The sequence below is a fragment of the Bacillus sp. AFS040349 genome (genome assembly GCF_002577655.1).
Taxonomy (GTDB): domain Bacteria; phylum Bacillota; class Bacilli; order Bacillales; family Bacillaceae; genus Metabacillus.
This window is the reverse complement of sequence record NZ_NUMC01000007.1, coordinates 1-57,671: the sequence shown is the minus strand read 5'-3', so window position 1 is coordinate 57,671 and position 57,671 is coordinate 1. Positions and strand designations below refer to the sequence as shown.

The window sequence follows — 57,671 nt, the reverse complement described above, 5'->3', positions numbered from 1 at the left end:
GTATTACAGGTGATGGGCCGATTGATCTTATGATTGGGCCTATGTGGAGTGTAAACAAGTGGAATGTTTTAAATTCGATTGATGCCGAATTAAAACGAAGAAATAGCTTTCAAGGAAAATATTATCGTAAAACAGAGGTACTTTCTTAATGAAGTTAAAACGTATATTGCCTTTTGCCAAACAATTATTAGAAGAAGCAATTAATGAGGGAGATATTGTTGTTGATGCTACAATTGGTAATGGTCACGATACTGTTTTTCTAGCACAACTCGTTGGAAAACAAGGTCATGTTTACGGATTTGATATTCAAGAACAGGCTCTTCTCAATACAGTGGAACGACTGAAAACAAATAACCTTCAAGAAAGAGTCACACTTTCTCAACAAGGACACCATTTTATTTCATCAGTTATACCTGAAGAAAAGCATGGGCTTATAAGTGGGGCTATGTTTAATCTAGGTTATTTACCAGGTGGAGATCCTTCTATTGTTACGAATTTTGAAACAACAATATCAGCTATTAAACAGCTGTTACATGTGATGAAACCTGAAGGAATGATTGTCATTGTTGTTTATCATGGTCATCCTGAAGGAAAGATAGAACGAGACGAGCTTATGAGCTTTGTTGAAAGAATCGATTCAAGTGTAGCTCATGTTTTAAAATATCAATTTATAAACAAACAAAATAATCCACCATATATTGTTGCGATTGAAAAATGTTAGAGGCGCCCTCATTAGGCGCCTTTTAGTTCATTAGGAACTTTTTTTCCAAGGGAATTTTTGAATTGTACGATATGCTCTTCCATTAAAATAAAAGAAAAAAGAGGTTATTCCACCTAACTTTATTAATCTTTTTGCTAATTTATTAAGCTCTTTCCTTGATGCAACCTTATCATCTGATAAATACACTCCAAGTAATCCCCGATTAATCAAGCGATGAAAATTCTCATGTGGAATCCCTTTCAAGTGAATATCTGCCTTCTCAACGAAGTACTCCAATCTATTGATCATGACTTCTTCTGACGAATAATAGCTACAAAAATTCAAGTCTCCACCCTGTTGATCCTCTTCTTGGTCAATTAAATAATCGAGCAGAATATGAAGACCCTGGATATAAGGGAAATAGCTGTCCATTATTTGTTTAGCTTGATTCTCTTCAAACCCTTCTTGAAAAGCATATGCTACTAAACAAAAAATACCAAGAGTTGATCCTGTACAAGCTGAAAACTCATACCATTCCATTTGGGGTACATTTCCTCTATGTCGTTCAAACCAATCCTCAAGGCGTGACACTCGTTCATCCTTTTTAACATGCTTATGTACCTGAAGATCGCAATAATAATTTGATAATTCTAGTAAATACTTTGATATCAAAGGATAGTGTTGTAAGTCCGATAAAACATTTTGACATGTTTGAACTAACTCATGAAGATAGCCACCATCATCCTGATCTTCCCTAAATTGGTAATAATTTTTACAAGGAGCACCGCATGATAAAGCATCTAACATAGACTGGTGAAGCATGCGAAAATCAACAGGATCCAGAGAAGTACTTCGATCACAAAGATTATCTAGATAATCACTTATTGTTTGATAAGCAACAATAAATTCGATGCATTGCTGTTTATGCTGACCTGAAATCATTGATAAAATTGCTCCACCTTCACAGTGAAACTCTTTTTCCTGTATACTATTTAATGCTTGTATCCTTAATTCCCTATTCGGTATGCTTTCTGCTTTCTCTTTCCAATGCTTTATATAAAAATGGGTGATGGGAAATATTTCTTTATATACCTTAGTCATTAACCTAATCGGATGCTGGGGTACTGTCAAAGGGGTTGTCACCTCTTGTATATAGAATAAAGTTAAAGCATTTTATAGTGTTTTACTTTTGATCATGTGAATGGGCGTCAAAAAACCTCTTCGCCGTTTCAAAAACTATTTCTTGCTCTGGCTCATTAAAAATTTCATGATAAAGCCCTTTCCACTCTTTATAATTTTTCTCATGAAGATCTACTTTGTTAAACCATGCTTTCACAAGTGACTTGTCAACAATCTTGTCTGCGCCGCCTTGCATAAGTAGTAACGGTACATCCTGAAATTTACCAACCTGATTTTGTGCTTCTTCCATAGCCTTTATTAACTCACGGTACCATCTTACGGAAACCTTTGTCACATATAAAGAATCATTTTCATCAATCTCCTGTACAGCTTTACTTCGAGTAGCAAGACCAACATTCAATTGTGACTGTACTTTAAAAGATGGCATAATTAAATTCAAGCCTCTTGAAGCAAGCTCAAGCGCCTTATTAGGTTTAAATAATATTCCCAAGCAAGGAGACGATAGAATTACTGCCTTCACATCATGATGCTTTTCCTGCAAGGCACGAATAACAATAAGGCCTCCCATGCTATGACCTAATAAAAATAGCGGAGCACCAAATTTCTTTGCTTCCGTAATCCACTCATTCACTTCTTTTATATATTCATCAAAAGATTCTATGTGTCCTCTTCTTCTGGTTGTAGTTCCTTGACCTGGTAAATCACCGATTACAACATGATATCCAGCTAATCTCCACATTTCTACAAGCATTTTATAGCGACCATGATGTTCAGCAGCTCCATGGACAATAACAATACATCCCTTTACATCATCTGTTTCAGCTTCCCATTTCCACATAATGCTGCCTCTCCTTTCACTATCTTCTCTTTTTAAATATCTATGGAAATCAACATTTTAGTATTATAAACCAGTGGTATAATAAACGAATAAAAGTATATTCTTTCCATTAGAAAGGAATGACAAACATGATTTATCCATTTAAAGACAAAGAGCCCCAAATCTCTGAATCAGCTTTCATTGCAGATTATGTAACAATTACCGGTGATGTAATTGTCGGAGATGAATCAAGCATATGGTTTCAAACAGTCATCCGCGGAGATGTTTCACCAACAATTATAGGTAAGCGTGTGAATATTCAGGATTTATGTTGTCTTCATCAAAGTCCTAACAAACCACTAATCCTCGAAGATGACGTGACTGTTGGCCATAGTGTCGTTCTACATAGTAGCATTATTCGCAAGAAAGCTTTAATTGGTATGGGTTCCATCATTTTAGATGGTGCAGAAATTGGTGAAGGAGCCTTTATTGGAGCAGGTAGTCTTGTTCCTCCCGGAAAAAAAATACCCCCTAACACGCTTGCTCTTGGTCGACCAGCAAAGGTTGTAAGATCACTAACTCAAGAAGATATAAAAGATATGGAACGAATCCGTCGTGAATATGTTGAAAAAGGACAATATTATAAATCCATAAAAAAATAGGCACCATGAATAATTTTTATGGATTTGCACATTACATAAAGTCTTTTTAAAGAATAAAAAATTCACCAATGAAACTTGGCGATAAGCCAAGTTTTTCTAATCTTTCTTATTATGTTACCACCCTCTACCTTTCCATACCACTTTCAAAATCTTCTTTCATAAATTGTTTAAAAATGACTCAGGACAGACACAAATGCCTCTACTTCTTACATATTATACCTATCTTAAGAAAATAATTTCATTTCATAATGTTTATTTAGCTATCATTAATTTTTTGAAAATTATGTGAAGCAATTTTTTACATTATCTTATTATTAACTAAATAATCATCAACTAAAATAATAGTAAAGGGGTAAAAAAAAGGAGCGTTCCTAAGATGAAAACAAGGCTTTTATCGAACATGTATGATTTTGAATGCAGGCTGTTTCGAAGTGTAAACCGTCATTTTGATCAAAAGATTCTAAATTTCTATTTTCGCAATATTACACATCTTGGTGGAGCTATTATCACAATCACGGTTTGTCTTTGTCTTATGTTTTTCACAAAAGGTAACGTACAAACTACAAGCATTGCTAGTGGATTATCACTTCTTTTAAGCCATCTTCCCGTGGCTATGGTTAAAAAACTGTATCCACGTAAAAGACCTTACATTGCACTTGTAGAAACAAAAGTACCTGCAAATCCATTGGAAGATCATTCCTTTCCATCAGGACATACAACTGCTATTTTTTCTGTTATCATTCCATTTATTTTATTTATGCCACAATTTGCACTTATTCTTTTACCAGTTGCTATAAGTGTAGGTTTATCAAGAATGTATCTTGGCTTACATTACCCTTCAGATGTTCTGGCTGGATGTTTACTTGGAAGCTCTGCTGGATTTGTTAGCTACACAATTTGCCATGAAATATTGTATAAGGGCTTTCTTTAACCTAAGTATGAACATAAAAATAGAAACTCATTAATGGTACCTTTCACTTTTTAGTAACTGGGGGGATTTATATGAGAATAGCTATTTTCACAGATACTTTTGCACCTGATGTAAATGGGGTTGCAAGAACATTAAAGAGATTTACAGACTATCTCGAAAAAAACGGCTATGAATTTAGAGTTTTTGCACCAGAAAGTACAAATGAAAGCTTGTTTTCAAGTCATATTCACCGTTTCACAAGCTTACCATTTTTTTTGTATCCTGAATGTAGATTAGCTCTTCCCAATATGCTACATGTAAAGTCAGAGCTCCAAAAATTCAAGCCAGATTTAATCCATGTTGCCACACCTTTTAATATAGGTCTTTGCGGACTGCATTATGCTAAAAAACTAAACATCCCGCTTGTTGGATCTTACCACACTGATTTTGATCAATATTTGGAGTACTATGATTTTCAATTTCTATCTAAGTTTCTTTGGAAGTATATGCATTGGTTTCACAAACCTCTAAGTAAAATCTTTGTTCCATCTAAAGAGACACTGGAACAATTAAAGCGAAAAGGGTTTTCCAACCTTCATATTTGGGGAAGGGGAGTCGAGTGTCAATTATTTCATCCTAATTACCCTAATGAAGAAATTCGTAATAAATATCATATTAAAGAAAAATATATTTTATCCTATGTTGGCCGTTTAGCTCCTGAAAAGGATATTGAAACTCTTATGAACATCACGCTAAGCCTTCCTCAGGATATGAAGAATCATATTCATTGGTTAATTGTAGGAGATGGACCATCTAAAGAAGATATGCAAAAGAAGGCTCCTGAAAACATGACATTTGCCGGCTACTTAAATGGTGTGGATCTCGCAAAAGTATACGCTGCATCGGATGTATTTGTCTTTCCATCTCCAACGGAAACATTCGGAAATGTCGTTTTAGAAGCCCTTGCATCAGGTACACCAGTCATAGGAGCTAATTCTGGTGGAGTTAAAAACATTATTAAGGAAAATCAAACCGGACATTTATGTGAACCAAGGAATGTGGAGCAATTCACAAATGCTATTATTCATTTATTAACAAATCATTCTTTAAAAACTCAAATGGGAAAAGAGGCACGTCAATATGCTCTTTCTCAAACATGGGATCAAATTTTTGAAGGACTACTTAAAGAATATGAAGATGCATTAATTGAAAAGAAGTTTATTCGTTATGCATGAGGTTTGCTGAATAATATAAGAAACATTAAAAAAGCAAAGGAGTATTTTTAAAATGTCTCCTTTGCTTTTTTAATGTCCTCTGACACAATTCAGTTTCTTGTTTCTTTGAATGATCAGGTACCTTCACCAACTTGAATATCGATCGTTGGCATTGTGTGGTATCCTTTTACATTTGTATGTGCTGTTACTTGATAAACTCCAGGGTCAGCGAAAATATAATCAATTGAATAAGTACCGGTATCTGTTAGTTCCGCCAACATCTTCTCGGATTCTTCTTCACCTTTTTTAATTTCAAATGTTACTTCAGCATCGTCAACAAGTTCTTCACCGTAATATACATTCGCACTAATTGTTTCTTCTTGATTTGTATTTGTATGAACATTTGCTAGTATTTCAACTTTGGGTGCCTTCACTTCAACTTCTTCTGAATGATTAGTATGCTGATGTTCAGAAGATTGCTGGCAGCCTGCTGCAAGAAGTACACTTATCGCTAGGATACTTATACTTATCACTATCTTAAGCTTCATTCTTATTCCCCTCCTACTCTTTAAAGATAGCGAACAAATGTGATATTTTTATGAAGTAAAACAATATGACTTTATGACTTCATTCATTATTCACATTTTCAAGTTATAATAATCACTATACCATCCAAATGAATGCCTTACCTACACTATAATAAAAATAAGAATTTGAGAGGAATATCAATGAAACGATTAATCTTTGGGACCATTCTTCTACTCCTAATGGTCTCCTGTTCTACAGAACCTACATTACCCAAAATCCCATTATCTAAATCTGTCATTGCAAGTTTGAATATATACGACCAGTCTATTACTTTTATAGATGCTGATACAAAAGAAAAAATGATCTGGGAAGTACCGCATCCATTTAAAAGTGGAATCCTGTTATCGAATGACAAACTTCTATTATTAAATAAAGAATCATCAAAGGGTTATGTATACCAACTTTCAACAGGCAAGAGCAAAGAGTGGGAAATTGGTGAGGGAATAGAAACCGGTCTTCTATCTTCTAAAAAAAACTTATATCTGGCTGATCAACAAACCAATAAAATAAAAATGTTTAATTTAGATGGTAAACGTTTGAAAGAAACAACGGTGGAGCACACACCATTTGCAATATTTGAAAATCAGCATCATTTGTACGTTAGTTATCTTGATCAACCAAGTATTGCGATTCTTTCTAAGAATCAGTTAGAAATGGAAGGAACGATTCCTACTCATGATGGAGCAGCTGGTGGATTTATAACGGAGAAACAAGAACTTTGGCTCGGCGGCCATGGCTCAGGAGTTCACATCCAAGAAGATATATATATTTATGACCTTACAACCCAACAATTAAAAGCAACCGTTCATGCACCTTTGATGCCAATTGATTTTATAACAAAAGATGGCAAGGTTTATGTTTTAAGTCATGGCTCTAATATATTAAGGGAAATTGATAGTAACTCCCATCAAATTCTCCGTTCTATCGAGGTAGGTGCAAACCCCTTTTCAATGACGTTATATAATAATAATTTATATATTAGCAACTATGACGCAAATGAAGTGGAAATCATAGATCTTAATCGTTTCAAGAAAATAGATACCATACCAGTTGGTGATGGTCCTTTACAGTTAATCGCAAGAGAGGGAACAGCTAATGCTAAATAAAAAGATTTTAGTCGTTGATGATGAACCTGAAATGAGAGAATTAGTAAATCTTTATTTACGAAAAGAAGGATATGATGTTTTACAAGCTGAGGATGGTGATGAAGCATTAAAGTTCCTTCCTCAATTTTCACCACATTTGATTCTCTTAGATGTGATGATGCCAAAAATAGATGGATTTACACTTGCAAAGCAAATTCAAGAAGAATATAGCATTCCGATTATATTCTTAACAGCGCGTGGTGACGAATGGGATCGTATACATGGTCTTAAATTAGGGGCAGATGATTATATTGTTAAGCCTTTCAGTACAGGTGAACTGCTAGCAAGGGTGGAAGCCGTACTAAGGAGAACAAGCAATCATGCAAACCAACTCCAAGATAATCGACAAAACTTTGGTTCAATCTCCTTTGAATTAAAATCAAGAAAAGCATTTTGTTATGAAAAACCCTTATCCTTAACACTCAAAGAGTACGAATTACTTTTATTTCTTGCAACTCATAAATCACAAGTTTTCTCCAGAGAGCATTTACTTGAGAAGATTTGGGGAATTGATTATACAGGAAGTGAAAGAACGGTTGATACCCATATCAAAACATTAAGACTAAAGTTAGATGCAGCAGCAAACAGTATACAAACAGTTTGGGGGGTTGGCTATAAATTTGAAGCCGAAATGTAACTGGTCATCTAGTTCGTTAAAAACAAAAATCCGCCTATTGTTTGCTGTTATCCTTTGTGTTTCAATCTTGTTTTCATTTTTATTTATTCATTATTTGTATCGAAATCTTTATGTAAATGAAGTGGAGCAATCTCTTCTAGATGAAGGATTAAAGCTAAAAAGTAGTTACACATCAGGCGAAATTTCAGATGAGTTTAAGTCCCATCTTAATTGGTATAACACAATTAGTGAATCAGAGATTTTATTGGTTAATAACCCAAGAGAATTGAGTGCATGTTTACCATTTGAAATTAATCATGAGGGGTTAATTAGCGAAGAAGAGCGAAGGAACTTATTACGTGGAGAGCATTTAATCAAGATAGGCTATGAAGAAAGATTTGACCGACAAATCATGGGTGTTGTCGTACCCTTACTTGATGAAAATAAATTAGTCGGTATCATTTATCTTTATTTACCGCTTGCTCCTATAGAAGAAGTTTTTAATAGAACAACACCTTTGTTAATTGCAGTTGGCATCATTTTCTTTTTAGTTATCTTTAAAATCGTGAATTCAATGAGCAATACGTTTTTGCAACCTATCCATGAGATGAGAAAATATGCAAAAGAACTTGCTAAAGGAAACTTCAAAAATCGAATTCCTGTAAGAACATCAGATGAAATTGGTGGATTAGCCAAAACCTTTAATCAGATGTCAGAGGCATTGGATCAGTCAGATCAAAAGAAAAAAGACTTCTTAGCCAACGTCGCCCATGAACTAAGAACTCCGTTAAGTTATGTAAAGGGTTATAGTGGGGTTCTTCAAGAAAAACTTTATGAAACTGAGGATGAAGCTGAAAAATACCTTTCCCTTATTCAGCGTGAATCTGAGAGAATGCAAAGACTTGTTAATGATTTATTAGATTTAGCTCAGCTTGAAGGAGAAAATTACCCTTTAATAAAGGAACCTATTGCATTCTCACAATTAGTTAATGACACTGTGGATCGATTTGATCATCGTCTTCAAGAAAAACACTTAATGCTTCAGCAACACTTAGACGATGAAATCATTATTATTGGTAGTCCTGACCGACTGCAACAAATTATATATAACCTTCTTGAAAACGCAATAAGATACTCAGATAAACCTGGAACGATCTCACTCTCTTCCACACAAGATCAAGAAAGCATCTTCTTTTCTATTTCTGATAATGGAATGGGGATGTCAGAAGAAGAGATTATGCATATTGGTGAACGTTTTTATCGTACAGATAAAGCAAGAAACCGTAAAGAAGGCGGTACTGGGTTAGGACTAGCAATTGTAAAACAATTAGTTCTTTTGCACGGGGGCAGAATGGAATTCCATAGTAAGCTCGGCAAAGGTACTACAGTTACGCTTGTATTTCCAAATGAACTTAACAAAAAAGGTCTGATGTGAACATTCACATCAGACCTTTTTATACTTTATTGTAATGCAGCTTTATTTAAAGCATCTGCTTTATCTGTTCTTTCCCAAGGAAGATCAAGATCATTACGGCCAAAATGTCCGTAAGCTGCAGTTTGTTTGTAAATAGGACGTCTTAAGTCAAGCATTTTAATGATTCCAGCAGGACGTAAATCGAAATTACTGCGAACAACTTCTACTAATACTTCTTCAGAAACTTTTCCTGTTCCGAATGTATCAATTGAAATAGATACTGGCTGTGCTACACCAATTGCATACGCTAATTGAACTTCACATTTATCAGCTAAACCAGCTGCAACGATGTTTTTCGCTACATAACGAGCTGCATATGCTGCAGAACGGTCAACCTTTGTTGCATCTTTACCAGAGAATGCTCCACCGCCGTGACGAGCATATCCACCGTAAGTATCAACGATGATTTTACGTCCAGTTAAGCCAGCATCTCCTTGTGGTCCACCAATAACAAAGCGACCTGTTGGGTTAATAAAGTATTTTGTTTCTTCATCAATTAATTCTGCTGGAACAACAGGGTTAATAACATACTCTTTTAGGTTACGTTGAATTTGCTCAAGTGTAACTTCAGGATGATGTTGAGTTGAAATAACGATTGTATCAATACGAACTGGTTTATTATTTTCATCATATTCAACCGTTACCTGTGTTTTTCCATCAGGACGTAAGTATGGAAGAATTTCATCTTTACGAACTTCAGTTAAGCGACGTGATAATTTATGTGCTAAAGAAATTGGAAGTGGCATTAATTCTTTTGTTTCATTACATGCAAATCCAAACATTAAACCTTGGTCACCTGCACCAATTGCTTCAATTTCTTCATCAGACATTTGACCTTCACGAGCTTCTAGAGCTTGGTCAACACCCATAGCGATATCTGCTGATTGCTCATCGATTGATGTTAATACAGCACAAGTTTCCGCATCAAAACCATACTTAGCACGAGTGTAACCAATGTCTTTAATTGTTTCACGGACAATTTTTGGGATATCTACATACGTACTTGTTGTAATTTCTCCTGCTACTAATACTAAACCAGTTGTAACAGACGTTTCACACGCTACACGTGCATTTGGATCTTTTGCAATAATTGCATCAAGAATTGAATCTGAAATTTGGTCACAGATCTTATCTGGATGGCCTTCTGTTACAGATTCTGAAGTAAAAAGACGTTTTTTAGACATAATTAAAAGCTTCCTCCTCATATTCATGTTCATTCATTTGATCCGGAACTCTTCCCAAAGTATGACCTTTAGAAAATCACGTTGGCATATTTTGTGAACAGAAGTATTATGTACCTTTACCACATGCTTGTCCTGGTAAAACTCTAATGAAGAATACTTTTTTCTGTTATCAAAAAAACCTTTCCCATGTGAGGAAAGGTTTATCATCGTTCATCGCCTTTCGCTCTTATCGATCAAGGGCTTTCGCCTTGCTTCAGGTTAGCACCTTTGCGTCGGAAAATGTCGTTCTAAAGTGCGTCGGTTTAACATAGTTCCACGATTGGGGTTTTTTTTGCCCTAAGCAAGCTGTCGCTTGCTTGAATGATGCTTTCGCATCATTCCTGACCTAAGAAAAACACAACATGAATCAAAACGAGTTTTGATTCATAACGTGCTTTTCTTAGGTCAGGCAAAAAAATTACTCAAATAAAACTATATAATTAGTGCACAGTCGCCGCTTTCCTTTGATAGCAGGTTGCTGGGTTTCATAGGGCCTGTCCCTCCACCAGCTCGGGATAAGAGAATCCGTTCAAGGACATATCATAGCGCACTAACCTATTGGTGTCAACAAAAATCGACAACTATTACCATTGATTTATTAAAATATTTGATAGATGTCTATCACTATTGTGTCCCATTCCCTATAGAAATATAAATATCAATTGTTTTTCTACATTATGCTAGTGTGATGTGTTGTACAAAGCTTAAGTTTTTCTAATAGCAAAATATTTTTTCAATTCAAAAATTTAATGATAGCAAATCATCAAATAGTATGTTTTATTAAAATTAATGTGTTATACTAATTATCAACATAAGGGAAATTATTCTTTTCTAGAAGGAAGGTAATGGGGATGAATATTACAGATATCACAAATGAGCTTAATCAGCTTGTTAATGGGGAGAATGCTAAACATAATTTATCAGTTGCACAGCTTGTTGAAAAAGTACTTGAACGTAAAGAAGGGTTATTAACATCAACAGGTGCAATTCGAGCAACAACCGGAGCTTATACCGGGAGATCACCAGAGGATAAGTTTATTGTAGACGAAAGTTCAGTAAAAAGTAAAATAAATTGGGGACCAGTGAATCAGCCTATTTCGGAAGAAGCATTTGACCGCTTATACAGTAAAATGATCTTACACCTTAAGAAACGAGATGAAATCTTTATTTTTGATGGATTTGCAGGTGCTGACCCTCGCTTTCAGTTACCACTAAAAATTATAAATGAGTTTGCCTGGCACAATCTTTTTGCAAGCCAACTGTTTATTAAAGATCAAGAACAAGAAAACGAGTCAAAGGAACTACCTTTTACCATTTTATCAGCCCCGCATTTTAAAGCTGATCCTGAAGTTGATGGTACAAAATCAGAAACATTCATTATTATTTCCTTTGAGAAAAGAACGATTTTAATCGGTGGCACTGAATATGCTGGCGAAATGAAGAAGTCTGTATTCTCAGTTATGAATTTATTATTACCTGAAAATAATATTCTCCCTATGCATTGCTCAGCAAATGTTGGCTTTGAAGGTGATGTTGCCCTGTTTTTCGGACTTTCAGGCACAGGTAAAACAACGTTATCTGCTGACCCTAACCGTCGTTTAATTGGTGATGATGAACATGGATGGTCTACTTCTGGCGTATTTAATATTGAGGGTGGTTGCTATGCAAAGTGTATCAACTTAACGAAAGAAAAAGAACCACAAATTTTTAATGCAATCCGATATGGATCAGTTCTTGAAAATGTGGTTGTTGATGATGACACTAGAGAAGCAGATTACAACAGTTCCTTTTTCACAGAAAATACTCGGGCTGCCTATTCACTAACAGCTATTGACAAAGCTATTATTCCAAGTATTGCTGGTCATCCACAAACAATTGTCTTTTTAACTGCAGATGCTTTTGGTGTATTACCCCCAATTAGTAAGTTAACAAAAGAACAGGCAATGTATCACTTCTTAAGTGGATACACAAGCAAATTAGCAGGAACAGAGCGTGGCGTAACAGCTCCTGAAACGACGTTCTCTACTTGCTTTGGCTCTCCATTCCTGCCACTTAAAGCAACGCGTTACGCTAATATGCTTGGACAAAAAATTGATGAACATGAAGTTCAAGTATTCTTAGTAAACACTGGTTGGACCGGAGGAGCATACGGTGTTGGTAAACGGATGAATCTCAAGTATACAAGAGCTATGGTTCAGGCTGCAGTTGAAGGTGACCTTGATCACATTGAAACCGTAAAGGATGAAGTATTTGGTTTAAATATTCCAATTCATGTACCAGGGGTTCCTGACGATGTATTACAGCCACACAAAACATGGAGCTCTCAAGATGAATACCTTGTCAAAGCAATCGAATTAGCTACAGAATTTAAAGATAACTTCAAGAAATTCAATAGTTTATCTAACGATATCGAGAAAATGGGAGGCCCAATTCGTTATAACTAGTGTGTTTTAAAGCTCATCATATGATGGGCTTTCTTTGGTTTTTATCCCTCTTCCTATATTGCTTCAATATTTTAACGAAAGTTAGGACAAACTTTCTATATTAGGAGGGATGATCGTGAGAAAACACCAGTTTGAAAAGAACACTCTTAAATTTCTATTAGTATTTGGACTTATTTCAATCATTAAAATTATTAAAAAGCCACCTATGAAGGATTGGTTAATTATCTTCCTTTTTAAAGGGTATATTTCTTCTATAATGGACAATCTTCTCATTCATCGTGGTTATATAAAATACCCAATAAAACTATTTAAATCTTTTGATATAAGCTTTATCTATGATTATTTGTTGTTCCCTCTATCTTGTGTGTATTACAATCAATTAACGAAATCCTCTAGTATCCCAATGATTGTTTTAAAAGTGTTTTATTTCAGCATTCCAATGGCTATCGTTGAACATTGGCTTGAAGTTAATACAAAATTAGTCAAATTCAAAAAAGGCTGGAACAGTTTATCAAGCTTTGCCTCAATCACAATAACCTTTCTAATTGTAAGAACCTTCATTGCTTTTGTAAGAAAAGCTGATGATACACCTGTTCCTAAAGTCGAATAAAAGCCAGGTAATGAGATAACCTCAATTACCTGGCTTTATGTATTAGTTGGTTGAATTTAAGTTGATAAGTTGATACGTGACAATTGTTTTAATGTTCGTTAATTCTAATTTCTGAACCACAGCTTGTCCAGTTACTTCACCACTCATTGTTTTTCTTACCTCAATCGGTATATCTATTGGGTAAACTCGATATCCATCCTTTGATAACTCAAAGGTATTTTCATCAATACGGACTTCTTTTCCCTTTGTCACAATCATTGTGTTAAATTCCATTGGCATTCCCATATAGGACCCCTCCTCTTTCTACTTGAACTTTTACTCATCATACCACCAGAGTTTTTTTATCACACCTATAAAACTTAGTAAAATCAACCTCTTATTGTTTTTTCATCCATAAACAAAGTCTTTGTAATGTATCACGATTTATTTTCGGAGGAAAATAGTGTGTAAATTGTTCAAAGTACCAACTTTCGACTGGTTTATTCAGCTCCTTTAACCGTTTTTCTAGCCTGTAAGCATGTTCAACTGATACATTCTTGTCTTTTACACCATGAATAATTAATATTGGTGCGTGTAGCTTGTCCAAATCATATAAAGGTGTTCTCCAGGCATATCTTTTTGGAAATTTTGTTGGTGTACCACCAATCACTCTTTTCATCATCCTACGTAAATCTTCCCGTTCAACATAAGTTAAGACCATATCCGTTACACCACCCCACGTAACAACAGAACGAATATCTTCAGCGATAATGCCTGCTAATAAGGCCATGACCCCGCCTCTTGAAAATCCGAACACATGCACTCTATCAGGCTGGACTTTTGGATGATGTTTTAGAATTTCCATTGCAGAAATAGCATCATAGCGATCTTCTCCAGCAAAATCCTCGTTTCCTTCTCCCCCCTGATTTCCACGATAAAAAGGAGCCATCACAACAAATCCCTCAGAGGCAAATTGAATCACCCTGCCGATCCTCACCATTCCCACACTTTTAATCCCGCCACGTAAATACAATAATCCCTCGTATTTACCTTCACGTACGGGCTCAGCTAGTAAGCCCTTTATTTTTAACTGTTCGGACTGATAAGTTACAATCCATAAATGAATGTTTGGATTAGGTGAGGGATATTTTATCTTACTAATAATTTCTCCATTCATCTTACAATCACTCTTTCTTCTTTTGTTCTATTCCTTTACCTTTCCCCAAAATACATATCTAGGCATTCACACATTTTTAAAAAGATCATAAATTATCCTATATTCTTTAGAAATCACATTTCATACATTACAAGAGAATACACGTTTCTACATCATCTTATTAGAAAACTTAGTTTATCGCCAATTCTTAAGGCGAAACCTTAGTTATTTCTACTATCCATCCAAACCCTATTCTACTTGCTTGTCAAAAAAGGTGCTATACATCAAGGAGGTTAATGACATGAAAAAATGGCTGTTGTATTCATGTGTTGCGTTATTAATTGTTTTACCCCTTTCTGCATGCAGTCAGGAAAAGGTTGAAACGATTAATCTTGCCGAAGTAACACACTCAATTTTCTACGCCCCTTTATATGTTGCAATGGCGGAAGGTTTTTTTGAGGAAGAAGGACTTGACGTGAAGTTAACAACAACTTGGGGTGGAGATAAGACAATGACCGCTCTCCTCTCAGACGGGGCAGACATTGCCTTAGTTGGCTCAGAAACATCTATCTATGTGCATGCACAAGGCTCAAATGATCCGATCATTAATTTTGCTCAACTTACTCAAACAGATGGAACCTTCCTTGTTAGTAGAGAAAAAATTGATGATTTTGAATGGGAACAACTAAAAGACAGTACCTTCCTAGGGCAAAGGAAAGGCGGAATGCCGCAAATGGTCGGAGAGTTCGTGTTAAAGGAGCATGGAATCGATCCCCAAACAGATCTTGAACTCATTCAGAATGTTGATTTTGCAAATATTCCAAGCGCTTTTGCTTCTGGTACAGGAGATTTTGTTCAGCTTTTTGAACCAACAGCCAGTATTTTTGAAAAAGAAGGCACAGGCCATATCGTCGCTTCATTTGGTACGGAATCCGGCAAGGTTCCTTATACAACGTTTATGAGCAAGCAAAGCTTTTTAGATGAAAACGCGGAAGCTGCAAAGAAATTTACAACCGCTATTTATAAAGCACAGCAATGGGTTCAAGAAAAAAGTGTAAAAGAAATTGCAGAATCCATCGCTCCTCAGTTCGAAGATACAGAACTAGAGTTGATTGAAACAGTTGTACAACGATACAAGGAACAAGGCTCATTTGCAACCGATCCAATCTTGGATGTTGAAGAGTGGGAAAATCTCCAAAACATTATGGATGAAGCTGGGGAACTGCCTATGAGAGTCGATCACGAAACACTTGTTAATACCTCTTTTGCAGAAGAAGTGTCAAGCAAGTAAGGAGGAGCTATTATGTCATTTTTACTCGTCGATCATGTTCACCACATCTATTTAACAAAAGATTCAGCGACAGTTGCTTTAGAAGATATTCAGCTTTCTATCGAGGAAGGGGAATTTGTCTCCTTCCTCGGTCCTAGCGGCTGTGGTAAAACAACATTATTATCAATTATTGCCGGCCTTATTAAACCTATTGAGGGTATGGTAAGTATTGCAAATAAACCTATTACAAAACCTGACGAATTAATTGGCTATATGCTTCAACAGGATTATTTATTTCCTTGGAAAACCATCGAAGAAAATGTCACATTAGGCTTGAAAATAACGAATCAAAAAACACCTGAAACTACTGAAAAAACATTAGATTTATTAAGGAAAATGGGCCTTGATTCAGTAGAAAAACAGTTTCCTAGCCAACTTTCAGGTGGAATGAGACAACGGGCAGCTCTTGTGCGTACATTAGCGACAAATCCCCAGATTTTATTGCTTGATGAGCCCTTTTCTGCTCTTGATTATCAAACAAAATTGAAACTTGAAGATCTTGTTGTTCAAACGTTAAAGGATTTTAATAAAACAGCAATCCTTGTCACACATGATATAGGCGAGGCTATTGCAATGAGTGACAGAATATTTGTTTTCTCAGCTAAACCAGGGAGACTGAGTAGAACCTATTTAATTCCTAAAGAAATACGCGAGCTTCCTCCATTTTATGCAAGACAGCATCCAAAGTTCTCAGAATTATTTCAGCAAATATGGAAGGAGCTGGATCAGCATGAAACAGATTGAAAGCATTGAACTCCTTCATAGAAATTATAAACGAGGTCTTGAACGAGAAAAAAAGTGGATCAGATTTTATCAACTATTAATTTTCATTTGTTTTTTTGGACTTTGGGAAATAGCGGGCAAAAGAGAATGGATTGATCCATTACTTTTCAGCTCACCTTCAAAGATATGGAAGTTATTCCTTACGAAAATAAATGATGGAACCCTACTATCTCACCTTGGTGTGACTCTTTTTGAAACTGTACTCGGCTTTATATTAGGGACAGCTTTAGGTGCACTACTTGCAGCGATATTATGGTGGTCACCCAGATTATCAAAGATACTTGATCCTTACCTTGTTATAATGAATGCCATGCCAAAAGTGGCTCTTGGTCCAATATTAATCGTTGGTTTAGGTCCTGGTTTTTTTTCGATCATTGCAATGGGGACAATTATTTCGGTTATCATTACAACAATCGTTGTGTACACGTCTTTTAAAGAAGTAGATTCAAATTATATTAAGGTGCTGCAAACGTTTCAAGCGAGCAAATTCCAAACCTTTAAAGAAGCCGTTTTACCCGCTTCATTTCCTACAATTGTTTCAACTCTAAAAGTAAATGTAGGGTTATCATGGGTAGGTGTAATTGTAGGGGAGTTTCTTGTTTCAGCAAAAGGATTGGGTTATATGATCATTTATGGATTCCAAGTATTTAATTTCACTCTTGTCTTATTGAGTCTAATCATTATTGCCTTTTTTGCTACTATTATGTACCAGGGCGTTGAGTTGCTGGAGAAACGATTGATTAAAAACGACAAAAGAGGCTGACTACGATGTTCCCTCATTGCTCCTTGAGGGTTCATCGTTTGCCGCCTCTATTTTAATCTTCTTTTTATTTCCTCAATACTTCTTTGTAATACATCATCTTTCATGATAAAACTAAATTTTTTATCCTTTTGAATCCCTTCAGGAAGTTCCTTAAGTAACACAGGTCCATATGTTTCATAATAGCCATCTTGTTCAACTAATTGATTAACCATAGCAAAATAGATATTCTTTACGATAACCTTTTCTTTACCTTTTACTTTATATTGACCAATATATTCTATTTCTTTAACAATTCCACCTGTCTCCTCTTTCACTTCCCTAATAGCTGCTTCAAGGGCTGTTTCATTGTCCTCAACCTTTCCTCCCGGAAATTCAAATCCACGATCAGAATGCTTTGTTAGCAACCATTGGTCTTGATGACGGCAAACAACCCAAACATGTTTGGGATCTTTCGAAAAAGGGTGATCATCAAAAGATAAAACAACTTCATTGTGATAATAATCTATAAATCGGTACATTTTAATCCCTCTATTTTTTTCCTAATAAACAAATCTTATCACAATGTCAAAACTCTGTATAACGGTTTATTCTTGTTCATTAATTTTTGACATGAGCTGATTTGTCCGAATGTGCTCTTTTGCCTCTTCATCACCTAGCTCATAAATCATACGATATATTTTCATATTCGTATCATCAATTGCATCATTTTCACGATCATAATGGTACTGAACATATGGTGTATGTGAGCGAAGGAAACCTTGAAAATCGCTTGAGTATACTTGATCGAAATACTCCCTGAGCTGAACGATTTCTTCATCGGTTGCCTCTATTTTAAAATCCCATGCAGAAGCTGTACTTAACTGTGAAATTTGCCCACTTCCCACCGTAATATAATACGTTTTCTTATTATTCTCCATGTCGACAACTCCTTCAATTATCCTTATGTTATGTTTTGTTCATATTCTTTGTAATATTCAGCGAGATATTAATTAGAATAGTTCTACTCTTAATAACAAAAAATACGAAGAAGCTACGATTAAAAACTGGAGGACAATACTGTGAACATTGAACTTTTTACAAATCCAGAGCTTAGTAAATTCCGCGCAGATGAAGAAGATGTCTATGCCTATGTTAAATCTATCCTAGAAAAAACAAGCAAGCAGGACATGCTCTCTTGGGTCAACACTCTATCAGAGAAAGACCTGCACTCTCTTATGATTCCATATTTTTCAGAGAAGCTTTCTGAAGATCTTGCTGATAGAGAGCTTTAACAATAACAAAAGCGTAAGCGACTCGTTCAGCCCCGACTAGCATAAGACGATTTAGAATAGAAGGTGTTCTTTGCCTTATATTCTAAATTGGCTTATGACCTCGAGGGGCTAGGAGCTGGAGCTGGATGTCGAAGCGTTATCCATAATTAATGCAGCTTATAATTTTCTAGTTTATGAAAAAAAGCAGGCGATGATCACATCACCTGCTTTCTGCTTATTTTCCTAAGAAAGACTTTAACATCCAATTATGCTTTTCTAAGCTTTGATGAATAGCCAATAGCATATCACCAGTTGTTTCATCTCCTACCTCACCAGCTAAATCCATTCCTTCTTTTAGCTCATCTACTAACACACTAAAATCATCGTAGATGTTTTGAACCATTTGTTCTGCTGTTTCACTTCCATCAGCTTCTTTAATTGAAGCAAGCTCTAAGCTTTCTCTCATTGTAGCAACCGGTGCTCCTTCAAGAGCTAATAAGCGTTCAGCTAGTTCATCAATATGGACAGCTGCTTCGGTATAGAACTCCTCAAACTTTTCATGCAATGTAAAGAAGTTTTTCCCTTTAACAAACCAATGATAATTATGTAGTTTTACATAAAGCACCGTCCAGTTGGCAATTTGTTTATTTACTGTAGTTACTAGTTTCTCTGACATCTTAATTCCTCCTTTATTATCTACTAGTACTTTACCCCAGTTTTTCTACTTTAAACGCCTGAACATACTAAAAACATTGTATAAACATGTTAGATCTTTCATGATATGATAACTAGTAATAGAATAAGTAGAGGAAGATTTTTTGGGAGGATAATGTATTGAAAAATGTTTTTATTATCTGCATCATCATTGTCATTATTGTGCTTTTGCTTAGCCTTTTAACGACAAGAAAAGCCTATCAATATAAACATACTGTTGATCCAATTAAAAAGCCAGTTAACAATCAAGAAACACAAGAGAAAGATCAAGAAAAACCCACGCAAAATCAATAAATTGCGTGGGTTTTCTCTTAGCCTTTTAGTAACTTTCATAAACATAAGGTGATTCCGGTTGTTCAACACGGTCAATTTCGGAAACCTCAATTGAAGGTAATGTCCAATCTTGATACTTTACTGTTGTAATTGTACCAGTTAGTTTCACCCATTGATCATCACCCAATGTCTCTGCTTCTGGAGATGTTGCCAATGTTCCAAACACTGATGCATCTGCCACACAACATGATAAACCAAACCTTGCGATGACAAATTGATTCTCTTTAAAATCATGTTCTCTAAAAACAAACCCTAACATCTCTACCTTTTTTCCAACGAACTTATCAGGGTTTTCGTCAAGTATCGAGGTCATTGCTATAAAATTTTCTTCAGTAAATTGAATGGTTTCCATTTCAAGCATTTTCTGCTCAAGTTGTGCATAAAAGTCCACTGGTTTTTCCTGAACCTCAAATCCTTCAGGGTGTTCAAGTGGTACATCCGGAATGTTGGAAGACTGCGCAACTTTATTTCCTACACTTTCATCTAACTCATTCAAATAAGCTTCAGGATCACTTAAGTAAGCCTCAGCCTTTGATGTATCTTGCTCTTCTAGATTTGTCTTAAATCCTCTTTTGGCAGCAACAGAGCTATCCAACACAACATCTGGAAATAAAAATCCAGTTATAATAGGAAAAACAAATAAGGAATAAACAAGTAGCGTTTTTATTGGAGAAGATGAAACAGCATGGTCTGTTCCACAATCACAGTAAAGCTCAGCTTGCTTTTTAGAACAACTTCTCCAGATTTGGATCGCACCTAACAGGGCAAAAACAATAATTGCAAAATTCATAAAAGGCATCATTTTTGGTGCAATAAAATGAACCATATTTCCTGTGATGACTAACTTAAGCATTAATAAGGTAAATCCAATTAATATAATTCCTCGGATATATAGTTGAAATCGATACTGCGCATGTTGTTTTTCCATATAATCTCTAAACCTCCTTTACTTATAAAAATAGAATCTGGTAAATAATAATAGAGATATAAACAACAATAGTAACGACTAGAATAAACGCTGCAACAAACCTTGCTTTAAAGAAAGCAAAAAGCATAATTGTATTCTTCAAATCAAGCATTGGACCATATACTAAAAAAGCAAGTAATGAACCGGCAGTAAATGTACCACCAAAAGAAGCTGCAACAAAGGCATCTGCTTCAGAGCATAGTGATAGAATATAACCAAACCCCATCATTAATGCAGGAGAAAGGAACTCGTTCGTTCCAAGCTCAGTCAACAGAGTACGATCAAGAAATGTTTGAAAAAGACTGGCGATTAATGCCCCCATTATTAAAAATTTTCCCATTTCAAAAAATTCATCACTTGCATGAAATAACGTAGATTTTAACTTTCCTACTTTTTCTTCTTGATTAGTATTCCCTTCTACTACTACATCCTCTTTCGTCCATTTTAATTGATTGGTGTTCTTAAACAAAAGATAAATGATAAACCCGATCACAATCGACAAAACAAACGCTAACCCCATTCTTGCATAAGCAATATGAAGCTCTGAAGAAAAGGCATAATAGGTTGAAGCAAATACAACTGGATTTAAGATCGGTGCCCCAACCAGAAAGACTACCCCAATATGTAACGGCATTCCCTTTTTCATCAACCTTCTTACAATCGGAACAATTGCACATTCGCAAATAGGGAAAATAGCTCCTAGTAATGCTGCTGGCAAAAGAGCAAGAATCGCATTTCTAGGCAATGCTCTTTTAATTAAATCTTCAGAAACATATGTTTGAATAAGCGCTGAAACAAAAACTCCTAACAAAATAAAGGGTATCGCTTCTAATAGAATACTTAAAAACATCGTGTTGACTGTTAATAATTCTGAAGGAATGTTAAATGATAGATCCTGAAAATCAACAAATAGGAATAAGTAAAAAAATAAACCTATTAACCCGAGAGCAATAAATTCACGAAATAGTGGTATGACGATTTTATTCATTTTTGAACTCCTATCCTATTAATCTTTGTTCTATATCATACTAGTTTTCTTGCGAGATTATGTCTTTTTAATTATGAACTTTTCTTTACATTCTTTTTTCATTCTAGTTCTTTTACTAAAATTCGACACATCCCAACACATTCCAGAGATTTATTCGTTGAAGTTTTCTATTGACTTACAGTATACTCTCAATATCGAGTAAGTGAGAGGGGATTAAAATGACAAGAAAGATAAATTTACCACCAAAAAAGGAACGACACCGTTTATTCGGCTCTGTTGAACCAGGAGTAAAGCTAAAACCCACAGAAAAAGAGCAGATGCCTGATTTACAAAACACAAAAAAAGATTTTCTTTTTACTATAGACGCTGTAGGAATTAGTAATGTTAAACATCCTATCATTATTCATTCTGACTTACTGCCAAAGGAACAAACGACTATTGCTACTTTTAAAATGACAAGTAAAATTTCATATGATTCAAAAGGCACAAACATGAGCCGTTTTACTGAACAGCTTGAGCAATACCGTCAAAATGGAGGATTTGTTCTTACTCTTTCAAATCTGTATGATTTTACGAAAGAATTGGCAGAACGTCTAAAGCAAAAAGACGCAAGTATAGAGGTAACATTCCCTTGGTTCTATGAACGCAAAGGACCAAGCTCAGAATTAGTAGGATTAAATCATGCCGAAGCTACTGTTTCTGTTACCTACGAAGATGGTGTTGGATTTACAAGCTCAGCTTCTTTAACTAGTGCAATCACAACACTTTGTCCATGTTCTAAGGAAATTAGCGAATATAGTGCGCATAATCAACGTGGATTCGTAACAATGAACGTGGAGTTTACTGAGGGTTATGATGAAAAAACAGATTGGAAAGCAGCACTATTAGAAGCAGCTGAATCAAATGCAAGTGCAATGATACACCCTGTTCTTAAGCGTACAGATGAAAAGGTTGTAACAGAAACTGCATATGAAAATCCTCGTTTTGTGGAAGATATGGTTAGACTTGTTGCTGCTGACTTATATGAATTAGATTTTGTACAGGCATTTACAGTAGAATGTCGTAACGAAGAATCTATTCATTTACACGATGCGATTGCTAGTTTAAGTTATAGAAAAGAAGACTAATGAAAAACGGTGTCCCATTTGGAACACCGTTTTTTTCTTAACCAAATACTTTGGCTAATTCTTCTTTATCTTGATCAAGCCAAAAACGCATTAAACGCTTTGCTCCTTCTAAGTCATGAAGCTTTGCTTGACCACATTGTTTTTCATTAGCTGCTGGAATTTCCGTAATTTCAACAGCAGTTTTCATAGTATCTTCTAAAAGATCAATGATTTCACTTACTTCTGGCTTTCCACTTACAACTAAATAATAGCCTGTTTGACATCCCATTGGTGAAACATCAATAATATCAAAGTGATCATATTTTTCTGAATGCTCACGAATATTAAAAGCCAGTAAATGCTCTAACGTGTGAATGGTATCAGGCTTCATCGCCTGTTTATTTGGCTGACAAAAACGAATATCAAATTTATTTACTTCACCGTCACTACCAACTTTATGAACGCCACAATGACGAACATATGGTGCCTTTACGGCATTATGATCTAATTCAAAGCTTTCTACTGAAGGCATCTTTTTCACTCCTATAATGTTAAAATAGACTAGCATACTATGCTCGTTTATATTGTAACACATGAATGAAAAATGGCGAATGATCAACTATTCTAGTTATGAAAAACTGCATTATTAAAAGTGAGGTCAACAAGTTATGAAGCAAATTTTCATCTCCGGTATCCGTTTCTATCAAAAGTTTATTTCTCCCCTTACACCACCCACCTGTCGCTTTTACCCAACATGTTCACATTACGGACTCGAAGCGTTTCAAAGGTTTGGGGTGCTTAAAGGAAGTTATTTAACGATAAAGCGTATTTTAAAATGTCATCCGTTTCATCCCGGTGGTGTTGATCTTGTACCGGAAAAACAAGAAAAAAAGCTATGAAATTTTTCATAGCTTTTTCTTTTCTTAATCTTCGTATCCATTTACAACAACATCAAGTTTTCCTGTTGCAGGATCTATAACAAGACCATGCACTGGAATATTCTCTACTAGTAATGGGTGATTTTTAATTGTTTCTACACTATCACGAACACTATCTTCAACTTTCTCAAAGCCTTTTAGCCATTGATCTAAATCTATTCCAGAATATTTAATTGTATCAATTTTTTCAGAGGAAACTCCTCGTTCCACTGCTTTTGATAAGAAAGATTCTGAATTCAATTTACTCATACCACAATCATGGTGGCCTACTACACAGATTTCATCTGCTTTTAATTCATAAACAGCGACTAATATACTTCTCATGATACTTCCAAAAGGATGAGCAACAATGGCACCAGCACTTTTCACAATCTTTACGTCACCATTTCGAATGTTCATTGCTTGTGGCAAAAGCTCCACTAATCTAGTGTCCATACAAGATAAGATGACAAGCTTTTTCTCAGGAAATTTTGTTGTTTCAAATTTTTCAAATTCTTTATCTGCTACAAATTTTTCATTATGTGCTAAAATTTCATCTACTAATCTCATATTCATTCCTCCACTATTCTAGTTTTCTGTTTTTTTATCATATCATAACTCTTGAAAATTCTCTAATGATGAGTTACTATGGTTAAGGAAATTAAATCGTAACAGTTACTATTTGTTTTTAGAAATAAAAATTAGTTCTCAAATCGTAATCATTAAGATATAATAGTGAAGTCTTAATCGTAATCATACTGATTTATTGAAAGGAGATTATTTACATGAAAAAGCACACATTACTCATGAGCTCATTCCTGTTACTATCAAGCTTATTAATAGGCTGTAACGCAAGTAACGAAGAAGGAAAATCGGCGAATGAAACAAATACTGAAGATACATTAAAAATCTATACTACGATTTATCCACTAGAAGATTTTGCAAAAAAGATAGGTGGAGATTTAGTTGAAGTTGAAAACATTCTTCCTCCTGGAGTTGACGCCCACACATACGAGCCTACTACTAAGGCGATGGTTGAAATCGCTGAAGCAGATGGATTCATTTATTCAGGTGTAGGATTTGAAAGCTTTACAGAAAAAGTTCAAAAATCATTAAATTCTGAAGATGTTGCTTTTATCAACGCTGGTGAAGGAATCGAATATATAGAAGGTCTTGAAGAAGAAGCTGCTCATGATGAGAGTGCACACGCTGAAGACGAAGCCGCTCATGATGAGAGTGCACACGCTGAGGACGAAGCCGCTCATGATGAAAGTGCACACACTGAGGACGAAGCCGCTCATGATGAAAGTGCACATACTGAGGACGAAGCCGCTCATGATGAAAGTGCACACGCTGAGGATGAAACCGCTCATGATGAAAGTGCACACACTGAGGATGAGGCTGCTCATGATGAAAGTGCACACGCACACGATCACGGTGATCAAGACCCACACGTTTGGATTGACCCTATTCATTCAATTACTCTAGCAGAAAACATCAAAGATGCATTAATAGAACTTAACCCAGAAGGAAAGCAAACATTTGAGGATAACTTCCAAGCTTTAAAAACGCAGCTTGAAGACCTTGATCAATCTTTTAAAGATGTAATAAGCAATGCAGAAAAGAAAGAGATCCTAGTATCTCATGCTGCTTACGGTTATTGGAAAAACCGTTATGGAATCGAACAAATCAGTGTACTAGGGCTTTCTCCAACCGAGGAACCTTCACAAAAAGAATTACAAACAATTATTGAAACTGCTAAAGAACATGAAATCAACTACATCATTTTTGAAACAAATGTTACAAGCAATGTAACAGATATCGTTCAAGCTGAAATTGGAGCAGAAGCATTAACCCTTAGCAACCTAGAGTCTATTACAGAAGAAGATGTAAAAAATAATGAGGATTATTTTAGTATTATGGAAAGAAATTTAGAAACATTAAAAACTGCCTTATCAAGTAAGTGAGCGAATATTTCGTTCACTTTTTTTTATTTAGACAGAAAGATACATCTATCATATAATCAACTTGATCTTCAAAAATAAAAAGGATGTGAAATATGATTTACAAGCACCGAAAGGAACCTAATGAATTATGTATTCTAAAAAGTCTAAATACCCGAATGAGTTTGGATGAAAAGGACAAGCAGTATTATTTTAATCTTAAGAAAGGGTATGAGGGCGAGGTATTATTAGATAGTTTACTAGAAAAGCTTAGTTGTGAATGCATTATCCTAAATGATTTGCTTTTAAAACAAAATAACACATTATTCCAAATTGACTCTTTACTTATCACCCGAGACTCTCTTTACCTTTATGAGGTGAAAAATTATGAAGGAGATTATTATTATGACTCTGATCGACTATATAAGAAAAACCAAAAAGAAATAAGCAATCCTCTCATTCAATTGAATAGAACCGAATCATTATTAAGACAATTACTCAAACATCTTGGTTACCCCACACCGATTTTTGCTTCAGTCGTTTTCATCAACCCAGAATTCACTCTATATCAATCACCCCTAAACAAACCATTTATTTTTCCTACACAAATTAATAGGCACTTGAAAGAACTAAATACAGTATCGTCAAAGTTAAAAGATGATCATAAGAGGCTTGCTGACAAGTTACTTTCTTTACATGTCACGGACTCTCCTTATAGGAAGTTACCTAGTTATGAATATAAGGAGCTTCGTAAAGGGGTTGTTTGTGGGGAGTGTTTGTCTTTCACAATTAGTGTTGAGGGAATGCAATTTTCATGTTTAATCTGTGGTCACAGAGAAGAAATTGAGGCTGCTGTTATGCGAAATGTAAGGACATTTAAGCTTCTTTTTCCAGACAATAAGCTCACGGCAAATGTCATTCATGAATGGTGTAATGAAGTTGTAACTAAAAGAAGAATAACAAGAATTCTTCAAAAAAACTTTAAGGTAAAAGGGGTTCATCAGTGGACTTATTATGAGGAATAAAAATAAATAAAAGACTGTGATATATATCAAACAGCTATTTCACTTAATGATGGTCTTCATCCCGTTGATGAAGACCATATCCTCTATTTTTTCACTCTATGATGGTCTTCATCCCGTTGATGAAGACCATATCCTCTGATTTTTCACACTGTGTTGGTCTTCATTTCACTGATGAAGACCATCTCCTCTGTTTTTTCACACCATGATGGTCTTCATTTCACTGATGAAGACCATCTCCTCTAATTTTCCACTCCATGATGGTCTTCATTTCACTGATGAAGAACATCTCCTCTGTTTTTTCACTCAATGTTGGTCTTCATCCCGTTGATGAAGACCATCTCCTCTGTTTTTTCACTCAATGTTGGTCTTCATCCCGTTGATGAAGACCATCTCCTCTAATTTTCACCCTCTGTTGGTCTTCATCCCGTTGATGAAGACCATCTCCTCTAATTTTCACTCTATGATGGTCTTCATTTCACTGATGAAGACCATCTCCTCTGTTTTTTCACTCAATGTTGGTCTTCATCCGGTTGATGAAGACCATCTTCTCTAATTTTCCACTCAATGTTGGTCTTCATCCCGTTGATGAAGACCATCTCCTCTAATTCTCCACTCTATGATGGTCTTCATCTAACTGATGAAGACCATCTCCTCTAATTTTCCACTCTCTAATGGTCTTCATCACTTTTATGAGCTTCACCTCCAGCTCTAGCCATGAGTACTTATTTGAAAATTTCCTTCTCCCCTTCAAATAGAAAACACAAGAATATTCTCTAGAAAATAGTGGACACTATGGGTGATTACGACAAGGTAGGAAAAGAAAGGCGGATCGCAATGGATGATTTAGTATTAGCGCGTTCACTGTTCGGAACCACAATGGGCTTTCACATTATTTTTGCCACTTTGGGTGTTGGGTTGCCTTTAATGATATTATGTGCGGAACTTCTTTTTCAAAAAACGAAGGATCAGGATTATGCCATAATGGCAAAGCGTTGGACAAAAGGACAGGCTGTTTTGCTTGGGGTTGCCATTCCAACAGGAACAATTGCCGGGGTTCAGCTCGCATTATTATGGCCGGGATTTATGGAGGTAATTGGGAGAGTCATGTCATTACCTTTCCAAATTGAAATTTATGCTTTCTTTATTGAAGCCTTGTTTATGAGCATTTATGTTTATGCGGCTGATCGAATTTCTCCTAGAATGAGAATCATCAGCGTTACCCTCGTCCTTATTGGGGCAAGTGCTTCTGCCGTTCTCATAACAAATGTTCATGCATTTGAAGGAACTCCCGCTGGTTTCAGGATTCAAGATGGAGAAATTGTGGATGTGGATCCATGGGCTGCGTTTTTTAACCCTAGCTTCTTCATTTCAGCTGCACATGTAGCCGTTTCAGCCTATATGACAGGTGCTTTTATGATTAGTACAATTGCAGCATTCAAAATGTTAAAAAGCAGGAAAAATGAACGTGTATACAAATTTCATCGAAAAGCGCTTATGTTAAGTTTGGTTATTGGAGGAATCTTTTCTTTTCTAACAGCAATCAATGGCCATGAGTCGGCTCAAATGTTACATGAATACCAGCCTGAAAAGCTTGCTGCTGCAGAAGGCCTTTTTGAAACACAGGATTACGCTCCCCTTGCTATTGGAGGATTTACAGATCGTGAAAGCCAAGAAGTAAAGTATGGGATTGAAATTCCTTGGGCCTTAAGCTTCTTAGCAGGAGATAGCTTTAAAACAGAGGTTGTTGGTTTAAATGATTTCCCTGAGGAATACTGGCCACCGTTATTTGTGCACACACTTTTTAACGGAATGGTTCTTATTGGGAGCTTTTTAATCTTTTTATCACTTGCTGGGTTTGTTTGGTACAAATTTTTGAAAAAACCACATTTTCCTAAGCTATTTATGTATGCCTTCGTTGTAGCTGGGCCACTGTCCCTTCTTTCCATTGAATTTGGATGGATTTTTGCCTGTACGGGGAGACAGCCATGGGTGATTTATCGCATTTTAGCTACCGAAGATGTCGTAACAAAGTCAACTCAAATCGGGATGTTGTTTCTTCTTTTCTCTTTAATTTATGTTATTTTAGGTATTGCGGTTTTAGCTGTATTAAGATATTACTTTAAGCGCCACCCTGTTGAGGATGAGCTTGATGGAGGAGTACCTAAACAAAATAATCTTAGTTATTAATCCTTAGAAAAGGTGTGAATCAAAATGACTGCAGATTCATTACTCGCAATCACAGTATTATGGGGGTTTGTGTTTATTTATGCCGTTATGGCGACAATGGATTTTGGAGCAGGCTTCTGGTCCATGGTTTATTTTAATAAAGAAAAAACAAATGCAACAAACATCGCAAACCGTTATCTTTCTCCCACATGGGAAGTAACAAATGTATTCATTGTGGCAATTGTTATCGCGCTAGTTAGCTTTTTCCCGGGAGCAACGTTTATCTTAGGCACAGTCCTACTCCTTCCAGGGAGTTTTATCTTGATTTTATTAGCATTACGAAGTGGTTTCTTAGTGTTTTCACATGTTGCAAAAGACTATGAAAAAGGCTTAACATATGTTTCCGGAATCTCTGGATTTATTATTCCAGCGTTACTTATGCTTGTTTTGCCGATTACACATGGTGGCTATATTGATGTTGTAAATGGTGTCCATCAACTTAACTTCGCTGCTTTATTCACAAGTCCAAACATATACGCCTTCATTGGATTTGCTGTTAGCAGTACATTGTTTTTATCATCACTACTGCTTGCTGACTATTCAAATGTAGCAGATGAACTCGAAGCATATCGTGTTTATCGTCGTGATGCATTAATTCTTGGTCCCATTTCCTTATTTACAGCATTGTTAATTATGCTAACCCTAAGGGCCGAAGCAAATTGGCTTTATACGAATATGCTTGAGTACCTCCCCTTTTTAATTGGATCTGTTCTTCTGTTTGTTATTGCTGGAGCTGCTTTATTCATTCCATCTGCAAAACATAAGCAACGTATTGGAAGACCTAGATTAGCAGTAGTAGCTGTAACCATTCAATATTTATTAGCAAGTTATGCATATGGACGAGCTCATCTTCCATACATGATTTATCCTGACGTCACAATTGAATCTGGTTTTACGCATCCGAACACTTTTCGAGCGTTATTCATCACATATATTGTTGGGTTTCTAATTCTCTTCCCAGGATTTGTTTACTTTTGGAAACTCTTTATGAAAGATAAGCGCTATTTAAAACAAAACGAATCTTAAATAAGCTTTACATATTTTTTCTTCTTTTAGAAAAAATAAAGTGGTGATAAAACGAGCAAGGGGGATGTAACATGAAGGAAAGCCTGATTGAGTCATTTCGTCAAGATGTAAAAAATTCAAATGCTGACTCGTTTCCGATTTTTGTAGATTCTTTTACAAATTTATGGGACTATGAGTTCGGCTCACTGGATGACCTTCCTCAAGATGTTGATGACTTAGTTGCTGATCGCGCGATTGAATATGGATTAATGGAATAACAATAACATACTAATGATACCCATAATACTTAAAAAATCCCGGCTGTTAGAGGCCGGGATTTGTTGTTGCAGTTTTAGCAGTAGCTTTTGATAGCTTTTTTTGTGCTCGTTTTTTTGCAAGTAATCCATGCTTTGGTGAAAACAAAAACGCAAGGGCGAAAAGAACACCAGTTGACGTTGCCATAGCACCTGCAATCGACACATTTAATACGGTTGCCATGTAATATCCACATATCGCAGAGAAAACACCTATTCCCGCACTAATAAAAAGCATATTTAGTAGTTTATCTGTTAGTAAATAGGCTGTAGAGGCAGGGACAATGAGCATTGCCACAACTAAAATGGCACCAACACTATCGAATGAGGCAACAGTAGTAATTGAGAGCATCCCCATCTGTAAGTAATGAATAAATAAGACGGGAATTCCAATTGCTACAGCCATCTCAGGATCGAATGAGCTAATCTTAAATTCTTTATAAAAGAAGATAATGATTAGTAAGTTTACAATGAACACAAAACCTAAAAGCCAAACTGCTTTTGGACCCATCTCCATCCCATTCCACTCGACTGTATCCCACGGGATAAATGTGATTTCCCCCATTAAGGCGTGATCCACATCTAAATGGATATTTCCTGCAAAAACAGAAAGAAGAATAACTCCGACGGCAAAAAGAGATGTAAACACAATCCCAATCGCAGCATCACCTTGAACACCCTTACCACTCAAAACCTGAACAAGTAAGGCTGTTAATAACCCTACTATAACTGCACCAATTAAAAGGGATGGACCATCTAGACTACGACTAACTAAATATCCACCGACTATTCCTAATAAAACAGTATGTGAGATCGCATCTGCTAGCATCGCCATTTTTCTTAAAACGAGGAAACAGCCAATCATTGCACATGTAATGCCTACTAATGATCCTGTTATGATAATCCAAGCATCATAAGTCATTTACCATCACTCTCCTATCTCCGAGACTCGTTGACTTAGGTATTAGTAATGGTGCGCGATCATGGATACGCAATAATTTAAGCAGCTGATCTTTCGTTTCTTTTGAAATGGCATTTAAATTAAGATCCTCTCTTGTTTTCAACTCTAAATGGGCAAATTCCATTTCATGCATTAAATACATTTCATATAAACGCTGTTGTAAAACAAGTTCGTATCCTGCCTCAATTCCTTTTTCAGTTAACATCCATTTACCATTACTTGATGGTTTAATATACTCCTTCTTTTCCAATACATTTTTAGCATGTTGGAAAAGGCTTGGTGTAACTTTTCTTTTTAATAAAACCTCATCTTCAGAAATTTCACGCAGATTTCCGCCTTCTGCTACATCATAAAAACTTAAGAAAATTTGCTCTACTGCCGTTCGTTTTCTTAAATGTAGTTGTTTTATTGCCTTTGCAAGCAAGCCTCTTTTTGGAGCAAAAATAAGTGAAATGATAAACATGATTGTTGCAGCAATAATAATAAGTGGTCCAGTTGCCATCCCTTCCATAATCGTACTTAATAGTGTTCCAAATACTCCAGAAATGCCGCCGATAAATCCTGAAATAATGATCATTGAGCTTAATTTTTCTGTCCAATATCTTGCGCTAATCGCGGGAGTAATGAGCATAGCTGCCATTAACACAACACCCACTGTTTGTAAGCCAATTACAACTGAACAAACAATGAGTAAAAGCAACAGCCCATTAAAGAATTTCGCTGGAATTCCAATTCCCTTTGCAAACTGGGGATCAAACGTTAGCAATTTAAACTCTTTATAAAAGATTGCCGTGATGGCTAGCAAAATGATGGCTATGATGGTAATTAAACGTACATCTGCTGCAACCATTGAAGCTGCCTGCCCAAAAATAAAGTCATCTAAACCACTTTGATTTCCAGCACCATTATGCTGGATATAGGTTAAAAGAACAATCCCGAATCCAAAAAACACAGAAATGATAATACCTAGTGCTGAATCCTCTTTTATTCTGGAATGATTAATAATCACTTGAATGAAAAAAGATGAAATTAAGCCTGCAATGACAGCTCCAATTAAAAACCAAAGAAGCGATTTTGAACCATATAGTAAATAGGCAATACATACTCCAGGTAAAGCTGAATGAGCCATCGCATCACCTATTAAGCTTTGCTTTCTTAATAATGTAAAGCTTCCGACAACTCCACTAGCAATTCCCAGGAGCATTGTGCCAATTAAAACCCATTGGGTATTTGGATTTTGAAGTTGTAACAATAGTTCTTCAAACATTTGCTTCACTCCTATTTATTCTAAAGGAACTAACCGTTCCCTACCCTTCTTTAGGAAGGCTATGATCTACTATCTATCTTTTTATTTCCCTTCAACAACAACCGATTGATCTTGTAGAAATGTTAGTTTTCCACCATACGTTTTTTGAAGATTATCGATTGAGAAAGCATCCTTAGTTGGACCAAACGCAACTTTTCTCATATTTAATAGAAGAACCCAATCAAAATACTCTTCTACTGTTTGTAAATCATGATGAACAACTAGAACTGTTTTCCCTTTTTCCTTTAATTCATTTAATAAAGCGATAATGGCTTTTTCAGTTGCTGCATCCACTCCAACAAATGGTTCATCCATAAAGTAAACATCTGCATCTTGAGCAAGTGCTCTTGCTAAAAAGACCCTTTGCTGCTGTCCACCAGAAAGCTGACTGATTTGACGATTTTCGAATTCAAGCATTCCTACTTTTTTAAGACATTCTCTAGCAAACTCAATATCTTTCTTACCTGGACGTTTAAACCAGCCAACATGACCATATCTTCCCATTAAAACAACATCTAAAGCATTTGTTGGGAAATCCCAATCCACAGATCCACGTTGTGGAACATAGCCCACACGTTTTCTCTGCTTCTTGTATTGTTCACCGAATATATTTACTTCACCAGAAGCTGCTGGAATTAATCCTAAAATTCCTTTAATCAAGGTTGACTTTCCAGCACCGTTTGGGCCAATAATGCCAATTAATTTTCCTTCAGGTACCTCAAAACTTACTTCTTGTAAAACAGGTTTCTGATGATACGCAATTGTTAAATTTTCTACTGTAACAGGATTCATTCGTTAACACCAACCTTTTTGCGGTTTCACTTTTAGAGATATACCAATAGCTAAGAACAAATTGTTTTCATTCTTAGCTATCAATCTTATAACCTATCGTTACTCTATTTTAAAGAAGATACAATTGTGTCTACATTGTGTTTGAACATACCAACGTATGTGCCTTCTTCTGTTCCTTCTTCACCCATAGCGTCAGAGAAAAGCTCACCACCGATAACTACTTCATGACCTTGTTTTTTTGCACCTTCTACTACTGCACTAATTGACTTTTCTGAAATACTACTTTCAATAAACACAGCTTTAATGTTTCTTTCTACTAATGTATCTACCAACGCTTGAACATCTTTTAGTCCATATTCAGAATCTGTACTTAATCCTTGTAATCCCATTACTTCCAATCCATATGCATGCCCAAAATAAGCAAAGGCATCATGTGCTGTTACTAGTACACGGCTTTCTTCTGGAATGGTTTCAATTTGCTCATTTGCATAAGCATCTAAATCCTCTAATTCTTTTTTATAGTTGGCCGCATTTTCCTTAAATAATTCTTCATTATCAGGAGATTGCTTTGTTAATTCTTCTTCAACTGCATCAACAGCATGAATCCATGCTTTGATATCAAACCATACGTGAGGATCGTGTGCAGTTGAATCATCTGCTGCTAATAACTTATCCTCAGGAATAGAATCACCAACAGCAACTGTTGCTTTATCCTCTGACATCTTTTCGAAAATTTCACCCATTTTACCCTCTAAATGAAGGCCATTGTAAAAAATCATATCTGCTTCATTTAATTTCTGGATATCTCCTTGAGAAGCTTGATAAAGATGAGGGTCGACTCCGGGTCCCATTAATGAAGTAACTTCCACTTTATCTCCACCCACATGTTTTACGATATCTGCTACTTGACCTGTAGTTGTTGTAACGTTAATTGTTTCACTAGAAGTTCCGTTTCCTTCAGCTACATCACCATTTGTCTGTTCACTATCACTACCACATGCCGATAATAAAAATACTGCTAGAATCGCTGTTCCTACACCTGCCAACCATTTTTTCACCTTTTACTCCTCCATTTCGCTTTTCATTTTTATATTCATGGTTGAAACTTTCCTATTTTTGCTGGGTCAAAAGTAGTTTATGTAGTTATTTAGTATGTGTGCTACATTTTTTACTTGCATCATTTTTTGTTAGTTCATCTAAAAAAGTTTCCTTAACGCAACAATAATTCATTTAGACTTTTATGTCAAACATCTTTTCTCGACAATTTAGGAGATAAAAAAAGGATAACTCAAACTATGTACTCAGTGAGTATACTGAATTCATAGTCTAGAGTTATCCTTAAAAGAGCAGAAAGAGAAACTAACTTTCATTAAATTTGTTAATCTTTCTTCATAATTATACTCGGTTGTTAGCTTTCATTAAAAATCTTGATCATTTAATTTTGACAAACAAATTTACTATAAAATTAATTTTTCATAGGCTAATAATTAAATTTCCCCTCTATATTCTAATTAAAAATATCTTTTTATCATTATTTTAAAACTGTGACTGATGAAGCTATTGATTTTAACAGATCTTTCTTAACCTTATACCCTATCCCAATTTCATTTGGTACACTAATTTTCCCTGAAACACTTCTTATTTCCGGATCAACGATATCCTTCTCCCAATATCTTGAAGATGATGAGATATCTCCCGGAATTGTAAAGTTTGCTAGTGATGCTAAAGCAATATTATGGGCTCGTGAAATACTTGTTTCAAGCATCCCACCACACCAGACGGGTATTTCGTTTTTAAGACATAAATCATGTATTTTCTTTGATTCAGTTAACCCACCTACGCGCCCCGGTTTAATATTAATAACTTGGCAACTTCCTAGTTCAATCGCTTTTCTGGCATCTTCACTAGTTATAATACTTTCATCTAAGCAGATAGGAGTTGATAGTTTCTCTTGAAGTTTGGCATGATCAACAATATCATCTGCTGCGAGTGGTTGTTCAATCATTATTAATCCAAATTGATCTAGTTCTTTTAATCTTTCAACATCATTCAGTGTATAAGATGAATTTGCATCTGCCATTAAAGGTAAATCAGGAAACCTTTTGCGTATTTCCTCAACTATTTTCATATCTTGATCTGGTGAAATCTTTATTTTAAATCGTTTATAGCCTTCCTCATGATATCGAGTAATTTGTTCAATCATATTTGAAAAGGAAGATATCCCGACAACAACACCGCACTCAATTTCATTTCTTACGCCACCTAATGCCGCTGATAAGGATACATTTTTCTTCTTAGCATATAAATCCCATATTGCACCCTCTAGAGATGCTTTTGCCATTTGATTTCGCTTTATTCTTTTAAAAATTTCCTGCAGTTCATCTGGGTGTTCAAAAGTCTCAGAAATGACTAATGGGATAAGAATGTCTTTAAGAAGATGAAAGCAGGTTGAAATCGTTTCTTCTGTATACCAAGGTGTTGAAAAAGCCACAACCTCTCCCCATCCACTTACTCCATCACAATCAATCACCTCAACTAAAATACTATCTCGATCCGTAACATGTCCTATGCTTGATGTAAACGGGACTTTCAATTTCTGAGTGATATGATACAACGTGACTTTTTCAACTTTTATCATATAGACATTCCTTTTTCTAGATATTTTCTAAGATTTTTTCTCAAAAGCTTATTAGATGCATTTCTTGGAAGCTCTTCTAAAAATGTTATATGATGAGGAACTTTGTATTTTGCCAATCGTTCTTGACAGTATGTAAGAAGATCTTCACGATCAATTTTTTCAGTTGTAACAAGAAAAGCATATGGAACCTGTCCCCATTTCTTATCTTCTATACCAACAACACCCGCATCCTGGACAGCTGGGTATGAGAGGAGAACATTTTCAATTTCTGCAGGGTATACATTTTCTCCACCAGAAATAATTAAATCTGATCGTCTGTCTAATATATATAAAAATCCATCATTATCGATATAACCTTGATCACCTGTGTGAAACCAACCATTCGTAAATCCGTTTTTTGTCGCTTCCTCACGCTTCCAGTAGCCCTTTGTAATATTTGGACCTTTTACGAAAATCTCACCCTCTTCAAATGGTGCACATTCTCTATCATTTTGCATGATTTTCATTTGACATAAAAATAATGGTTTACCTGCTGATCCTACCTTTTTCATGCTATATTCAGGAGATAAGGTAACAATTTGTGAAGAAGTTTCGGTCATTCCATATGTTTGAAAAACGGGGATTTGTTTTGTGAGGCTTTTTTCAAGCAAGTCTTTTGGAACTGGACCTCCTCCTGCAAGCATACATCGAAAGCTCTCCGGGTATTTGTTATGGCCAAGGTCAACTAGCATTTGATTTAACATCGTTGTGACAACTGACACAATGGTTACCCCATCCTCCAAGATGGCACGATTCATTTTTTTAGCATCAAATCTCTCAAATAAGACAATACCAATTCCATAAATAACACTTCGAAACAAGATCGATAATCCGCTAATATGAAATAACGGAACAGCTAATAACCAACGATCTTCTTGTACTATTCCCAGATTTAATGCAGAGCCGATTGCACTTGACCAATGATTTCCAAACGTTTGTAGTACACCTTTTGGATATCCAGTTGTTCCAGATGTATACATGATGGTTGCCACTTGATCTGCCTTGAACTCCTCAATTTCTTCTATGTAAACAAGACTTTCTATTTCTTTGAGGTGGTCAACAACAATTACATTTACCTTTTCACCTAGTTTTCCCGCTAATTCTTCATGACAAATAACAGAAACAGCTTCAGCATCTGATAGTTGAAAAGCTAGCTCTTGATTTGTTAAGCGATGATTTAATAATACAGCTATAGCACCGACAGAGAAGAGCGCATGAATCACTTCAATCATATCTACACTGTTTTTCATGAGCACTCCTATATGCTCATCTCTTTTTACCCCAAGAGAGATTAATTGTTTTACTCTATTTTGAACACGTTTATAAAGCTCGTCAAACGTCAATTCTTCATTTTCTACTTTAACAGCCAAACGATTTGGCGTAAGATTTGCTCGTTGCTTTAACCAATTAGGGAATGTCTCGTTCATAAAAATACCTTACCTCCTTTGGTTTTTATTTTTAATAAAAAAAGCTTGATGAGAAAAGTATCACCAAGCTTTTTGAAAATCGTATAAGGCTTAAGGGAAACGCGGGAATTGTTTGAAGTCCGGAGTACGTTTTTCTTTGAATGCATCGCGGCCTTCTTTTGCTTCATCCGTTGTATAATAAAGCAATGTTGCATCCCCAGCAAATTGCTGAATTCCTGCAAGTCCATCTGTATCCGCATTAAATGCTGCTTTTAAGAAACGAATAGCTGTTGGACTTTTTTCCAATATTTCCTCACACCATTTTACCGTTTCTTCTTCTAACTGATCTAACGGAACAACTGTATTGACTAAGCCCATATCTAAAGCTTCTTGTGCGCCATATTGTCTGCATAGATACCAAATTTCACGTGCTTTTTTATGTCCTACTATGCGAGCTAAATAGCCTGAGCCATACCCTGCATCAAAGCTTCCCACTTTAGGACCAGTTTGTCCAAATACAGCGTTATCCGCAGCAATTGTTAAATCACATACGATATGTAATACATGTCCTCCACCGATTGCATACCCTGCAACCATCGCGATAACAGGCTTTGGAATGACACGAATCAATCGTTGTAAATCAAGTACGTTTAAGCGGGGAATTTGATCATCACCTACATAACCACCATGGCCACGCACTTTTTGGTCTCCACCTGAACAGAAGGCTTTTCCACCTTCACCTGTTAAAATAATAACACCTACATTTTCATCATCTCGAGCACGAGCAAATGCATCAATTAACTCTGTCACCGTTTTCGGTGTAAATGCATTATGTACATGTGGACGGTTAATTGAAATCTTCGCTATTCCATTATATGTTTGATAAATGATTTCTTCATACTCACGCTGTGTAACCCATTCAATTGCCATTTTTGTACCTCCTAATTATTTTGAGATAAAAACTCACTTACTATTTTACCAAAAATTCGCGGTTGTTCTACATGAATTGTATGTCCTGCATGATTTATTTCCTTTAAGTAGCTAGTAGGAAGGTATTTGTGCATATTTTTAGCTATATCACAAAACTTTAAATCCCATTCACCACACAACAATAACACAGGGATCTCTATAGTTGAAAGCTGCTCCCACCAGGATGGTTGAGATCCTGTCCCCATTCCAATCAAACTGTTAGCAAGTCCTACAGGATTATTTTGTAGCCTAAGTGCTCTAAGCTTTTGTTTTGTTTCCAGTGACAATTGGTCTTGCGTTGAGAATAAGGGAATTTTCTCCCATCGTTGAACAAATTTTTCTACCCCATGACTCAAAATTTCTTTTGCAAGCTTTTCATCGGATCTTTTTCGATTGTTTCGTTCCTCCAGGTAATTTAAGCCGGGTGAGCTACTCTCAAGAATCAGTGTTTTTACACGTTCAGGAAATGTTGCTGCAACAGATAAAGCTAATCTACCACCCATAGAATATCCCAAAATATTAGCACGATCGATTGATAAAGTATCTAATATTTCAACAATATCTTTAACAACCTCATTCATTTCATACCTTGAAGGATCTGAAGGAGATTCTGTCCTACCATGTCCAATAATGTCAATTAAAACAAGTTGTTGCTGTGGAAATTCCGCTAATATATGGTTCCAATTGGCAATACATCCAGTAAAACCATGTAATAAAACAAGTGGCTCACCCTTTGAAACGACTTCAACGTTATAATCAATACCTCTTATTTTCATTGTTTCAACACTTTTCTTATTTCCTGGGAAACATGATCTAACAATTCCCGATGAATCTTGACACGTGTTATTCGATCTGTTGCAAGTTCAACAACCTGTACTCCGCTGTTGTTCCATTCATTTGTAAGATAATTTCGGAATTCGTTCCAGCTCTCAATCTTTACATGTTTCCCCTCATACATTTCTACCACTTTTGAAAAATTCAAACCAGTTGGAGTTCCATAAAGTGTTTCAAAATGCTTTTCTTCTTTTGACTGAGGAAGAAAAGAAAAGATCCCGCCACCGTCATTATTAACTAAAATGACTGTTAGATTAAGTTGATTCATTTTCGCTACTAAAAGACCATTTAAATCATGAAAGAACGATAAATCACCTATTAATAAAAACGTAGGCTTTTTATGATCTACACTAACACCTAATGCAGTAGATACAATTCCATCAATACCGTTGGCTCCTCTATTAGCAATGATTTCTATTTCTTTATCATGATTTCTAAAAAACGTATCAACATCCCGTATCGGCATGCTGTTTCCAACGAATAATCGGCTGCCATCAGGTAGAAGTTGTTGAAGTTCACTAACTACTTTCCCTTCAAATAATTCATCGATTTTATGCAGCTCATGATCAATTCTTTCTGAAAAGACCTGATTACTTAGCAACCAATTATTATAATAATCTGAGAATTCCTTAGCTTGTATTAAGTTCACCAGCTCTTTACAAAAATAATGCGGCATACAAGTAATAAGATGTGAAGCATTTAAAGTTGGGTCCCGATATTCTTCACTTGAATCGACAATAATCTGTACAATATCCGGATTATTTTTCAATAAAAGCATAAGCGGCTTGGAAACAGGCATAGGGCCAAACCGAATAATCACTTCTGGTTTAAGCTCATTAACTAATTCAGGATCTTTTAATATCGAGTCATATCCATCAATGACACCCTGCTTTTTATGCTTACCTGCTCTTAATTGAGAAAGAGGGTCGGCAAGGATCGGGAATTTCAGTTTTTCAGAAAGCTTATTCACTTCTGTAATAAAATCTGAATCGTTTTGTTCTCCACAAACAATAATTCCTTTAGAAAACCTGTTCACGAGTTGAACCAACATCTCCATTTGTTCTTTCGATAAAAGTACTTCACCTAGTGTAGTATGTAAATAGGTTGTTCGATCTTCTGTTGTACTCCATAAGTCATTAAGAGTTAAATTGGGGAGTAAAGGCTCTCTAAATGGAAAATTCAAATGAACCACTCCCTCAGGTTGTGCAGAAGCAATTGACACTGCTCTACCTGCAATAGTCCTAACATAACGAAACATCCCTACTTGTTCTTCAGGTAAGGCTACGTCAACAAACCATTTTGGATAATGACCATACATTTGAATTTGATCAATTGCCTGGGGTGCCCCAACATCTCTTAACTCATGAGGTCTATCAGAAGTAATGACTATTAATGGAACTCTTGAGTAACGCGCTTCAACAATTGCTGGATAATAATTAGCTGCTGCAGTACCAGATGTACAAACCAATACAACAGGTCTTTTATTACACTTAGCCATTCCAAGTGCAAAAAAGCCTGCTGATCGTTCATCAATATTAATGTAACAAGTAAGATCTGGATGCTCCGCCATTAAAATAGCCAGAGGAGTTGAGCGAGAACCTGGACTAATAACAACCTCCGCAACTCCTAAACGAGCTAGTTCATCAACAAAGTTGGCGACGTATCTGGTTAGTGTATCACCAGTCTTCATTTACGATTCCTCCCAAAGCAGACAGCATTGGCTTAAGTTTTATTTTGGTTTCTAGATATTCCGATTTCGGATCTGATTCTTCCACAATTCCACATCCTGCAAATAATGCAGCATTCTGACCTTCCAATAACCCTGAGCGAATGGCTACAACAAATTCACCGTTGTTATCATGATCAAGCCAACCAATCGGACCTGCATACCATCCGCGATGCATTGGTTCGCGCTCTCTAATTTTTTCAATCGCTTTATCTTTAGGATACCCACCCAAAGCAGGAGTGGGGTGTAATCTTTCAACCATAGAAAGAAGGGAAATTCCTTCTTTTGCAATCCCCTTTACAGGAGTGTATAGATGTTGAATGTTTTTCGTTTTATATAAGGTTGGGTATTCCGGTACACTTACTTCATCACAGCATGCATCAATAGCAGCTTTAATCATTTTAACAACGATATTATGTTCAATTAAGTTTTTGTCATCATTTAATAGTTGATGACCTAACTTTTGGTCTTGCTCTTTTGTGGTTCCTCTTTTAATCGATCCAGCAAGACAGGTTGATAATACCTGAGTGTTTTTCTTTTTAACTAATCTTTCTGGAGTAGCTCCAACAAAGTGCTGATTTCCATTTTCAAAATCAAAAACATAGCTTGTTGGCTGTTCCATCAGAAGATTATTTATGACTTGATAAGAATTTATTTTCTCTGTGAACTTTAGATGTACTTCACGAGCTAAAACAACCTTATCCATTTCTTTTGCTTGTATATCCTTAGTTGCCTGTTGAACAGCCTTTAACCATTCAGAAGTTTTATACTCAATAGTTGAAAATTCGTTAACCTTTTCACAATCTAATGAATAAGGAAAGGAATGGCTAAGTTCAATACTATTTTCAAAGTGTTTGATACAAACATCAAGTTCATCGTAAGGTGAAATGATTTTGTTAATAGTAAGATATGTTTTATTCTGTACAATGGAAAGCATTGTAGTTGGAAGTACAAATTTTGCTTCTGAAAATGAATCCCAAAGAGGACTTTTCTCTTTTATAGGATCAAATGAAAAACCTCCGAATAGCAGAGGGCCTGTCCCTATTTCATTCTTCCGATCAGATATAACCTTTTTAGGGAAGCGCTTCCATTCCTTTTCAATTTCCTGAAATCTTTGTTTAGACTCTTTATTATTTTCGATAACTAATTCATTTCCTAGACCAACCATCGTAAAATCCCGTTCAGGTGTTGACCAAACAAATCGTTCTCCTAAGGAAAGTTCTTCACCGGAAGCAAAGAAATGAAGGGGGTCCATTGCATCCACTTCTTTTACACTGCTGACGATCACCGATTGATTCGTCTGCTTTGCCTCTTCCAATGCCTGCTGTATAAATTCTTTTATTGTATGATCCAAAGTAGTTATCAAGCTTATCCCCCCGACACCAAAAATTGCTTATATTAAGATACACCTAGCTAGGTTGTGTGTCAATATAGAAAAGCACAAGGCACTTAACTTGCCCGTCCTTTGCCTTAATAGGACTTTTTAGAACTATACACCAAACTAAGTACAAATTTTATCAATCAATTCTGTTTTTAGAACCAAATTGTTATAACCTTATTATATAACTTGTTGTTCAGGATTAAAATGAAAACGTCTTGATTACAGAGTCATTTTATAGGTACAAATGGTAATAATAAGCTAGGATCTTTGATTTGAAAAGCATTGACACCCCTTGGTTATTTTTCTAAACTATGTTATGGAGTCGTTTTACATGTTATATTTGTTTTTTGCAAAAAAAAGGAGAGATATTATGCAACCTCAGACAACGCCACATGCTCCTATGATTAAAAAGGACAAAGGCTGGAGAGTTTGGTGGATGCTATTAAGACCGCATACACTATCTGCAGCTTTTATTCCTGTTACAATTGGGACTGTGTTAGCTTTGCATGAAGGATCAATAAAGCTCTCATTATTCATAGCTATGCTTGTTGCTTCTATTCTAATTCAAGCAGCAACAAATATGTTTAATGAGTATTTTGATTATAAACGTGGTTTAGACAATGAATCATCTGTTGGTATAGGTGGTGCCATCGTTAGAAATGGAATTAAGGCAAACACTGTCTTAACATTAGGTTTTTCATTTTTTGGTATTGCTACATTATTGGGTGTTTACATTTGTATGATGTCCACTTGGTGGATTGCTGTTATAGGAATAGTATGTATGCTAGCTGGGTATTTTTATACAGGAGGCCCCGTTCCAATTGCATATACACCATTTGGTGAAATTGTTGCCGGGTTTTTTATGGGAAATGTTATTGTATTAATTGCCTACTTTATTCAAACTGAGACACTTTCCTTAGGTAGCATACTTTTATCTATTCCTGTTGCGATCTTAATTGCAGCTATTTTAACTGCGAACAACATTCGAGATTTAGATGGCGATAAAGAAAATGGCAGAAAAACACTTGCCATTTTACTAGGAAGAAAAAACTCAATTCGTTTTTTAGCTGGTATGTTTATTACAGCATATTTCATTATATTTGTACTACTTATAGTAGGTTTAGCACCAGCTTGGGCATTGCTCGTATTAATTAGCATTCCTAAAGCTTATTCTGCTGTAAAACAATTTATAGGGAAAACAGCTCCAATTGAAATGATGCCTGCAATGAAAGCAACTGCTCAAACCAATGTTCAATTTGGATTTTTATTGGCGTTGGGTTTATTTGTCAGCCACTTCTTATAAATACTTCTTACACGGTATGTTCAGGTACCGTGTTTTTTTGTGCAATTTTAACAATCATGTTTTCCTTCCTACTGCTCATAATAGGTATAGAAACATTTATTTAAGGAAGGAGCGTGGATGGCATGCTAAGTTCACAACAAGTAGAGACCTTCCGTTCACAGCTAAACCAAATGAAAAAAGATATAGAAGATCGCTTCGAAATGAATGGTCATTTTGGTCTTGAAGAAGGTCATGGGCATGAATCAATGGGGGAACTCTCAAGTTATGACAATCATCCAGCAGATGATGCAACAGAATTATATGAAAGAGAAAAAGACATTGCATTAAATGAACATACAGAAGAACAATTATTAGATATTGAAAGAGCTCTTCAAGCTATTGACAATGGTTCTTATGGTAAATGTGAAGTTTGTGGAGTTGATATACCAGTTGAACGACTTGATGCAATTCCTACAGCTACTACCTGTAAAGAACATGCACCTGAACAGGTTGTTTCATATAACCGCCCAATAGAAGAAGGAGTTTTAATGCCTCCTTTCGGAAAATTTAATTATGATGATCAAGATGAGAACGTAGCGTTTGATGCAGAAGATGCTTATCAAATTGTGAATAGTTACGGATCATCTGAAACTCCATCTGATTTTAATGATCCACAAGATCACTACAATGATGTTTATATGGAATCAAATGACCCTGATGGGTATGTTGAGGCTTATGAAAACTTTGTCGGCACTGATATAGAAGGAAAAGAAATTACCATATACCCTTCAAATCAGCATCAGCAATATGAAGATATGCTAGATGAAGAAGGTACAATGACGATCTTTGGTGATTTGCCTCCTTATGAGAAAGATCCTTATACAGAGGATGAAGTATAATAATAAAAACTCCCCATACAGGGGGAGTTTTTTTATGTAAGCATTTCTTCCCTTTTACTTGAAATTTTTATTATAATCGATCTCAAATTATTGAATTTTTTGAATATATAGTTATATAATTTCAAAAAGGAGGTTGTATGAATATGCAATTATTAGAAAAAATTAGTAAGGGTACTGGAAACACTTTTGCAATCTGGGTCATCATTTTTGCTGTGTTAGCCTTTTTTATTCCTAGTGGCTTTACTTGGATTGCCCCTCATATTGCACTATTATTAGGTATTATTATGTTTGGAATGGGGCTAACTTTATCTCTGCAAGATTTTAAAGCAGTGTTTCAAGCACCAAAAAGTGTTCTATTAGGTGTTGTTGCACAGTTTACGATTATGCCATTACTGGCTTTTTTACTCGCTACAGTTTTTCAACTACAACCTGAAGTTGCTGTTGGAGTAATCTTGGTAGGCTGTTGTCCTGGTGGAACAGCATCTAATGTTATTACATTTTTAGCGAAAGGTAATACAGCATTGTCTGTCGCTGTAACGTCAATTTCAACATTACTTGCTCCAATATTAACACCAGCTCTTACACTTTTGTTTGCTAGTAAATGGCTGCCGGTTTCTGCTGGTTCCTTATTTTTATCAATTGTTCAAATAGTACTTATTCCAATTATTTTAGGTATTGTTGTAAAGTTATTATTTAAAAAGCAAGTTGAAAAAAGTGTAACTGTTTTACCTCTAATATCTGTAATAGGAATTGTTGCGGTTGCTTCAGCTGTGGTTGCTGTGAATGCAGAGAAAATTGCAGAAACAGGTCTTTTAATCTTCACCATTGTTGTTCTACACAATTTACTAGGCCTTTTATTAGGATTTGTGTTGGCAAAAGCATTAAAATTAAACTTTGCAGACCAAAAAGCTATCTCTATTGAAGTCGGGATGCAAAATTCAGGGCTCGGTGCTGCTTTAGCAGTTGCACATTTTTCCCCATTATCTGCCGTTCCAAGTGCGATTTTCAGTGTATGGCATAATATATCAGGTCCTTTACTCGCTACATGGTGGGGGAAAAAAATGGAGCAAGAATCTAATTTAGAAATGACTACTGACAATTCAAAAAAGGCATAATGATAAGGGGGCATTCGTGCTCCCTTTCATTATGCCAAAATTTGTTTTTAATTTTTCTTCCAAAAATTTCTTTAACTAGTAAAATAAAAGATAAGCAGGAATTTACCGTTAATCACCTGCTACTTACATATGGGGGGATCCTGATGAACGCTCATGAAATTGATTATGTTTTACATGGCGATGACATGCAATGTGTTGAAATTGAGTTAGATCCGAATGAAAGTGTTGTAGCTGAAGCTGGTGGCATGATGATGATGGAAGATGGCATCGATATGGAAACCATTTTTGGTGATGGAGACAACAACCAAAAAGGCTTCTTTGGTAAACTGGTTGGAGCTGGAAAACGTGTTATCACGGGTGAGAGCTTATTTATGACAGTTTTTACAAACAAAGGTGTTGGTAAAAAGCGTGTCTCATTTGCTGCTCCTTATCCCGGGAAAATCATACCTGTTGATTTGAGTGAGCTTGGTGGAAAGATTATTTGTCAAAAAGACTCCTTCCTTTGTGCAGCAAAAGGTGTATCCATTGGCATTGATTTTCAAAAGAAGCTTGGAACTGGCTTTTTTGGTGGAGAGGGTTTCATTATGCAAAAGCTTGAAGGAGATGGTCTTGGCTTCTTACATGCTGGAGGAACCATTATCCGCCGTGACCTTCAACCTGGAGAGAAATTAAGAATTGATACAGGTTGCTTAGTCGCATTAACAAAAGAAGTTGATTACAATATTGAATTTGTTGGAAAAGTAAAGACTGCGTTTTTTGGTGGAGAAGGCTTATTCTTCGCTACTGTACAAGGGCCAGGAACAGTTTGGGTTCAAACATTACCATTCAGTCGCTTAGCAGATCGAGTGATTGCAAGTGCACCATCTGCTGGCGGTGAAGGTCGTGGTGAAGGCAGTCTACTTGGCGGTTTAGGTCGACTTTTAGATGGTGATTGATTAACATTTCCGATTAAAAAAGGTGCTGACTATTATAGTCAACACCTTTTTTGTACGTGAAATGCTTTCACCTATCAGCAAAGAAGAGCCAAACCTTTTTCTTTACATTTTCACTCCAAGTGGCTCAATATTCCAAATTCCATCAGCATATTGCGAAATGGTTCTATCACTTGAAAAGAAGCCTGAATGTGAAACATTTATTAATGCCTGCTCCAGCCACTTCTCCCGGTTTTGATAAGCCAATCCAACCTTTTCTTGGATATCAATATAAGAAGCAAAATCACGTAACACAAAGTATTGATCATTTTGAACTAATAAGGAATCAGCAATTGATTCAAATTCTCCTTCATCTTCTGAGAAAAATCCATTTGTTAATTGATTGATTACTTGGCGAATTCTTAAATCATGGTGATAATATTCCATTGATCGATAACGGCCGTTTTCTTCGTACTTGAGCACCTCTTGTGCAGTGAGACCAAAGGTAAAAATATTATCTTTACCAATCTCCTCCATGATCTCAATATTTGCTCCATCTAATGTCCCAACTGTTAAAGCACCATTCATCATAAATTTCATATTTCCTGTACCAGATGCCTCTTTGCTTGCAGTCGAAATCTGTTCACTAACATCTGCAGCCGGGAAGATATCTTCAGCCAATGAAACACGATAATTCTCCATAAACACAACCTTTATAACCTGCGAAACTCTTGGGTCATTGTTTACTTTATCAGCTAAGGAATGGATAAGTTTTATGACCTTCTTTGCGTAATAATACGTTGGAGATGCTTTTGCTCCAAAAATAAATGTACGAGGTTGTATCACATAATTAGGATCTTCTTTTATTCGATTGTATAAATACATAATATGAAGAACATTTAATAACTGTCTTTTATATGCGTGTAATCTTTTAACTTGAACATCAAAAATAGAATCAATGTCTACTAAAATCCCATTTTTTTCTGCTATTTTCTTCGCTAGTATTTCTTTACGCTTCCTTTTCACCTGTGCAAATTGTTCTTTTACTGAAGGATGATAAACATGTCTCTTTAAATCTATTAATTTTTCAGGCTGTTTTACCCAATCCTCACCAATTGTTTCTTTAATTAAGTTTGTTAATTCAGGATTTGCTTTAAGCAGCCATCTTCTATGTGTAATACCATTTGTTTTGTTATTGAATTTTTCGGGATAAACGTCATAGAAAGATTTCATCTCTCTATTTTTCAAAATATCAGAGTGTATTTTGGCTACCCCGTTAATACTATTACTCCCAACTATTGCGAGATGAGCCATTTTCACAAGGCCGTGAGCGATAATCGCCATATGCTCAATACGTTGCCATTCTCCCGGATATCGATCCCAGAGCTCTGCACAAAATCTCTCATTAATTTCTTCTATAATCATATAAATTCTAGGAAGTAATGGCTTAAATAAATAAATTGGCCATTTTTCTAGTGCTTCCGCTAAGATCGTATGATTTGTATAGGACACTGTATTTGTTGTTACATGCCATGCTTCATTCCAAGTTAATCCTTCAATATCAACTAAAATTCTCATTAATTCAGGAATAGCCAAAGCAGGATGTGTATCATTTATATGAATAGCCACGTAATGATGAAGTTCTCTAATGTTAGAATTCTCTTTTTTAAACGACTGAATGATACTTTGTAAACTTGAACATACAAGGAAATACTGCTGTTTTAACCTTAAAATTTTGCCCTCATCATGTGTATCATCAGGATAAAGGAAATCTGTAATTGCCTCAGTATCTCTCTTATAAGATAAAACATCCTGATTTGGACCAAATGAGGCAGGCTCAGCATTCCAAAGCCTCAACGTGTTAACGGTATCGACCTGGTAGCCAACAACAGGCATATCATAAGGAACAGCTAACACCTTTTGTTCTCCTACATGCTTAAAAGTGAGAGAATCTCCTTCATAACTTGATTCTATTCTTCCCCAGAATGATACCTCAACAGCTTGATCAGGCTTCCGAACTTCCCACACATTTCCATGTCGTAACCATTGCTCCGGGAGCTCAACTTGATATCCATCCACTATTTTTTGATCAAATAGTCCGTGTTTATATCGGAGCCCATATCCATGACCAGGAAGATTTAATGTAGCCAATGAATCTAAAAAGCAAGCTGCTAATCTTCCTAATCCACCGTTTCCTAGAGCTGGGTCTGACTCACACTCTTCTATTTCATTTAATTGAATATTAAGCTCTGCCAGACCTTCCTCAACAACCTCTTTAATTCCTAGGTTTAATAAGTTTTGACAAAGTAAACGACCTAAGAGAAATTCAATTGATAAATAATATACTTGCTTTTTATTTTCAGCCCGGTAAAGCTCGTTCGTATCAATCCATTTAGAGCTAATATATTCTCTTACCATATTCCCTAATGTAAAGTACTGATCACGTCTAGTTGATTCCTCAAAGCCTTTGCCACACATACTTTCTAGCCTTTTTAAAAAGCTTTTTTTAAATGAATCTTTATTAGAGAACATGCTCTTCACTCCCAGTGATCAAATCAGTGTAAAGCTGCTTATATTTTAATGCTGATTGGCTCCAACTATAATCTTGTGTCATGGCAGTATTGACGATCATTTGCCAAACCTCGTCTTGATGATAATACTCAATAGCGCGATTTATTGAATACAACATATCATGGGCATTAAAATGACTAAACGTAAATCCATTACCTTCATTTAACTCTTCCTGAAAAGGAAACACTGTGTCATTTAATCCGCCTGTTTCACGGACAATTGGAATAGTGCCATATCTTAGAGCAATTAACTGCCCCAAACCACATGGTTCAAATTTTGATGGCATTAAAAATAAATCGGAGCCGGCATAAATTTGATGTGCAAGCTTCTCATCAAATCCTATGTATGCTTTAAACTTTGTCGGATAAACCCATTCCATATGTTTAAAATAATCTTCAAATTCCTTTTCTCCTGTACCAAGAACGATTATTTGAACATCCTTAGTTAATACCTCATCAAAAACACGTTTAACTAAATCTAAACCTTTTTGCTTCGTTAACCTAGTTACCATTGAAATAATTGGTGTATCTTTACTATCGGGTAACCCCAAAGCAGCTTGTAGGGCAGCTTTATTCTCCGCTTTTTTTATGAGTGTTTCCGATGTAAACTGTGAATGAATATTTTCATCTGTTTCAGGATTATAAACTGAATCATCAATTCCATTTAAAATTCCCATAAGCGAAGAATTTCGGGATCTTAACAGACCATCCAGTCTTTCTCCATAGTAGGCTGTCTGAATTTCCTCTTTATACGTTGGACTAACAGTTGTTATATAATCTGATGAGATTATCGCTGCCTTCATAAAGCTAATATCTCCATAAAATTCAAGATTTTTAAAGTCTTCATCCCCCAGATTTAAAAGATCGTTGAGAATACTATATGGAAATACACCTTGAAATTGGAGATTATGAATCGTAAACACCATTTTAATTTCCTCATAAAAAGATTTCTTTCTGTATTCTTTTTGTAATAAATAACTAATCATTCCTGTATGCCAATCATGTGAATGTATGATGTCAGGCTGAAAATCAATAGCTTCTAATGTTTCTAGTACGGCTCTACAAAAGAATGAGAAGCGCTCACCATCATCATAATGTCCATACAAAGAATCACGATAAAAATAATATTCATGATCTAAGAAATAATACGTAATTCCCTCAACTTCTAATTTTTCAATTCCACAATACTGCTGTCTCCATCCAACCGGAACAATTATCTCATGTATTTTCGTCATCTTTTCACGATAAGAATCTGATATTAAAGAATATTTGGGTAGAACGACTCTAATGTCAGCTCCTAGTTTTTTTAATTCCTTTGGTAATGCACCTGCAACATCAGCTAATCCTCCTGATTTTACAAAAGGTACACATTCTGAAACAGCAAATAATACTTTCACGAGTTCATCATCGCTCCTTGAATGGTTCTTTTTCTTAGTATCGTTGGCTCTAAATGTGATCCACTTAATTTAGAATAGTCTAATACTTTTACATCTTTATCCGTAATAATATTCTCTAGTACACAATTCTCTCCAATATTTGTCTTTTGCATAACGACACTATTTTTAATGACTGTATCTTTTCCGATATGAACTCCTCTAAAAATAATACTATTTTCCACATAACCTTCTATTTTACATCCATTAGCAATTAAGGAATTCTTTACAACTGCATTTTTTCCATATTTGGTTGGTGGCTCATCTTTTGCTTTCGTTAAAATTGGTCGGTTTTTCATGAAAATTTCTTTCCAAATAGCTGGGTTAAGCATTTCCATACTATGTTTATAATAATTGGCTAATGAATCTATAACAGCTGCATAGCCTCTAAATTCATAATCACAAATAGTGAAATTATGTTGATTTTCTATAATAACGTCAGCAAGTGTTTTGCATCCTGTTTTTTCTTTATCCTGAATAAGATCAAGAAGAAGTTTTGTTGACATAATATACATTTGTAACGACTGACCATCTTTTCGAACTTCTGTTATATCACAGCCATTTTCTATATGACGACTTAATACCTTCTGAAAATCAATATTACAAACTGTATGACTATTGGTAATAACAGCATACTCCTGTTTACTTCTTAAAAAGAAATCAATGTGATCAGAAAATTGTCGGAAAGATCCAAACTCATCATATTCATTGTGTAAATGAGGAGATGGGAAGAAAAATAATCCATCTTTTTTACGATTTAGATCCCACTGTTTTCCGGAACCAATGTGATCCATTAGGGAGCGATAAGAATACTTAGGAAAAATAGCAACACTTTCAATCTCAGAATTTGTCATGCTAGATAGAACAAAATCTATTAAACGATATCGACTACCAAAAGGAACTGCTGCTAATGAACGATGGATCGTTAAATCTTCAATTTCTGGTTTATATGCTGTAGCATCAATAACACCTAACATTTTAATACTCATTTCTTCCTTCTCCCCTTTTTGGAAAAGGTAAGGCCATATGTTTCACATGCTTAGAAAATAATTAAAAAAGAATAAATGCAATGATAAAGAAAAACATGCTTACAATCTGAACCTTCCTACTTCCAATGTATTGTAGTCATATGATCTTTTTTTATTAATTAACTTTGTTCTCAGTCAAGGATATGATTTCATCTGTAACAAGTAAAATTTCATCTGAATTCGTATCAGGACATATCACAGTACCATCTGGAATTTCTAAACCACATGGAACGATTGCATTTTCAATGTAGACATTTTCCCCGATTATTGTGTCAGGCATTAAGACCGTATTTTTTATTTTTGTATTTTTACCAACCGTAACGCCTTGGAATAAAACGGAATGATGAACATTTCCCATAATGACACAACCGTCATTAACAAGAGAATCAGTTACTACCGCATCCTCAGCAATAAATTGAGGTGGATGATTAGAATTAACCGTGTAGATCTTCCAGTCTCGATCAAATAAATTTAGCTCCGACTCATCATTTAATAAATCCATATTTGCTTCCCAAAGACTCTTAACCGTTCCTACATCTTTCCAATATCCTTTAAAAGGATAAGCAACAACATTGCGTTTCTCTTCTAGCAATAAAGGAATAATATCTTTCCCAAAATCATGACTTGAATATTGATTACGTTCATCCATCTCCAAGTATTCTTTTAAAAGTGACCATTTAAAAATATAAATTCCCATTGAGGCCAAATTATTTTTAGGATTAGCAGGCTTTTCATCAAATTCAACTACCTGCATTTTGTCATTGGTATTCATAATTCCAAATCGACTAGCCTCATCCCAAGGCACTTCTATAACAGAAATGGAGGCATCAGCATTTTTATCAATGTGGTAGTCAAGCATTTTAGAATAATCCATTTTGTAGATATGATCTCCCGACAAGATTAATACATATTCAGGATCATATTGTTTAATATAATTAATGTTTTGATAGATTGCGCTTGCTGTCCCTTTATACCACTTCATTTCAGAGGATTCAGAGTAAGGAGGAAGAACGGTTACCCCACCATTTTTACGATCTAAATCCCACACACTTCCAATTCCTATATATGAATTTAAAACTAGTGGTTGATATTGTGTTAATACACCTACAGTATCAATGCTAGAGTTGGTACAATTACTTAAAGTAAAATCTATGATTCTATATATTCCCCCATACGGAACTGCCGGCTTTGCCAAATTTTTAGTAAGAGAGCTTAACCTGCTACCTTTACCCCCTGCTAGTAACATTGCTACGCATTGTTTTTTTCCCATTCTTATTCTCCCCTCTTTTTTTAACTGCACGTAGAATAACTGCTCCATACGGTGGAATTGTCATAGATAGATGATATGGCCTCCCATGAAACTCGCCTTCTATTGCCCTAAGATTCTTTTTGTTCAATTGATTTGAACCACCAAACTCTTCTGCATCACTATTTATAATCTCTACATATTCTGTGTCAATTGGTACCCCAATTTTGTAATCATAATAAACAATTGGTTTAAAGTTACAAACAACAACAAGTATTTCATTTTCTTTTTGTCCTTTTCGGATAAAAGAAAAAATACTTTGATCGCGATTATCTGCATCTATCCACTCAAAACCTTCAAATGAATGGTCTACTTCAAACAATGACTTTTGCTTGTTATAGTTTGAGAGCAAATGCTTAAAATAGCTACGCATTTTGTTATGCATCTCATACTCTTCCAACATCCAATCAAGTTGCTCTAAATCCTTCCATTCATCATACTGACCAAATTCACCTCCCATAAAAAGAAGTTTCTTTCCAGGATGTGTAAACATATATGCATACAGAAGCCTTAATTGGGCAAATTTTTGCCAATAATCACCCGGCATCTTATTTAATAATGATTTTTTTCCATGAACAACTTCGTCATGAGAAAAAGGTAAAATGAAGTTTTCTGAAAAAGCATATAAAAAGGAGAATGTAACTTTATGGTGGAGTTCATTTCTATTCTCTGGAGAGGCCTCCATATAAGAAAGAATATCGTTCATCCAACCCATATTCCATTTGTAGTTAAAGCCAAGACCACCTGACGAGGTTGGAGAGGTAACCATCGGCCAATCAGTTGAATCCTCAGCAATCATAAGTATATTCGGATCATTTGCAAATACTGCTTCATTAAGTTTTTTAATAAAAGAAACAGCATAAGGGTTTTCAACAAGTTCATTCGAATTTGGCCAATAGAGCATGTTGGCGACTGCATCAACCCTAAACCCATCAATATGAAAATATTCCATCCAAAACAAAGCATTGGACACTAAGAAACTTTGTACTTCTGTTTTTCCTAAATCAAAATTTGCAGTACCCCAGATATAATTTTCACGATCTTTTTCATTTGTGTACTCATACGTTGGTAGCCCATCAAACATATATAATCCATGAGCATCTTTACAAAAATGACCTGGAACCCAATCAATGATGACACCAATATTTTCTTCATGACAAGCATTTATAAATGCCATAAAATCTTTTGGCGATCCAAAACGACTTGTAGCAGAATAATACCCTGTTCCTTGATATCCCCAAGATCGATCATATGGATGTTCAATTATAGGTAAAAGTTCAATATGAGTGAATCCGTGTTCTAATACATAAGGAATAAGCATCTCCGCAAGTTCAATATAGCTATATAGCTCACCATCCTCTTTTATTTTCCAAGAACCTAAGTGAACTTCATAAATAGCTAACGGACGATCATACACTTCTCTTAACTTTTTCCTTCTTTGCCACTTTTGATCTGACCATTCGAACCCGGATAAATCATAAACAATCGATGCAGTATCAGGCCTTACCTCAGAATGAAAAGCATAAGGGTCTGACTTAAGAAGCTTTTGACCATTTGAAGAATGTATTTCATATTTATAGATCTCACCCTCAGTAACTCTAGGAATAAATAAGCTCCATATCCCCTCCTCATTTAATTTCTCCATTTGATGTTCCTGACTGTTCCATTTGTTAAAGTTCCCTACTACATTTACCTGTCTCGCATGTGGTGCCCAAACACAAAAATTAGTACCCAGCTCACCATCTCGTTCCAGTATATGAGCTCCTAAGAACCGGTAGCTTTCAAAAGACTGTCCTTCATGAAATAAATGAATATCAAAGTCTGATGGACACATGAGCATCACAGAATTCACCCTTCCTCTTATTATCTATGCTAAACATTCAAGACTTACAAATAATTCCCTTTAATGAAAACGTTCTTTTTTCCGACATAAACCAACAAGAGTACAACAATGTTTTTGTATTATTATTCTTTTAAAATGTAGACAATTTAAAGCAGTTTGTTAGAATAACTAACAATAATATAAGAAAACACTAGTGATTTAGGAAAAAATTTATGAGTTGAAAATAATATATTTTTAATGAAGGAAACCGTTTTACATACTTAATGGGAGACTAATTACTCATAGAGGATGTTATATAACCAAAATATTTTTTTCGACTTTTTGTAGAATTTTGTTGAAAGAAATTTCCGCAGGATTTGAAGGTATTTTAAAAAAGCAAAAGGCTAAAGAGAAGAACTATGCGTATGTTTTTCCTAGGGAGTGTTAATAGATGAAGGAATAAATATTATATTTTATATAATATTTATTAGGGGAATAATTGTTTTTCAACAAAGCATGTTTTGTAAAGATAAGCACATTCAATAATAGGGAAATAGCAAATCTTTATAATTTATAAGGATTTACTTAAAAGAAATGCTACTTTTTATTTGACTTCTATATTTATAGAAAATAAAAAAGCACTGCATGAATGCAGTGCTTTTAATGACCCGTACGGGATTCGAACCCGTGTTACCGCCGTGAAAGGGCGGTGTCTTAACCGCTTGACCAACGGGCCTAAACAATATAAAAACTGGCGGAGAAGGAGGGATTTGAACCCTCGCGCCGCTTACACGACCTACACCCTTAGCAGGGGCGCCTCTTCAGCCACTTGAGTACTTCCCCAATTTGGCTCCGCAGGTAGGACTCGAACCTACGACCGATCGGTTAACAGCCGATAGCTCTACCACTGAGCTACTGCGGATCAATAACATTTTATGGTGGGCCTAAATGGACTCGAACCATCGACCTCACGCTTATCAGGCGTGCGCTCTAACCAGCTGAGCTATAGGCCCATTTTTTGGAGCGGGTGAAGGGAATCGAACCCTCATCATCAGCTTGGAAGGCTGAGGTTTTACCACTAAACTACACCCGCAATAATGGGGCGACTGATGGGAATCGAACCCACGAATGTCGGAACCACAATCCGATGCGTTAACCACTTCGCCACAATCGCCATATTTCATTTTATAAGTGGTGGCTCGGGACGGAATCGAACCGCCGACACATGGATTTTCAGTCCATTGCTCTACCAACTGAGCTACCGAGCCATATAATTAGTAAGTATTAACAAATAAGATACAGGTTTGCTCTTTACGTATTATTTATTTGTTCCTATAACTTGTTAGTATTTTAAGGTTTTCAATTAGTGAATCGTCCTCATCTCAGAGGGATTATTCAAGAAGCAGCTCGATGAGTACGCTGAAGTTTATTCAGAGAAGCATATTCGAACGTGCTCTACCAACTGAGCTACCGAGCCAATATAGTTTACGGCTTCCACTAAGCTTCGAATCTCTTCGTCAGCTCTCTCACTCACATCCTCACGTATAGTCATACGCTCCGGTGTTCGTTCACTCGCTTCCTCGACCTTCTCGCTTATTGAAACCCTTTTGCTTTATACTTAAGTTATAAGTTAACTCTCAAAGAAATGGCGGTCCGGACGGGACTCGAACCCGCGACCTCCTGCGTGACAGGCAGGCATTCTAACCAACTGAACTACCGGACCAATTTTTTTCACGTAGTGAAAATAACTAAGCTTAACATAATATTTAATCATAAATATTAAAATTTGGTTGCGGGGACAGGATTTGAACCTGCGACCTTCGGGTTATGAGCCCGACGAGCTACCAGACTGCTCCACCCCGCGATGATAAATATAAAGATTTTATTACACATGAACTTTGTTTATTATCTTGTACGGACCGTCCCGATTTCAGAAAGATTATTCAAGATGTTGCTCAATCGGTACGCTGATGTAACTCAATGAAGCCTATTCACGTGCTCCACCCAGCGATGATAAAATATAAAAATAAATATGGAGGAGGAAAGGGGATTCGAACCCCTGCGGGCTTTGACACCCCTGTCGGTTTTCAAGACCGATCCCTTCAGCCGGACTTGGGTATTCCTCCTCAATTCAAATGGTGGACCTTGTAGGACTCGAACCTACGACCGGACGGTTATGAGCCGTCTGCTCTAACCAGCTGAGCTAAAGGTCCAATCAAATGCTTTGCAACTAAAACTTAATATGGTAGCGGCGGAGGGAATCGAACCCACGACCTCACGGGTATGAACCGTACGCTCTAGCCAGCTGAGCTACACCGCCATAGTTATCAAACGCTCTTTGTAAAAAAACATGCTCGTCATGTCTCTTTGTCAAGACACATTCCTCGCAAGCCTACAATGATGATATTCGAGATGTTTACGGCTCGCTCTAGCCTGCTGAGCTACACCGCCATGTTTTAAAAAAAGATATTATTGGTGGAGCCTAGCGGGATCGAACCGCTGACCTCCTGCGTGCAAAGCAGGCGCTCTCCCAGCTGAGCTAAGGCCCCATTTTAAAGTTTAGATCAATTAATGGTCGGGAAGACAGGATTCGAACCTGCGACCCCTTGGTCCCAAACCAAGTGCTCTACCAAGCTGAGCTACTTCCCGTTCTAGAATTCAGAGGTGGGATTTGGGAGGTCAGAGACTTTATTGTTGCTTTAGAGCGAAAAGTTTATTCTCGCTTCTGACTTCTGATTTCTCACTTCTATACTTGGCGCGCCCGAGAGGAGTCGAACCCCTAACCTTTTGATCCGTAGTCAAACGCTCTATCCAATTGAGCTACGGGCGCTAATAATCTAAATTAATCTATAAAGATTAAGGTAAGTTATTTTCGCTAGCGCGAAAAAACTATGGTGCCGAGGACCGGAAT

55 protein-coding genes and 15 tRNA genes (1 of these 70 running past the window's edge) are annotated in these 57,671 nt (G+C 35.9%); 26 read left to right on the top strand and 44 right to left on the bottom strand.

The annotated features are described in order from the left end of the window. Together mnmL and mnmM are read left to right on the top strand one after the other, a co-directional pair. Positions 1 to 149 carry the 3' end of a tRNA modification radical SAM protein MnmL/YtqA gene (gene mnmL, locus COD11_RS01235; RefSeq protein WP_098794932.1) on the top strand. 814 nt of this gene lie to the left of the window's left edge, so the window shows 149 of its 963 coding nt (coding positions 815-963); the start codon falls outside the window, past its left edge; it ends in the stop codon at positions 147 to 149. After that, the gene (gene mnmM / locus COD11_RS01230) at positions 149 to 721 is read left to right on the top strand and encodes a tRNA 5-(aminomethyl)-2-thiouridylate-methyltransferase MnmM (RefSeq protein WP_098794931.1); all 573 of its coding nucleotides are present in this window, start codon (positions 149 to 151) and stop codon (positions 719 to 721) included. Before mnmL ends, mnmM begins: the two co-directional genes overlap by 1 nt. Positions 722 to 751: 30 nt before the next feature. On the opposite strand, the gene COD11_RS01225 is transcribed toward mnmM, so the two are convergent. Beyond that, the gene (locus COD11_RS01225; protein WP_098794930.1) at positions 752 to 1,831 is read right to left on the bottom strand and encodes a tetraprenyl-beta-curcumene synthase family protein; all 1,080 of its coding nucleotides are present in this window, start codon (positions 1,829 to 1,831) and stop codon (positions 752 to 754) included. 52 nt (positions 1,832 to 1,883) lie between these two features. After that, positions 1,884 to 2,678: an alpha/beta hydrolase gene (locus tag COD11_RS01220; RefSeq protein ID WP_098794929.1), complete on the bottom strand. Its 795-nt coding sequence runs from the start codon at positions 2,676 to 2,678 to the stop codon at positions 1,884 to 1,886. A 128-nt stretch (positions 2,679 to 2,806) separates the two neighbouring features. Between COD11_RS01220 and COD11_RS01215 the strand changes: the two genes are divergently transcribed. The 3 genes from COD11_RS01215 to COD11_RS01205 all read left to right on the top strand — a co-directional run bounded on the left by COD11_RS01215 (position 2,807) and on the right by COD11_RS01205 (position 5,464). After that, a complete protein-coding gene (locus COD11_RS01215) occupies positions 2,807 to 3,319 on the top strand; it encodes a gamma carbonic anhydrase (protein WP_098794928.1) in 513 nt (170 codons plus the stop codon). 376 nt (positions 3,320 to 3,695) lie between these two features. Continuing rightward, the gene (locus tag COD11_RS01210; RefSeq protein ID WP_098794927.1) at positions 3,696 to 4,250 is read left to right on the top strand and encodes a phosphatase PAP2 family protein; all 555 of its coding nucleotides are present in this window, start codon (positions 3,696 to 3,698) and stop codon (positions 4,248 to 4,250) included. Positions 4,251 to 4,321: 71 nt separating this feature from the next. Then, positions 4,322 to 5,464 (top strand): glycosyltransferase family 4 protein, encoded by a 1,143-nt coding sequence (locus COD11_RS01205; protein ID WP_098794926.1) that lies wholly within the window; start codon positions 4,322 to 4,324, stop codon positions 5,462 to 5,464. Positions 5,465 to 5,577: 113 nt separating this feature from the next. On the opposite strand, the gene COD11_RS01200 is transcribed toward COD11_RS01205, so the two are convergent. Next, positions 5,578 to 5,991, bottom strand: coding sequence for a FixH family protein (locus COD11_RS01200; RefSeq protein WP_098794925.1), 414 nt, complete (start codon positions 5,989 to 5,991; stop codon positions 5,578 to 5,580). A gap of 180 nt (positions 5,992 to 6,171) precedes the next feature. On the opposite strand from COD11_RS01200, the gene COD11_RS01195 reads away from it, so the two are divergent. Genes COD11_RS01195 through COD11_RS01185 form a run of 3 tightly spaced genes read left to right on the top strand, consistent with a single transcriptional unit; the run spans position 6,172 to position 9,227 of the window. Beyond that, on the top strand, positions 6,172 to 7,137 hold the full coding sequence (locus COD11_RS01195) for a YncE family protein (RefSeq protein WP_098794924.1): 966 nt from the start codon (positions 6,172 to 6,174) through the stop codon (positions 7,135 to 7,137). After that, positions 7,127 to 7,813 carry a response regulator transcription factor gene (locus tag COD11_RS01190; protein WP_098794923.1) on the top strand — a complete coding sequence of 229 codons (687 nt, stop codon included), beginning with the start codon at positions 7,127 to 7,129 and terminating at the stop codon, positions 7,811 to 7,813. Before COD11_RS01195 ends, COD11_RS01190 begins: the two co-directional genes overlap by 11 nt. After that, positions 7,797 to 9,227: a sensor histidine kinase gene (locus COD11_RS01185; RefSeq protein ID WP_231308058.1), complete on the top strand. Its 1,431-nt coding sequence runs from the start codon at positions 7,797 to 7,799 to the stop codon at positions 9,225 to 9,227. Before COD11_RS01190 ends, COD11_RS01185 begins: the two co-directional genes overlap by 17 nt. 26 nt (positions 9,228 to 9,253) lie before the next feature. Here the strand turns inward: COD11_RS01185 and metK are convergent, their stop codons facing one another. Beyond that, positions 9,254 to 10,450, bottom strand: a complete 1,197-nt coding sequence (metK, locus tag COD11_RS01180) for a methionine adenosyltransferase (protein WP_098794921.1) — start codon at positions 10,448 to 10,450, stop codon at positions 9,254 to 9,256. 890 nt (positions 10,451 to 11,340) lie between these two features. Here metK and pckA point away from each other — a divergent pair. Both pckA and COD11_RS01170 read left to right on the top strand, forming a co-directional pair. Beyond that, positions 11,341 to 12,933, top strand: a complete 1,593-nt coding sequence (gene pckA, locus COD11_RS01175; protein ID WP_098795066.1) for a phosphoenolpyruvate carboxykinase (ATP) — start codon at positions 11,341 to 11,343, stop codon at positions 12,931 to 12,933. A 115-nt stretch (positions 12,934 to 13,048) separates the two neighbouring features. After that, positions 13,049 to 13,543 carry a CBO0543 family protein gene (locus tag COD11_RS01170; protein WP_176550936.1) on the top strand — a complete coding sequence of 165 codons (495 nt, stop codon included), beginning with the start codon at positions 13,049 to 13,051 and terminating at the stop codon, positions 13,541 to 13,543. 42 nt (positions 13,544 to 13,585) lie between these two features. Here the strand turns inward: COD11_RS01170 and COD11_RS01165 are convergent, their stop codons facing one another. Together COD11_RS01165 and COD11_RS01160 are read right to left on the bottom strand one after the other, a co-directional pair. Continuing rightward, a complete protein-coding gene (locus COD11_RS01165) occupies positions 13,586 to 13,828 on the bottom strand; it encodes a DUF2584 domain-containing protein (RefSeq protein ID WP_098794920.1) in 243 nt (80 codons plus the stop codon). Between the two features lie 91 nt (positions 13,829 to 13,919). Then, entirely contained in the window at positions 13,920 to 14,699 is a 780-nt protein-coding gene (locus tag COD11_RS01160) for an alpha/beta hydrolase family protein (RefSeq protein WP_098794919.1), read from the bottom strand. A 280-nt stretch (positions 14,700 to 14,979) separates the two neighbouring features. Between COD11_RS01160 and COD11_RS01155 the strand changes: the two genes are divergently transcribed. Genes COD11_RS01155 through COD11_RS01145 form a run of 3 tightly spaced genes read left to right on the top strand, consistent with a single transcriptional unit; the run spans position 14,980 to position 17,554 of the window. Continuing rightward, positions 14,980 to 15,969, top strand: coding sequence for an ABC transporter substrate-binding protein (locus tag COD11_RS01155; protein WP_098794918.1), 990 nt, complete (start codon positions 14,980 to 14,982; stop codon positions 15,967 to 15,969). A 12-nt stretch (positions 15,970 to 15,981) separates the two neighbouring features. Further along, complete coding sequence (locus tag COD11_RS01150; protein WP_098794917.1) at positions 15,982 to 16,752, top strand: ABC transporter ATP-binding protein; 771 nt, start codon at positions 15,982 to 15,984, stop codon at positions 16,750 to 16,752. Then, positions 16,739 to 17,554 (top strand): ABC transporter permease, encoded by an 816-nt coding sequence (locus COD11_RS01145; RefSeq protein WP_098794916.1) that lies wholly within the window; start codon positions 16,739 to 16,741, stop codon positions 17,552 to 17,554. Before COD11_RS01150 ends, COD11_RS01145 begins: the two co-directional genes overlap by 14 nt. A 47-nt stretch (positions 17,555 to 17,601) precedes the next feature. On the opposite strand, the gene ytkD is transcribed toward COD11_RS01145, so the two are convergent. Together ytkD and COD11_RS01135 are read right to left on the bottom strand one after the other, a co-directional pair. After that, positions 17,602 to 18,072 carry an RNA deprotection pyrophosphohydrolase gene (gene ytkD / locus COD11_RS01140; protein ID WP_098794915.1) on the bottom strand — a complete coding sequence of 157 codons (471 nt, stop codon included), beginning with the start codon at positions 18,070 to 18,072 and terminating at the stop codon, positions 17,602 to 17,604. A 66-nt stretch (positions 18,073 to 18,138) separates the two neighbouring features. Continuing rightward, a complete protein-coding gene (locus COD11_RS01135) occupies positions 18,139 to 18,471 on the bottom strand; it encodes a hydrolase (RefSeq protein WP_098794914.1) in 333 nt (110 codons plus the stop codon). A 141-nt stretch (positions 18,472 to 18,612) separates the two neighbouring features. On the opposite strand from COD11_RS01135, the gene COD11_RS01130 reads away from it, so the two are divergent. After that, a complete protein-coding gene (locus COD11_RS01130; RefSeq protein ID WP_098794913.1) occupies positions 18,613 to 18,825 on the top strand; it encodes a DUF6154 family protein in 213 nt (70 codons plus the stop codon). A 214-nt stretch (positions 18,826 to 19,039) separates the two neighbouring features. Here COD11_RS01130 and COD11_RS01125 read toward each other — a convergent pair whose 3' ends face one another. Beyond that, positions 19,040 to 19,480: a Dps family protein gene (locus COD11_RS01125; protein WP_098794912.1), complete on the bottom strand. Its 441-nt coding sequence runs from the start codon at positions 19,478 to 19,480 to the stop codon at positions 19,040 to 19,042. Between the two features lie 158 nt (positions 19,481 to 19,638). Between COD11_RS01125 and ytzI the strand changes: the two genes are divergently transcribed. Further along, positions 19,639 to 19,812 (top strand): YtzI protein, encoded by a 174-nt coding sequence (gene ytzI / locus COD11_RS01120; protein ID WP_098794911.1) that lies wholly within the window; start codon positions 19,639 to 19,641, stop codon positions 19,810 to 19,812. A 25-nt stretch (positions 19,813 to 19,837) separates the two neighbouring features. Here the strand turns inward: ytzI and COD11_RS01115 are convergent, their stop codons facing one another. Together COD11_RS01115 and COD11_RS01110 are read right to left on the bottom strand one after the other, a co-directional pair. Then, positions 19,838 to 20,779 carry a TIGR03943 family putative permease subunit gene (locus COD11_RS01115; protein ID WP_098794910.1) on the bottom strand — a complete coding sequence of 314 codons (942 nt, stop codon included), beginning with the start codon at positions 20,777 to 20,779 and terminating at the stop codon, positions 19,838 to 19,840. Positions 20,780 to 20,801: 22 nt separating this feature from the next. Beyond that, positions 20,802 to 21,806 (bottom strand): permease, encoded by a 1,005-nt coding sequence (locus COD11_RS01110; protein WP_098794909.1) that lies wholly within the window; start codon positions 21,804 to 21,806, stop codon positions 20,802 to 20,804. A gap of 218 nt (positions 21,807 to 22,024) precedes the next feature. Between COD11_RS01110 and folE2 the strand changes: the two genes are divergently transcribed. After that, complete coding sequence (gene folE2, locus COD11_RS01105; RefSeq protein ID WP_098794908.1) at positions 22,025 to 22,933, top strand: GTP cyclohydrolase FolE2; 909 nt, start codon at positions 22,025 to 22,027, stop codon at positions 22,931 to 22,933. 37 nt (positions 22,934 to 22,970) lie between these two features. Here the strand turns inward: folE2 and COD11_RS01100 are convergent, their stop codons facing one another. Further along, on the bottom strand, positions 22,971 to 23,444 hold the full coding sequence (locus COD11_RS01100; RefSeq protein ID WP_098794907.1) for an S-ribosylhomocysteine lyase: 474 nt from the start codon (positions 23,442 to 23,444) through the stop codon (positions 22,971 to 22,973). 136 nt (positions 23,445 to 23,580) lie between these two features. Between COD11_RS01100 and yidD the strand changes: the two genes are divergently transcribed. Further along, positions 23,581 to 23,811: a membrane protein insertion efficiency factor YidD gene (yidD, locus tag COD11_RS01095; RefSeq protein WP_098794906.1), complete on the top strand. Its 231-nt coding sequence runs from the start codon at positions 23,581 to 23,583 to the stop codon at positions 23,809 to 23,811. A gap of 24 nt (positions 23,812 to 23,835) precedes the next feature. Here yidD and COD11_RS01090 read toward each other — a convergent pair whose 3' ends face one another. After that, positions 23,836 to 24,399 (bottom strand): beta-class carbonic anhydrase, encoded by a 564-nt coding sequence (locus COD11_RS01090; protein ID WP_098794905.1) that lies wholly within the window; start codon positions 24,397 to 24,399, stop codon positions 23,836 to 23,838. A gap of 215 nt (positions 24,400 to 24,614) precedes the next feature. Between COD11_RS01090 and COD11_RS01085 the strand changes: the two genes are divergently transcribed. The 5 genes from COD11_RS01085 (at position 24,615) to COD11_RS01065 (ending at position 30,306) form a co-directional block, all read left to right on the top strand. Further along, entirely contained in the window at positions 24,615 to 25,796 is a 1,182-nt protein-coding gene (locus tag COD11_RS01085) for a metal ABC transporter solute-binding protein, Zn/Mn family (protein WP_098794904.1), read from the top strand. A gap of 92 nt (positions 25,797 to 25,888) precedes the next feature. Further along, a complete protein-coding gene (locus COD11_RS01080; RefSeq protein ID WP_098794903.1) occupies positions 25,889 to 26,797 on the top strand; it encodes a nuclease-related domain-containing protein in 909 nt (302 codons plus the stop codon). An 834-nt stretch (positions 26,798 to 27,631) separates the two neighbouring features. Further along, complete coding sequence (locus COD11_RS01075) at positions 27,632 to 28,984, top strand: cytochrome ubiquinol oxidase subunit I (protein ID WP_098795065.1); 1,353 nt, start codon at positions 27,632 to 27,634, stop codon at positions 28,982 to 28,984. 24 nt (positions 28,985 to 29,008) lie between these two features. Further along, complete coding sequence (locus COD11_RS01070; RefSeq protein ID WP_098794902.1) at positions 29,009 to 30,049, top strand: cytochrome d ubiquinol oxidase subunit II; 1,041 nt, start codon at positions 29,009 to 29,011, stop codon at positions 30,047 to 30,049. A gap of 71 nt (positions 30,050 to 30,120) precedes the next feature. Then, complete coding sequence (locus COD11_RS01065; protein WP_098794901.1) at positions 30,121 to 30,306, top strand: hypothetical protein; 186 nt, start codon at positions 30,121 to 30,123, stop codon at positions 30,304 to 30,306. 46 nt (positions 30,307 to 30,352) lie between these two features. Here the strand turns inward: COD11_RS01065 and COD11_RS01060 are convergent, their stop codons facing one another. The 10 genes from COD11_RS01060 to COD11_RS01015 all read right to left on the bottom strand — a co-directional run bounded on the left by COD11_RS01060 (position 30,353) and on the right by COD11_RS01015 (position 42,379). Continuing rightward, positions 30,353 to 31,264: a metal ABC transporter permease gene (locus COD11_RS01060; RefSeq protein ID WP_098794900.1), complete on the bottom strand. Its 912-nt coding sequence runs from the start codon at positions 31,262 to 31,264 to the stop codon at positions 30,353 to 30,355. After that, positions 31,254 to 32,570, bottom strand: coding sequence for a metal ABC transporter permease (locus COD11_RS01055; protein WP_098794899.1), 1,317 nt, complete (start codon positions 32,568 to 32,570; stop codon positions 31,254 to 31,256). The genes COD11_RS01060 and COD11_RS01055 overlap by 11 nt, the downstream gene beginning before the upstream one ends. Positions 32,571 to 32,651: 81 nt before the next feature. Further along, the gene (locus COD11_RS01050; protein ID WP_098794898.1) at positions 32,652 to 33,401 is read right to left on the bottom strand and encodes a metal ABC transporter ATP-binding protein; all 750 of its coding nucleotides are present in this window, start codon (positions 33,399 to 33,401) and stop codon (positions 32,652 to 32,654) included. Positions 33,402 to 33,505: 104 nt separating this feature from the next. After that, positions 33,506 to 34,459 (bottom strand): metal ABC transporter solute-binding protein, Zn/Mn family, encoded by a 954-nt coding sequence (locus COD11_RS01045; protein WP_255301513.1) that lies wholly within the window; start codon positions 34,457 to 34,459, stop codon positions 33,506 to 33,508. Between the two features lie 473 nt (positions 34,460 to 34,932). Next, positions 34,933 to 36,039, bottom strand: a complete 1,107-nt coding sequence (gene menC, locus COD11_RS01040) for an o-succinylbenzoate synthase (protein WP_098794897.1) — start codon at positions 36,037 to 36,039, stop codon at positions 34,933 to 34,935. Further along, entirely contained in the window at positions 36,036 to 37,505 is a 1,470-nt protein-coding gene (locus COD11_RS01035) for an o-succinylbenzoate--CoA ligase (RefSeq protein WP_098794896.1), read from the bottom strand. Before COD11_RS01035 ends, menC begins: the two co-directional genes overlap by 4 nt. A gap of 90 nt (positions 37,506 to 37,595) precedes the next feature. Further along, positions 37,596 to 38,414, bottom strand: coding sequence for a 1,4-dihydroxy-2-naphthoyl-CoA synthase (gene menB / locus COD11_RS01030; RefSeq protein ID WP_098794895.1), 819 nt, complete (start codon positions 38,412 to 38,414; stop codon positions 37,596 to 37,598). Positions 38,415 to 38,425: 11 nt separating this feature from the next. Beyond that, complete coding sequence (menH, locus tag COD11_RS01025) at positions 38,426 to 39,229, bottom strand: 2-succinyl-6-hydroxy-2,4-cyclohexadiene-1-carboxylate synthase (protein WP_098794894.1); 804 nt, start codon at positions 39,227 to 39,229, stop codon at positions 38,426 to 38,428. After that, positions 39,226 to 40,977 (bottom strand): 2-succinyl-5-enolpyruvyl-6-hydroxy-3-cyclohexene-1-carboxylic-acid synthase, encoded by a 1,752-nt coding sequence (gene menD / locus COD11_RS01020; RefSeq protein ID WP_098794893.1) that lies wholly within the window; start codon positions 40,975 to 40,977, stop codon positions 39,226 to 39,228. The genes menH and menD overlap by 4 nt, the downstream gene beginning before the upstream one ends. Continuing rightward, a complete protein-coding gene (locus tag COD11_RS01015) occupies positions 40,964 to 42,379 on the bottom strand; it encodes an isochorismate synthase (protein ID WP_098794892.1) in 1,416 nt (471 codons plus the stop codon). Before COD11_RS01015 ends, menD begins: the two co-directional genes overlap by 14 nt. 385 nt (positions 42,380 to 42,764) lie before the next feature. Here COD11_RS01015 and COD11_RS01010 point away from each other — a divergent pair, with 385 nt between their 5' ends. The 4 genes from COD11_RS01010 to COD11_RS00995 all read left to right on the top strand — a co-directional run bounded on the left by COD11_RS01010 (position 42,765) and on the right by COD11_RS00995 (position 46,625). After that, positions 42,765 to 43,697 carry a 1,4-dihydroxy-2-naphthoate polyprenyltransferase gene (locus COD11_RS01010; RefSeq protein WP_098795063.1) on the top strand — a complete coding sequence of 311 codons (933 nt, stop codon included), beginning with the start codon at positions 42,765 to 42,767 and terminating at the stop codon, positions 43,695 to 43,697. A gap of 122 nt (positions 43,698 to 43,819) precedes the next feature. Then, complete coding sequence (locus tag COD11_RS01005; protein ID WP_098794891.1) at positions 43,820 to 44,575, top strand: yteA family sporulation protein; 756 nt, start codon at positions 43,820 to 43,822, stop codon at positions 44,573 to 44,575. Positions 44,576 to 44,718: 143 nt separating this feature from the next. Then, on the top strand, positions 44,719 to 45,690 hold the full coding sequence (locus COD11_RS01000; protein WP_098794890.1) for a bile acid:sodium symporter family protein: 972 nt from the start codon (positions 44,719 to 44,721) through the stop codon (positions 45,688 to 45,690). Between the two features lie 143 nt (positions 45,691 to 45,833). Next, a complete protein-coding gene (locus COD11_RS00995; protein WP_098794889.1) occupies positions 45,834 to 46,625 on the top strand; it encodes a TIGR00266 family protein in 792 nt (263 codons plus the stop codon). Between the two features lie 102 nt (positions 46,626 to 46,727). Here COD11_RS00995 and COD11_RS00990 read toward each other — a convergent pair whose 3' ends face one another. From COD11_RS00990 to COD11_RS00895, 21 genes are all read right to left on the bottom strand, one after another. Then, positions 46,728 to 49,133 (bottom strand): glycogen/starch/alpha-glucan phosphorylase, encoded by a 2,406-nt coding sequence (locus COD11_RS00990; RefSeq protein ID WP_098794888.1) that lies wholly within the window; start codon positions 49,131 to 49,133, stop codon positions 46,728 to 46,730. After that, positions 49,123 to 50,568 carry a glycogen synthase GlgA gene (gene glgA / locus COD11_RS00985; RefSeq protein WP_098794887.1) on the bottom strand — a complete coding sequence of 482 codons (1,446 nt, stop codon included), beginning with the start codon at positions 50,566 to 50,568 and terminating at the stop codon, positions 49,123 to 49,125. Before glgA ends, COD11_RS00990 begins: the two co-directional genes overlap by 11 nt. Then, the gene (locus COD11_RS00980) at positions 50,565 to 51,593 is read right to left on the bottom strand and encodes a GlgC family sugar phosphate nucleotidyltransferase (RefSeq protein WP_098794886.1); all 1,029 of its coding nucleotides are present in this window, start codon (positions 51,591 to 51,593) and stop codon (positions 50,565 to 50,567) included. Before COD11_RS00980 ends, glgA begins: the two co-directional genes overlap by 4 nt. Positions 51,594 to 51,747: 154 nt before the next feature. Next, positions 51,748 to 52,902, bottom strand: coding sequence for a glucose-1-phosphate adenylyltransferase (locus COD11_RS00975; protein WP_098794885.1), 1,155 nt, complete (start codon positions 52,900 to 52,902; stop codon positions 51,748 to 51,750). Then, entirely contained in the window at positions 52,859 to 54,781 is a 1,923-nt protein-coding gene (glgB, locus tag COD11_RS00970; protein WP_098795062.1) for a 1,4-alpha-glucan branching enzyme, read from the bottom strand. Before glgB ends, COD11_RS00975 begins: the two co-directional genes overlap by 44 nt. A gap of 643 nt (positions 54,782 to 55,424) precedes the next feature. Continuing rightward, a tRNA-Glu gene (locus COD11_RS00965) sits at positions 55,425 to 55,496 on the bottom strand. Positions 55,497 to 55,512: 16 nt separating this feature from the next. Further along, positions 55,513 to 55,603, bottom strand: a tRNA-Ser gene (locus COD11_RS00960). A 4-nt stretch (positions 55,604 to 55,607) separates the two neighbouring features. Then, positions 55,608 to 55,682: transfer RNA gene (locus tag COD11_RS00955), tRNA-Asn, on the bottom strand. A gap of 14 nt (positions 55,683 to 55,696) precedes the next feature. Next, positions 55,697 to 55,773: transfer RNA gene (locus tag COD11_RS00950), tRNA-Ile, on the bottom strand. 6 nt (positions 55,774 to 55,779) lie between these two features. Further along, positions 55,780 to 55,853 (bottom strand) — tRNA-Gly (locus tag COD11_RS00945). 5 nt (positions 55,854 to 55,858) lie between these two features. Continuing rightward, a tRNA-His gene (locus tag COD11_RS00940) sits at positions 55,859 to 55,934 on the bottom strand. 18 nt (positions 55,935 to 55,952) lie between these two features. Then, positions 55,953 to 56,028 (bottom strand) — tRNA-Phe (locus COD11_RS00935). Between the two features lie 158 nt (positions 56,029 to 56,186). Next, positions 56,187 to 56,312 carry a hypothetical protein gene (locus COD11_RS27325; protein WP_255301512.1) on the bottom strand — a complete coding sequence of 42 codons (126 nt, stop codon included), beginning with the start codon at positions 56,310 to 56,312 and terminating at the stop codon, positions 56,187 to 56,189. 94 nt (positions 56,313 to 56,406) lie between these two features. Further along, a tRNA-Asp gene (locus COD11_RS00930) sits at positions 56,407 to 56,483 on the bottom strand. Positions 56,484 to 56,547: 64 nt separating this feature from the next. Continuing rightward, positions 56,548 to 56,624 (bottom strand) — tRNA-Met (locus COD11_RS00925). 169 nt (positions 56,625 to 56,793) lie between these two features. Continuing rightward, positions 56,794 to 56,886, bottom strand: a tRNA-Ser gene (locus COD11_RS00920). Between the two features lie 10 nt (positions 56,887 to 56,896). Beyond that, positions 56,897 to 56,973 (bottom strand) — tRNA-Ile (locus COD11_RS00915). 30 nt (positions 56,974 to 57,003) lie between these two features. After that, positions 57,004 to 57,080: transfer RNA gene (locus COD11_RS00910), tRNA-Met, on the bottom strand. A gap of 153 nt (positions 57,081 to 57,233) precedes the next feature. Further along, positions 57,234 to 57,309 (bottom strand) — tRNA-Ala (locus COD11_RS00905). 23 nt (positions 57,310 to 57,332) lie between these two features. Continuing rightward, positions 57,333 to 57,409, bottom strand: a tRNA-Pro gene (locus tag COD11_RS00900). Positions 57,410 to 57,513: 104 nt separating this feature from the next. Continuing rightward, positions 57,514 to 57,590: transfer RNA gene (locus COD11_RS00895), tRNA-Arg, on the bottom strand. Positions 57,591 to 57,671: the final 81 nt, after the last annotated feature.

Bases quoted from the DNA above. Each gene is read 5' to 3' on its own strand.
- mnmM (WP_098794931.1), top strand. From the start codon at position 149: ATGAAGTTAAAACGTATATTGCCTTTTGCCAAACAATTATTAGAAGAA.
- COD11_RS01220 (WP_098794929.1), bottom strand. From the start codon at position 2,678: ATGTGGAAATGGGAAGCTGAAACAGATGATGTAAAGGGATGTATTGTT.
- COD11_RS01215 (WP_098794928.1), top strand. From the start codon at position 2,807: ATGATTTATCCATTTAAAGACAAAGAGCCCCAAATCTCTGAATCAGCT.
- COD11_RS01210 (WP_098794927.1), top strand. From the start codon at position 3,696: ATGAAAACAAGGCTTTTATCGAACATGTATGATTTTGAATGCAGGCTG.
- COD11_RS01205 (WP_098794926.1), top strand. From the start codon at position 4,322: ATGAGAATAGCTATTTTCACAGATACTTTTGCACCTGATGTAAATGGG.
- COD11_RS01200 (WP_098794925.1), bottom strand. From the start codon at position 5,991: ATGAAGCTTAAGATAGTGATAAGTATAAGTATCCTAGCGATAAGTGTA.
- COD11_RS01195 (WP_098794924.1), top strand. From the start codon at position 6,172: ATGAAACGATTAATCTTTGGGACCATTCTTCTACTCCTAATGGTCTCC.
- COD11_RS01190 (WP_098794923.1), top strand. From the start codon at position 7,127: ATGCTAAATAAAAAGATTTTAGTCGTTGATGATGAACCTGAAATGAGA.
- metK (WP_098794921.1), bottom strand. From the start codon at position 10,450: ATGTCTAAAAAACGTCTTTTTACTTCAGAATCTGTAACAGAAGGCCAT.
- pckA (WP_098795066.1), top strand. From the start codon at position 11,341: ATGAATATTACAGATATCACAAATGAGCTTAATCAGCTTGTTAATGGG.
- COD11_RS01165 (WP_098794920.1), bottom strand. From the start codon at position 13,828: ATGGGAATGCCAATGGAATTTAACACAATGATTGTGACAAAGGGAAAA.
- COD11_RS01160 (WP_098794919.1), bottom strand. From the start codon at position 14,699: ATGAATGGAGAAATTATTAGTAAGATAAAATATCCCTCACCTAATCCA.
- COD11_RS01155 (WP_098794918.1), top strand. From the start codon at position 14,980: ATGAAAAAATGGCTGTTGTATTCATGTGTTGCGTTATTAATTGTTTTA.
- COD11_RS01150 (WP_098794917.1), top strand. From the start codon at position 15,982: ATGTCATTTTTACTCGTCGATCATGTTCACCACATCTATTTAACAAAA.
- COD11_RS01145 (WP_098794916.1), top strand. From the start codon at position 16,739: ATGAAACAGATTGAAAGCATTGAACTCCTTCATAGAAATTATAAACGA.
- ytkD (WP_098794915.1), bottom strand. From the start codon at position 18,072: ATGTACCGATTTATAGATTATTATCACAATGAAGTTGTTTTATCTTTT.
- COD11_RS01135 (WP_098794914.1), bottom strand. From the start codon at position 18,471: ATGGAGAATAATAAGAAAACGTATTATATTACGGTGGGAAGTGGGCAA.
- COD11_RS01125 (WP_098794912.1), bottom strand. From the start codon at position 19,480: ATGTCAGAGAAACTAGTAACTACAGTAAATAAACAAATTGCCAACTGG.
- COD11_RS01115 (WP_098794910.1), bottom strand. From the start codon at position 20,779: ATGGAAAAACAACATGCGCAGTATCGATTTCAACTATATATCCGAGGA.
- COD11_RS01110 (WP_098794909.1), bottom strand. From the start codon at position 21,806: ATGAATAAAATCGTCATACCACTATTTCGTGAATTTATTGCTCTCGGG.
- folE2 (WP_098794908.1), top strand. From the start codon at position 22,025: ATGACAAGAAAGATAAATTTACCACCAAAAAAGGAACGACACCGTTTA.
- COD11_RS01100 (WP_098794907.1), bottom strand. From the start codon at position 23,444: ATGCCTTCAGTAGAAAGCTTTGAATTAGATCATAATGCCGTAAAGGCA.
- yidD (WP_098794906.1), top strand. From the start codon at position 23,581: ATGAAGCAAATTTTCATCTCCGGTATCCGTTTCTATCAAAAGTTTATT.
- COD11_RS01090 (WP_098794905.1), bottom strand. From the start codon at position 24,399: ATGAGATTAGTAGATGAAATTTTAGCACATAATGAAAAATTTGTAGCA.
- COD11_RS01085 (WP_098794904.1), top strand. From the start codon at position 24,615: ATGAAAAAGCACACATTACTCATGAGCTCATTCCTGTTACTATCAAGC.
- COD11_RS01080 (WP_098794903.1), top strand. From the start codon at position 25,889: ATGATTTACAAGCACCGAAAGGAACCTAATGAATTATGTATTCTAAAA.
- COD11_RS01075 (WP_098795065.1), top strand. From the start codon at position 27,632: ATGGATGATTTAGTATTAGCGCGTTCACTGTTCGGAACCACAATGGGC.
- COD11_RS01070 (WP_098794902.1), top strand. From the start codon at position 29,009: ATGACTGCAGATTCATTACTCGCAATCACAGTATTATGGGGGTTTGTG.
- COD11_RS01065 (WP_098794901.1), top strand. From the start codon at position 30,121: ATGAAGGAAAGCCTGATTGAGTCATTTCGTCAAGATGTAAAAAATTCA.
- COD11_RS01060 (WP_098794900.1), bottom strand. From the start codon at position 31,264: ATGACTTATGATGCTTGGATTATCATAACAGGATCATTAGTAGGCATT.
- COD11_RS01055 (WP_098794899.1), bottom strand. From the start codon at position 32,570: ATGTTTGAAGAACTATTGTTACAACTTCAAAATCCAAATACCCAATGG.
- COD11_RS01050 (WP_098794898.1), bottom strand. From the start codon at position 33,401: ATGAATCCTGTTACAGTAGAAAATTTAACAATTGCGTATCATCAGAAA.
- menC (WP_098794897.1), bottom strand. From the start codon at position 36,039: ATGATAAAAGTTGAAAAAGTCACGTTGTATCATATCACTCAGAAATTG.
- COD11_RS01035 (WP_098794896.1), bottom strand. From the start codon at position 37,505: ATGAACGAGACATTCCCTAATTGGTTAAAGCAACGAGCAAATCTTACG.
- menB (WP_098794895.1), bottom strand. From the start codon at position 38,414: ATGGCAATTGAATGGGTTACACAGCGTGAGTATGAAGAAATCATTTAT.
- menH (WP_098794894.1), bottom strand. From the start codon at position 39,229: ATGAAAATAAGAGGTATTGATTATAACGTTGAAGTCGTTTCAAAGGGT.
- menD (WP_098794893.1), bottom strand. From the start codon at position 40,977: ATGAAGACTGGTGATACACTAACCAGATACGTCGCCAACTTTGTTGAT.
- COD11_RS01010 (WP_098795063.1), top strand. From the start codon at position 42,765: ATGCAACCTCAGACAACGCCACATGCTCCTATGATTAAAAAGGACAAA.
- COD11_RS01005 (WP_098794891.1), top strand. From the start codon at position 43,820: ATGCTAAGTTCACAACAAGTAGAGACCTTCCGTTCACAGCTAAACCAA.
- COD11_RS01000 (WP_098794890.1), top strand. From the start codon at position 44,719: ATGCAATTATTAGAAAAAATTAGTAAGGGTACTGGAAACACTTTTGCA.
- COD11_RS00995 (WP_098794889.1), top strand. From the start codon at position 45,834: ATGAACGCTCATGAAATTGATTATGTTTTACATGGCGATGACATGCAA.
- COD11_RS00990 (WP_098794888.1), bottom strand. From the start codon at position 49,133: ATGTTCTCTAATAAAGATTCATTTAAAAAAAGCTTTTTAAAAAGGCTA.
- COD11_RS00980 (WP_098794886.1), bottom strand. From the start codon at position 51,593: ATGAGTATTAAAATGTTAGGTGTTATTGATGCTACAGCATATAAACCA.
- COD11_RS00975 (WP_098794885.1), bottom strand. From the start codon at position 52,902: ATGGGAAAAAAACAATGCGTAGCAATGTTACTAGCAGGGGGTAAAGGT.
- COD11_RS27325 (WP_255301512.1), bottom strand. From the start codon at position 56,312: ATGACTATACGTGAGGATGTGAGTGAGAGAGCTGACGAAGAGATTCGA.